At 57.6% G+C, this 57,671-nt stretch carries 48 protein-coding genes and 3 tRNA genes (1 of these 51 running past the window's edge); 32 read left to right on the top strand and 19 right to left on the bottom strand.

Going from position 1 to position 57,671, the window contains the following annotated elements; all coding sequences use genetic code 11:
- The 5 genes from WCS52_15900 to katG form a co-directional block, all read left to right on the top strand.
- On the top strand, positions 1–842 hold the 3' portion of the coding sequence (locus WCS52_15900; protein MEI6168665.1) for an ATP-binding protein. It extends 877 nt beyond the left edge of the window; 842 of the gene's 1,719 nt are visible here — the last part of the coding sequence; the start codon falls outside the window, past its left edge; the stop codon is at positions 840–842.
- Positions 842–1,285, top strand: coding sequence for a response regulator (locus WCS52_15895; protein MEI6168664.1), 444 nt, complete (start codon positions 842–844; stop codon positions 1,283–1,285). Before WCS52_15900 ends, WCS52_15895 begins: the two co-directional genes overlap by 1 nt.
- Before the next feature lie 9 nt (positions 1,286–1,294).
- Positions 1,295–3,598, top strand: a complete 2,304-nt coding sequence (locus tag WCS52_15890) for a response regulator (protein ID MEI6168663.1) — start codon at positions 1,295–1,297, stop codon at positions 3,596–3,598.
- Between the two features lie 364 nt (positions 3,599–3,962).
- On the top strand, positions 3,963–8,813 hold the full coding sequence (locus tag WCS52_15885) for a hypothetical protein (GenBank protein ID MEI6168662.1): 4,851 nt from the start codon (positions 3,963–3,965) through the stop codon (positions 8,811–8,813).
- Between the two features lie 52 nt (positions 8,814–8,865).
- Positions 8,866–11,061: a catalase/peroxidase HPI gene (gene katG, locus WCS52_15880; protein MEI6168661.1), complete on the top strand. Its 2,196-nt coding sequence runs from the start codon at positions 8,866–8,868 to the stop codon at positions 11,059–11,061.
- 303 nt (positions 11,062–11,364) lie between these two features.
- Here the strand turns inward: katG and WCS52_15875 are convergent.
- Both WCS52_15875 and WCS52_15870 read right to left on the bottom strand, forming a co-directional pair.
- Positions 11,365–11,440, bottom strand: a tRNA-Ala gene (locus tag WCS52_15875).
- Between the two features lie 63 nt (positions 11,441–11,503).
- Positions 11,504–11,962, bottom strand: a complete 459-nt coding sequence (locus WCS52_15870; GenBank protein ID MEI6168660.1) for a divergent PAP2 family protein — start codon at positions 11,960–11,962, stop codon at positions 11,504–11,506.
- Positions 11,963–12,103: 141 nt separating this feature from the next.
- On the opposite strand from WCS52_15870, the gene WCS52_15865 reads away from it, so the two are divergent.
- From WCS52_15865 to WCS52_15815, 11 genes are all read left to right on the top strand, one after another.
- On the top strand, positions 12,104–13,414 hold the full coding sequence (locus WCS52_15865; GenBank protein ID MEI6168659.1) for a homoserine dehydrogenase: 1,311 nt from the start codon (positions 12,104–12,106) through the stop codon (positions 13,412–13,414).
- A gap of 26 nt (positions 13,415–13,440) precedes the next feature.
- Positions 13,441–14,796, top strand: a complete 1,356-nt coding sequence (locus tag WCS52_15860) for an aspartate kinase (GenBank protein MEI6168658.1) — start codon at positions 13,441–13,443, stop codon at positions 14,794–14,796.
- Position 14,797: 1 nt separating this feature from the next.
- Positions 14,798–16,384 carry a citramalate synthase gene (gene cimA / locus WCS52_15855; GenBank protein ID MEI6168657.1) on the top strand — a complete coding sequence of 529 codons (1,587 nt, stop codon included), beginning with the start codon at positions 14,798–14,800 and terminating at the stop codon, positions 16,382–16,384.
- 10 nt (positions 16,385–16,394) lie between these two features.
- The gene (locus WCS52_15850) at positions 16,395–19,073 is read left to right on the top strand and encodes a valine--tRNA ligase (GenBank protein ID MEI6168656.1); all 2,679 of its coding nucleotides are present in this window, start codon (positions 16,395–16,397) and stop codon (positions 19,071–19,073) included.
- 18 nt (positions 19,074–19,091) lie between these two features.
- Positions 19,092–19,508 carry a peptide chain release factor-like protein gene (locus WCS52_15845; protein MEI6168655.1) on the top strand — a complete coding sequence of 139 codons (417 nt, stop codon included), beginning with the start codon at positions 19,092–19,094 and terminating at the stop codon, positions 19,506–19,508.
- Complete coding sequence (locus WCS52_15840) at positions 19,498–19,974, top strand: phage holin family protein (GenBank protein ID MEI6168654.1); 477 nt, start codon at positions 19,498–19,500, stop codon at positions 19,972–19,974. The genes WCS52_15845 and WCS52_15840 overlap by 11 nt, the downstream gene beginning before the upstream one ends.
- A 3-nt stretch (positions 19,975–19,977) precedes the next feature.
- Complete coding sequence (locus WCS52_15835) at positions 19,978–20,286, top strand: hypothetical protein (protein ID MEI6168653.1); 309 nt, start codon at positions 19,978–19,980, stop codon at positions 20,284–20,286.
- A gap of 20 nt (positions 20,287–20,306) precedes the next feature.
- Positions 20,307–21,323 carry a glycosyltransferase family 9 protein gene (locus WCS52_15830; GenBank protein MEI6168652.1) on the top strand — a complete coding sequence of 339 codons (1,017 nt, stop codon included), beginning with the start codon at positions 20,307–20,309 and terminating at the stop codon, positions 21,321–21,323.
- Positions 21,324–21,328: 5 nt separating this feature from the next.
- Complete coding sequence (locus tag WCS52_15825; GenBank protein MEI6168651.1) at positions 21,329–22,087, top strand: LysM peptidoglycan-binding domain-containing protein; 759 nt, start codon at positions 21,329–21,331, stop codon at positions 22,085–22,087.
- Positions 22,088–22,185: 98 nt separating this feature from the next.
- The gene (locus tag WCS52_15820) at positions 22,186–22,911 is read left to right on the top strand and encodes a hypothetical protein (GenBank protein MEI6168650.1); all 726 of its coding nucleotides are present in this window, start codon (positions 22,186–22,188) and stop codon (positions 22,909–22,911) included.
- Between the two features lie 6 nt (positions 22,912–22,917).
- Complete coding sequence (locus tag WCS52_15815) at positions 22,918–23,361, top strand: hypothetical protein (protein ID MEI6168649.1); 444 nt, start codon at positions 22,918–22,920, stop codon at positions 23,359–23,361.
- A 3-nt stretch (positions 23,362–23,364) separates the two neighbouring features.
- Here WCS52_15815 and WCS52_15810 read toward each other — a convergent pair whose 3' ends face one another.
- The 5 genes from WCS52_15810 to WCS52_15790 form a co-directional block, all read right to left on the bottom strand.
- Positions 23,365–24,492: a hypothetical protein gene (locus tag WCS52_15810; GenBank protein MEI6168648.1), complete on the bottom strand. Its 1,128-nt coding sequence runs from the start codon at positions 24,490–24,492 to the stop codon at positions 23,365–23,367.
- Positions 24,493–24,541: 49 nt separating this feature from the next.
- Positions 24,542–25,162, bottom strand: a complete 621-nt coding sequence (locus tag WCS52_15805; protein ID MEI6168647.1) for a hypothetical protein — start codon at positions 25,160–25,162, stop codon at positions 24,542–24,544.
- Positions 25,163–25,230: 68 nt separating this feature from the next.
- Positions 25,231–27,210 (bottom strand): potassium transporter Kup, encoded by a 1,980-nt coding sequence (locus WCS52_15800; GenBank protein ID MEI6168646.1) that lies wholly within the window; start codon positions 27,208–27,210, stop codon positions 25,231–25,233.
- 66 nt (positions 27,211–27,276) lie between these two features.
- A complete protein-coding gene (locus WCS52_15795) occupies positions 27,277–27,681 on the bottom strand; it encodes a hypothetical protein (GenBank protein MEI6168645.1) in 405 nt (134 codons plus the stop codon).
- A gap of 47 nt (positions 27,682–27,728) precedes the next feature.
- On the bottom strand, positions 27,729–30,242 hold the full coding sequence (locus tag WCS52_15790; protein ID MEI6168644.1) for a sugar-binding domain-containing protein: 2,514 nt from the start codon (positions 30,240–30,242) through the stop codon (positions 27,729–27,731).
- A gap of 43 nt (positions 30,243–30,285) precedes the next feature.
- Between WCS52_15790 and WCS52_15785 the strand changes: the two genes are divergently transcribed.
- Genes WCS52_15785 through WCS52_15760 form a run of 6 tightly spaced genes read left to right on the top strand, consistent with a single transcriptional unit; the run spans position 30,286 to position 38,429 of the window.
- A complete protein-coding gene (locus WCS52_15785) occupies positions 30,286–32,184 on the top strand; it encodes a hypothetical protein (GenBank protein MEI6168643.1) in 1,899 nt (632 codons plus the stop codon).
- A gap of 41 nt (positions 32,185–32,225) precedes the next feature.
- Positions 32,226–32,738, top strand: a complete 513-nt coding sequence (locus WCS52_15780; GenBank protein ID MEI6168642.1) for a hypothetical protein — start codon at positions 32,226–32,228, stop codon at positions 32,736–32,738.
- 38 nt (positions 32,739–32,776) lie between these two features.
- Positions 32,777–33,082, top strand: coding sequence for a Trp family transcriptional regulator (locus WCS52_15775; GenBank protein MEI6168641.1), 306 nt, complete (start codon positions 32,777–32,779; stop codon positions 33,080–33,082).
- Position 33,083: 1 nt separating this feature from the next.
- Complete coding sequence (ileS, locus tag WCS52_15770) at positions 33,084–36,236, top strand: isoleucine--tRNA ligase (protein ID MEI6168640.1); 3,153 nt, start codon at positions 33,084–33,086, stop codon at positions 36,234–36,236.
- Positions 36,237–36,249: 13 nt separating this feature from the next.
- Positions 36,250–37,554, top strand: a complete 1,305-nt coding sequence (locus tag WCS52_15765) for a DUF401 family protein (GenBank protein MEI6168639.1) — start codon at positions 36,250–36,252, stop codon at positions 37,552–37,554.
- 56 nt (positions 37,555–37,610) lie between these two features.
- Positions 37,611–38,429: a hypothetical protein gene (locus tag WCS52_15760; GenBank protein MEI6168638.1), complete on the top strand. Its 819-nt coding sequence runs from the start codon at positions 37,611–37,613 to the stop codon at positions 38,427–38,429.
- Positions 38,430–38,963: 534 nt separating this feature from the next.
- Here WCS52_15760 and lpxB read toward each other — a convergent pair.
- From lpxB to WCS52_15720, 8 genes are all read right to left on the bottom strand, one after another.
- Positions 38,964–40,109 carry a lipid-A-disaccharide synthase gene (lpxB, locus tag WCS52_15755; GenBank protein MEI6168637.1) on the bottom strand — a complete coding sequence of 382 codons (1,146 nt, stop codon included), beginning with the start codon at positions 40,107–40,109 and terminating at the stop codon, positions 38,964–38,966.
- The gene (gene lpxI, locus WCS52_15750; GenBank protein ID MEI6168636.1) at positions 40,106–40,984 is read right to left on the bottom strand and encodes a UDP-2,3-diacylglucosamine diphosphatase LpxI; all 879 of its coding nucleotides are present in this window, start codon (positions 40,982–40,984) and stop codon (positions 40,106–40,108) included. The genes lpxB and lpxI overlap by 4 nt, the downstream gene beginning before the upstream one ends.
- A 2-nt stretch (positions 40,985–40,986) precedes the next feature.
- Positions 40,987–42,081, bottom strand: coding sequence for a PilT/PilU family type 4a pilus ATPase (locus WCS52_15745; GenBank protein ID MEI6168635.1), 1,095 nt, complete (start codon positions 42,079–42,081; stop codon positions 40,987–40,989).
- Positions 42,082–42,191: 110 nt separating this feature from the next.
- A tRNA-Asp gene (locus WCS52_15740) sits at positions 42,192–42,268 on the bottom strand.
- Between the two features lie 82 nt (positions 42,269–42,350).
- Positions 42,351–43,199, bottom strand: a complete 849-nt coding sequence (locus tag WCS52_15735; protein ID MEI6168634.1) for an undecaprenyl-diphosphate phosphatase — start codon at positions 43,197–43,199, stop codon at positions 42,351–42,353.
- A gap of 21 nt (positions 43,200–43,220) precedes the next feature.
- Positions 43,221–44,237: a KpsF/GutQ family sugar-phosphate isomerase gene (locus tag WCS52_15730; protein ID MEI6168633.1), complete on the bottom strand. Its 1,017-nt coding sequence runs from the start codon at positions 44,235–44,237 to the stop codon at positions 43,221–43,223.
- Positions 44,238–44,241: 4 nt separating this feature from the next.
- On the bottom strand, positions 44,242–45,336 hold the full coding sequence (gene leuB, locus WCS52_15725) for a 3-isopropylmalate dehydrogenase (GenBank protein MEI6168632.1): 1,095 nt from the start codon (positions 45,334–45,336) through the stop codon (positions 44,242–44,244).
- 56 nt (positions 45,337–45,392) lie between these two features.
- The gene (locus WCS52_15720; GenBank protein MEI6168631.1) at positions 45,393–46,199 is read right to left on the bottom strand and encodes a polyprenyl synthetase family protein; all 807 of its coding nucleotides are present in this window, start codon (positions 46,197–46,199) and stop codon (positions 45,393–45,395) included.
- A 200-nt stretch (positions 46,200–46,399) separates the two neighbouring features.
- Here WCS52_15720 and WCS52_15715 point away from each other — a divergent pair, with 200 nt between their 5' ends.
- From WCS52_15715 to bioA, 5 genes are read left to right on the top strand one after another with little or no spacing between them, the layout of a single operon-like run.
- Positions 46,400–47,260 (top strand): sulfide/dihydroorotate dehydrogenase-like FAD/NAD-binding protein, encoded by an 861-nt coding sequence (locus WCS52_15715; protein ID MEI6168630.1) that lies wholly within the window; start codon positions 46,400–46,402, stop codon positions 47,258–47,260.
- Positions 47,257–48,747, top strand: a complete 1,491-nt coding sequence (gltA, locus tag WCS52_15710; GenBank protein ID MEI6168629.1) for an NADPH-dependent glutamate synthase — start codon at positions 47,257–47,259, stop codon at positions 48,745–48,747. Before WCS52_15715 ends, gltA begins: the two co-directional genes overlap by 4 nt.
- Before the next feature lie 3 nt (positions 48,748–48,750).
- The gene (locus tag WCS52_15705; GenBank protein MEI6168628.1) at positions 48,751–49,392 is read left to right on the top strand and encodes a DUF502 domain-containing protein; all 642 of its coding nucleotides are present in this window, start codon (positions 48,751–48,753) and stop codon (positions 49,390–49,392) included.
- 12 nt (positions 49,393–49,404) lie between these two features.
- The gene (locus WCS52_15700) at positions 49,405–49,743 is read left to right on the top strand and encodes an MGMT family protein (protein ID MEI6168627.1); all 339 of its coding nucleotides are present in this window, start codon (positions 49,405–49,407) and stop codon (positions 49,741–49,743) included.
- The gene (bioA, locus tag WCS52_15695) at positions 49,733–51,064 is read left to right on the top strand and encodes an adenosylmethionine--8-amino-7-oxononanoate transaminase (protein MEI6168626.1); all 1,332 of its coding nucleotides are present in this window, start codon (positions 49,733–49,735) and stop codon (positions 51,062–51,064) included. The genes WCS52_15700 and bioA overlap by 11 nt, the downstream gene beginning before the upstream one ends.
- A 2-nt stretch (positions 51,065–51,066) precedes the next feature.
- Here the strand turns inward: bioA and WCS52_15690 are convergent, their stop codons facing one another.
- Entirely contained in the window at positions 51,067–52,407 is a 1,341-nt protein-coding gene (locus tag WCS52_15690; protein MEI6168625.1) for an ATP cone domain-containing protein, read from the bottom strand.
- A gap of 113 nt (positions 52,408–52,520) precedes the next feature.
- Between WCS52_15690 and WCS52_15685 the strand changes: the two genes are divergently transcribed.
- On the top strand, positions 52,521–52,760 hold the full coding sequence (locus WCS52_15685) for a VF530 family protein (protein ID MEI6168624.1): 240 nt from the start codon (positions 52,521–52,523) through the stop codon (positions 52,758–52,760).
- Here the strand turns inward: WCS52_15685 and WCS52_15680 are convergent.
- Together WCS52_15680 and WCS52_15675 are read right to left on the bottom strand one after the other, a co-directional pair.
- Positions 52,727–53,239 (bottom strand): DUF1456 family protein, encoded by a 513-nt coding sequence (locus WCS52_15680; protein MEI6168623.1) that lies wholly within the window; start codon positions 53,237–53,239, stop codon positions 52,727–52,729. The two genes, WCS52_15685 and WCS52_15680, sit on opposite strands and share 34 nt — an antisense overlap.
- Positions 53,240–53,269: 30 nt before the next feature.
- Positions 53,270–53,440: a hypothetical protein gene (locus WCS52_15675; GenBank protein ID MEI6168622.1), complete on the bottom strand. Its 171-nt coding sequence runs from the start codon at positions 53,438–53,440 to the stop codon at positions 53,270–53,272.
- 285 nt (positions 53,441–53,725) lie between these two features.
- On the opposite strand from WCS52_15675, the gene WCS52_15670 reads away from it, so the two are divergent.
- Entirely contained in the window at positions 53,726–56,098 is a 2,373-nt protein-coding gene (locus tag WCS52_15670; GenBank protein ID MEI6168621.1) for a vitamin B12-dependent ribonucleotide reductase, read from the top strand.
- Between the two features lie 60 nt (positions 56,099–56,158).
- Positions 56,159–56,234: transfer RNA gene (locus WCS52_15665), tRNA-Thr, on the top strand.
- 287 nt (positions 56,235–56,521) lie between these two features.
- On the opposite strand, the gene WCS52_15660 is transcribed toward WCS52_15665, so the two are convergent.
- Entirely contained in the window at positions 56,522–56,782 is a 261-nt protein-coding gene (locus tag WCS52_15660; GenBank protein ID MEI6168620.1) for a hypothetical protein, read from the bottom strand.
- Between the two features lie 277 nt (positions 56,783–57,059).
- Between WCS52_15660 and WCS52_15655 the strand changes: the two genes are divergently transcribed.
- Together WCS52_15655 and WCS52_15650 are read left to right on the top strand one after the other, a co-directional pair.
- Positions 57,060–57,332, top strand: coding sequence for a helix-turn-helix domain-containing protein (locus WCS52_15655; GenBank protein ID MEI6168619.1), 273 nt, complete (start codon positions 57,060–57,062; stop codon positions 57,330–57,332).
- The gene (locus WCS52_15650) at positions 57,325–57,474 is read left to right on the top strand and encodes a hypothetical protein (protein MEI6168618.1); all 150 of its coding nucleotides are present in this window, start codon (positions 57,325–57,327) and stop codon (positions 57,472–57,474) included. Before WCS52_15655 ends, WCS52_15650 begins: the two co-directional genes overlap by 8 nt.
- Positions 57,475–57,671 lie beyond the last annotated feature (197 nt).

The raw sequence follows: 57,671 nt of genomic DNA, 5'->3' as shown, positions 1-57,671 counted from the left end.
TCATTTTTATGACAGGCGCGTTGCTATTCGGGGTGGGCGTCAGTTTGTGGGCGGTTTGGCGGCAACAGCGCATCAGGTTCTACCAGACACAAGCGAAAATGGCGGAGGAGTTGCAGCACCTAACACTGGAATTGCAGGCAAAGAATGCGGAGATGGAACGATTCCTCTATACGGCCTCGCATGACCTGAAAAGTCCGGTGGTAACCATCCGCACCTTTCTCGGCTACCTGAAACAGGACCTCGCGTCGGCCGATGCCGGGCGGATCGAAAAGGACATGAATTTCATGCGCGTTGCCGCGGATAAGATGGCCCGGTTGCTTGATGAGATGGTGGATTTTGCCCGGATTGGCCATACGGTCGATCCGCCAGTGCACGTGGATTTGAAAAATCTGATGGACGAAGTACTCGGGATTGTGGCCGGTCGCATTACGGAACGCGGGGTGACGGTCAAGCTCGGTGACCTTGACGTCACGCTGAACGGGGACCGGTCCCGGTTGGCGGAACTCTGGCAGAACCTGCTTGATAATGCCGTCAAGTTCATGGGGTGCCAGAGCGAACCCTGCGTCGAGATGGGGGTGGAGCGGCGGACAGGCGAGGTGGTGTTCTATGTGCGTGACAACGGCATCGGCATCGACCCGCGCTACCATGCGAAGGTGTTCGGCTTGTTTGAGAAACTCGACCCGAAGGCCGAAGGCACGGGTATTGGCCTGGCCCTGGTGAGGCGCATCGTGGAGCTCTATCAAGGCCGGATCTGGCTGGAATCAGCCGGGCTCGCACAGGGAACATGTTTCTATTTCACTCTGCCCGGAGCCCTAATCAATCCAACAGGAGAAAAAACATGATAGATGGAGAACCGATCAATATTTTGCTGGTGGAAGATGATGATGCCCATGCCGAAATTGTGAAGCGTAATTTCGAGGCCAGCCATGTGGCTAATAAACTGATTCGCGTGGCCGATGGCCAGGCGGCGCTGGATTATCTCTACCGGGAGGCCGAATTCAGTGACCCGGCCAAGTCCCCCCGGCCGGGCATCATTCTGCTCGATCTGCGCCTGCCGAAAGTGGACGGCCTGGAGGTCCTGAAACGGATCAAGGAGGATCCGGATCTTGTTCGTATCCCGGTGGTGATCCTGACCACCTCCAAGGCCGAGATTGACATGGTCAAAGCCTACGACGCTCACGCCAATAGTTTCCTGGTCAAGCCCGTGGACTTCGCGCAGTTCTCCACGTTGATGGAAACCTTCGGCTACTACTGGCTGGCATGGAATCAGTGTCCGAAATATTGAGGAGACGAAATGAATCAGAAACAACTGTACCTGCTGGTCGTGGATGATGAGGAAAGTCATCGCGAGGCCATTCGTCGCGCTTTCGAAGCGTCGGATCTGAAGGCCGCCATCTACACCGTCGGCACGCTGAAGGAGTACCGGGAGTACATCGCGGCCCAGCTCCCTGATCTCGCAGTGCTGGATCTGAACCTACCGGATGGGCGGGCCGTGGAAGTGCTGACGCATCCCCCGCAAGCCGCCCCTTTCCCGATCTTGGTCATCACGGCGTTGGCCAACCCGAAAGCCGCAGTGGAAGTGATCAAGGCGGGCGCTTTGGACTACGTGGTGAAGTCGCCGGAGGCGTTCGCCATGCTGCCCCGGACCGTGGAGAGCGCGCTTCGCGAGTGGACCCTGTTGCAAGAACAGCAAAAGGCGGAGGAGGCGGTCCGGGAAAGCGAGGAGCGGCACCGCACCATCCTCCTGACGGCCATGGATGGGTATTGGATGACAGATAACCAGGGGAATCTTCTAGAGGTGAATGAGACTTATTGCCAGATGAGTGGCTACAGTGCGCAGGAATTGCTGGCCATGCAGATTCACGAGCTTGAGGCCAATGAAATGCATGACGAAATTCTTATCCACCTTCAGATGACCAAGGAGAAGGGTTCGTGCCGTTTTGAGTCCAGGCACAGGCGTAAGAATGGATCCATTTATGAAGTTGAAGTCAGCGCCCAGTATCGCCCTGTTGACGGCGGCCGGTATGTGGGTTTCATCCGGGACATCACTGAACGGAAACGAGCGGAGCAGGCGCTCTGCGAGAGTGAAGAACGGCAACGGTTCGCGATGGAAATGAGCCATATCGGGGTGTGGGAACTCAATCTGACAGACCACTCCTCCTTGCGTTCCCCTGAGCATGATAGAATCTTCGGATATTCGGACCTCCGGCCATGCTGGACCTATGAAATATTTCTAGAGCACGTCCTGCCGGAAGACCGGGCCATGGTTAATGGTAAATTCCAGCACGCCATTTTAACCCAGAGTGACTGGAACTTCGAATGCCGCATTCGGCGTCACGATGGGGCAGAGCGATGGATCTGGGCGGCCGGATGCCATCGCTTGAACGCTAATCATCAGTCATATCTCATGGCAGGAATTGTACAGGACATCACTGACCGCAAGCGGGATGAAGTCGAACTTCTTAAAATGCAGAAAATCATGAGTGTTGGCACATTGGCCGGTGGTCTGGCGCATGATTTCAACAATATCATGATGGGGTTGTTCGGGTACATTGCCTTAACTAAAGATGAGTTGCCTCCAGGTCATGCGGGCCTCGAACACCTGGCAAATGCTGAAAAATGTCTAACCCGGGCCACCCGGCTCACCAAACAGTTACTGACTTTTTCAAAAGGGGGAAGCCCCGTTAAGGAGGACGTCAGTCTCGGGGCGCTGGTGGAGGAAACCGCACGCTTTGACCTGTCCGGCAGCAATGTCCAGCTGGTGTATCAGCAGGCCGATGGCCTCTGGCTGGCGAAAGCGGATAAGGGGCAAATCCAACAAGCCATCTCCAATCTCACCATTAATGCCAGGCAGGCCATGCCCGTGGGCGGGCATCTCTATATTACCCTCGAAAATACGGAATTTCCAGAAGAGGTCGTGCCTTCGCTCCCCACCAGTCTCCCCTCCGGAAGAAACATTAAGATTACGGTGCGGGATGAAGGAGTCGGCATCGATTCCGCCTATCTTGACCGGATCTTCGACCCCTATTTTACGACCAAAACAACCGGCCACGGACTGGGGCTGGCGACAACCTATTCTATCATTACCAAACACGGCGGCCACATCGGCGTCGAGTCGGAACTGGGCAAAGGCACGACCTTCACCATCTATCTACCGGCTTCTGAAGCCCAGACCCTTGGGCAGAGCGGGCCGTCGGCAGCCGGTGTCCCCTCCCTGAAGCCCGCTTCCCGGATTCTGTTGCTGGATGATGAGGAGGTGATCCTCAAAATCATATCGCGCTGGATTAACAACGCCGGCTGTATCATCGTGACCACGAAAGATGGACGACAGGCCATAGACCTGTATCAGCAGGAGCTGAAGGCGGGCAAGCCATTCGATGTGATCATTCTGGATCTGACTATCCCCGGCGGAATAGGTGGACTGGAGGTGCTCAAGGAACTTCTGGTAATTGATCCTGACGTTAAGGCCATCGTTTCCAGTGGATATGCCGAAGAGTCGGTGCTGTCAAAATATGTTTTTTACGGGTTCAGAGGCGCGCTTGCCAAACCCTATACGAAGCGCGAACTCCTGGAAGTGCTGGGGCGGGTCTTGAAATGATGGCGGGCTAGTTTGTTGTGTGAATACTGGCAAGTTGATCAATCTTCCAGAAGCGATTTGGGTTTGGGAATAGCGGGAAAAAGGGGCCTCATGGCGTCCGTTCATGCGGCCCTACGCTCTGCCCTCCAGGCCCGGCGTTCAGACGTTAGCTCGACTCATATTCTTTTTCGCCTTAACCACGTCCTTGAGATAGTGTTCCTGCGGATTACGCATAGACGGATCTTGAGCTGAGATTCACCATCAGGAGTTCCCACCCTCACAATCAGGAAAACCCTGATTACTACGTCCGCCATAGATGTGGTAGTTGTGACATCTCGTGCTAGCTGGCCTGTGTATTTTACCCGTTGAGGCGCTGAAGGAGAAAATGGTGTCAAAAAAGGGAAAAGATTATGAAGTGGCATTGAACGCAATTCGACGATTTATCTTCATTGCGATACTGTTAGTGATTCTGGACGGGCATCGTGCATGGGCCCTGTTCGGAGACGTGCCTGACGCGTACTGGGCAAGGGATTCGGTGAAAGACCTGGCGGCATGCGCCGTCCAATACGTAGTCGGGACAACTGGTCCGCACGGCTTGATATGGGGGATGCAGATCCACGGGGAGTGGGTCGAGTACGACTTGCCGCCCGGCATGTTTTTTCGTCTGACGAAGCAAGTCCGCACGGATTCAGCGACGGTTGCCTCCTTTGCCATGAACTGCGGCGTGGTCATCACGATGGAGACGAACACAGTCCTGGCTTTGTGGCACAGTGCGACGGGAATCGCAATTAAGGTGATGAGCGGGTCTGCGTGGTTCCAGATCGGCCGCCACAAAATCCTGGCGACCCCCGGGCCTGGTGTTAATTACGAATGGGACGCGGGAGCGGTGGAACTGAAGCAGACCGGGTTCAGTGAGACGGTCCAGCAGAAGATTGCCTACGTCAACGGGAACGATTTGTGGCTGATGAACGATGACGGCACGGGCGCCACAAACTATATTGCGGCGCCACCGGGCAAGACGATCGGCCGCGCCGCTTTTTCACCCGACAACAGTAACGTCATCTATGAGGTCTGGACTTACTCGGGGACGCCGCAGACGTGCGATCTCTATATCGCCGACGGAAACGGGTCGAACCAGAGGGTATGGCTCAGCGCCGGTTTGCTCTCCGAAGGCACCGGCCTGGCCGGCTACAGCTACAGGATGCGCTGCCTGGTTGGACCCTCGTTTTCCCCGGACGGTGCCTCTGTCTCCTTCGCGCGCATTCAGGACTATCAGCGCGCCAGCTACTGCCGGGTGAAGCAGAAGGAGATCTGTACGGCCCCTGTAGCGGGCGGACCCGTGACCGTGCTGTGGAAGACGATGGAAAATCCGGGTGGCTTTGTGGACTCTGACATGGGCGAGAATACCTGCTGGCTGCAGGACGGGGACATTGCTTTCATGCGCAGCGGCAGGACGGGTGCGCGATGGGCCGCGGTCGTTGATGCAACGGACACGAATCGCACGGCATGGCCTTGCGACGTCTACATGGAATGGGATAACGAAGCCAACTTCAATCCGGTCACCTTGAACGCAACGGTCGATGGGCAGAGCCTGGCGTTCCCTTCCGGTTTCAAGGGGTACGGGGAAATGACAACGCCGGGCGATTTGAACTGGCTACTGCCTTTTCCCGAAGGAAGCGGCTGGTTGACCCCGCAGATGGGCGCTTGGTATGGCCCCCTGCGCACACATGATCTGTCGGCGGGTGCTAAATCGGTCTCTGTTCAAGCGGGCGACGGGACCGTGAACCTGGATTTTCCGTCCCCCTCCCAGCTCACGGTCGTTAAAGGAAGCAAATCAGTGATCTTTCCCGTGGGTAACTACTACCCGCGGACCCAGGAAGGCGGCGTGTGGAGGATCGGTTCGTCGGGTGGCGGCACCCCCCGCCAGGTTACCCGCATGCAGTCGGACTCTATGGCCTGGAACCAGGATGGTTCACGGGTGGTAACGGACTTTGAGATCTATGGAAGCCCGGACTACAGCTACCTTCAGCTTTTTGACAGCAACGGGGTATTTCAGGAAGATGCCATCTTAGGGGTGGGCGCGCAGAGCGGCGTGGGAAACTGCGATCAGGAAGGCCGGCATATCGTCGCCTGGTGCGGTAGCAACGGCGTCGGACGCATCAAAGTGGTGAACACGTATGACGGCAGCGTGCTGGATCTAGGCCCCGGCACCTACCCGGTTTTCGCCCCGTTCCATCGGACGCAGGTGGATGTGTATGAAGGACTGGTCCAAGTGACGAGCACAAATGGTGCCATAACGGTACCGTGCGGAGCGGGGCAGAGCGTCATCATCGACCCGTCGGAACACGATGCGCCGGTGACAAACCGTTTGTATCCCGGGCCCTACGTGACCAACATCATGCCCTCCTGGGGCTCGGCGGTGATCAATAACACCAACCTGACGGTCACGTTCCAGTTCAATAAGGCGATTGACCAGAATACGGCGAATAGCAATAGGATCTCGGGCATAAACTGGCAGGGGGTGGCGGAGTCCGATGTAAATTCGTGGTTGTTGAACCAAGCGCTGTATGCAGCTGTGCGGCAGGACTCCGCTAATCCGAATGCTTTCGATGTGAAGACGAGTGAACTGGTGAGCAAGGGAATTGGCGTGGGCACCTGGAACTCCAACAGTACGGCATATGCCGTCACCATCACGAACCAGGGCTTTTCCCGGATCAACGGCAACCAGTGCGAGATCACATGGGACTTGCACGGCGTTCAAGGCACCAGCCATCTGCCTGTGATGCAGCTTCAGGCCGTGACGAAGTTTCGGTTCGTTAACCCGGTGGGGATAGCCGGCGGGACGTTGGAATCACTGGCGGGTGGTAAGCTAACCGTGCCCGCGGGCGCTGTCCCGGGCAACGTGGAGTTCACCATCGGCTATGCTAAGTACCTGGATGCCACGCCCAATCCGCCAAGTACAGGGAACTGGGTGCAGGCCAGCGGGGTTTATGCGTTCGCACCCACCAATCAGAGTTTTGCGATCAATGCGACGGTCAGCTTGACGTTGGATGGCACGGGGCCAAATGTCACGATCTGGCAATACAGTGGATCGATCTGGACAAATCTAGGCGGGACGCTGGATCCGTCCGGCAGCATGATCAGTGTGACGGTGAATCGACCGGGCACTTTCTGTGCCTTCTATCAAGTACCCGCGACTGCACAGTTGCGGTTGTCGAAATCCATCGAACCGGTAAGTGCCGCCGTCGGCGAGCCGATCACATTCAACTTGATCCTGGAGAATATGGGCATGGGGTCCGCCTCCAATGTGGTCGTGACGGACGTTCTGCCGGCGACACTGATCTGCGCCACAAACAGCGTCAACAACAACGGAACCTATAACTCCGGAACCCGGACCGTGACCTGGAGCCTTGGCACGCTGCCTGGTCAAAGCCACGTCGAGCTGAGTTGTGCTGCTACGGTGAGCGTCTCCGCCGCATATGGCTCCCGCATCACCAACAACGCAACTGCGAGCAGCACTCAGACCGGATCGACCAACAGTAATGCGGTAATTGTCAGCGTCCGGTGGCCTGTGATGGCGGTGGCACGTTTTGGCATCGGAGGAACCAATAGCGTGAATACAGTCAATCTTGCAGCACTTGCCGCCTCGTGCCGGCGCGGGTTGGTGGAGATTTCCACGACCCAGGCGGAGAACACGAACCTGATCAGTTTCACGGCATTCGATAAACAGGTCGTCACCAATCAGGTGATTGGGTACAACACCTATGCGGTCTTCAACGTTGCGGCCGTCAGCAATCGCTGGCCCTCGGCTTTCAGCTTCGCGCAGGCGTTCGGGTTGCTGGTCGAGCGCTATGACGGGGACGGGATTGCTGACGTGCCGGGCCTGACGCGTCCTGTGCACCAATGGGAAATCTTTGACGCCTTCAGTCCGGATACGGGCCGCTGGGCCGGATGTACCCTGGCGATGTATGCGCAGTATCTGCGCACCGCGAGCGTGGTTGCCCACGCCGCAGACCCGGAGGCCGTCATCCTTTCCAGCGGTTTCGACAACGTGCCGCCGTCCGGCACGAACTACCTCACGAGCCTGCTTGAAGCCGATCCAGGGGCCGCGTCCGCTATTGATGCGGTCAGCGTCCACGACGGGTGGGAACGTACGTCCTACGGGTCGGGGACGAACGTGGTGACCGACTATCTTGAAGGGCGGTTGCTCACGACGATGCTCTCCCGCCTCCTACCCGATCGGGAGGTGTGGCTTACGCAAGCCGACTTCACCTCCACTTACAGCCAGCTCAAAGGCCAGGGCCACACCTGTACTGACACCGAGAACGCCCTCTTTTTGGCACGTGCCGTTCCCTTTGCCCTGGGCTCCGGGATCGGCCACCTGATCTACACAGAGATGGAGAGCAAGCCCACTGATACCGAGGCAGTGAAATGGGCGGCGTTGGTGGACTCGAACGGCAACCGTCGTGTGGGCTTTTATGTTTACGGTCAACTCGTTGATAAATTGGAAGGCTTCCAGCGTGCCCACCTTCTGGATTGGGGCTCCGGCAACATGGGTGTGCAGTTCATCAATGCCGGCGATCAGCCGGTCTGGGTACTGTGGAACGCCTCCAATAGCGCAGGCCAGGTATCGTTGCCCATCGGGCCGGTGAGTCAGGCTCGGATCACGAGTACTCTGCCATGGTCCTTCAATAACACCACGGCTATGTGGTCGATGATCCAATATCCGCTCACTAACGGTGTGCTGACGCTTACGGTCAGCGGCACCCCGGTCTACGTGGAGGCGGATAGTTGGGTTAGCCCCGACATTAACGGCAACGGCATTCCGAACGATCTGGATAGCGACACAGACGGCGACGAGATACCGAATGACTGGGAGCTCGCGAACGGGCTGAATCCGTTCGTAAACGACGCCAACCATCCGGATCCGAACGGGAACGGCATGACGTACTTCGAGGAGTATCAGGCAGGTATCTTGCCGGGGCAACCGGCTTTCGCCGTCCGTTCGGCAGTAGCTACAGGCCTACCGATCATGATCGGATGGCGATCGGTATCCGGAAAGACCTACCGCGTGGACTGGAGCCCGGACCTGAAAGGGGCTTGGTCGAACGCCGTGGATGGGGCGATTATGGCCATTGGCTCAAACACCGTCTGGTATGACACTGGAGCCCCGAAGACGGCACCATTCCCGCCCAATTCGGCCTCTCGTTTCTACCGTATCCGGCTTGTCCCTTGAACAGTGCTCATTTCGTGGAGTGAAGAAACGTAAATCATAATAGGAGAAACATATGAACAACGAAAGCAAGTGCCCGGTAACAGGCAGAACTCATGGCCACGCGGCTGGCAGCGGCCCATCGAACCGGGAGTGGTGGCCTAACCAGTTGAACCTCAAATTACTCCACCAGCACTCCGCCATGAGCAATCCGATGGGCGAGGATTTTAACTACGCTGAGGAGTTCAAGAAGCTCGACCTGAAGGCGGTGAAGAATGACCTCTATACCCTGATGACCAACTCGCAGGACTGGTGGCCGGCCGATTTCGGTCACTACGGGCCGCTCTTCGTGCGGATGGCGTGGCATAGCGCAGGCACCTACCGCATGGGCGATGGCCGTGGGGGGGCGGGGTCTGGCTCCCAACGCCTGGCGCCTCTCAACAGTTGGCCTGACAATGCAAATCTCGACAAGGCGCGCCGACTGCTCTGGCCGATCAAGCAGAAATACGGTCGCATGATCTCCTGGGCCGACCTTATGATCCTCGCCGGAAACTGCGCGCTTGAGTCCATGGGATTCAAGACCTTCGGCTTCGGGGGTGGACGCGAAGATGCCTGGGAACCCGAAGAGGACATTTACTGGGGGACCGAGCGCAAGTGGCTGGACGACAATCGCTACTCCGGTGACCGGGAGCTCGAGAAACCGCTTGCCGCGGTACAGATGGGGCTGATCTATGTGAACCCGGAAGGGCCGAACGGCAATCCGGACCCGCTAGCCGCCGCCAAGGATATCCGAGAAACCTTCGCCCGCATGGCTATGGACGACGAGGAAACCGTCGCGCTGATTGCCGGCGGTCACACGTTTGGTAAAACCCATGGCGCCGGTGATGCGAAACATGTTGGGCCGGAGCCCGAAGCGGCGGGAATCGAGGAGCAGGGCCTGGGCTGGAAGAGCAGCTTTGGCACGGGCAAAGGCGGCGATACGATCACCAGCGGCCTGGAAGTTGTCTGGACCACGACCCCGACGAAGTGGAGCAACAACTTCTTCTGGAACTTGTTTAATTATGAATGGGAACTGACGAAGAGCCCTGCCGGTGCGCAGCAATGGAAGCCGAAACATGAGGCAGGTGCCGGTACGGTGCCGGATGCGCACGACAAGTCAAAGCGTCACGCCCCAGCGATGCTGACGACTGACCTCGCCTTGCGGTTCGATCCGGCCTACGAAAAAATATCGAGGCGCTTCATGGAAAATCCGGGTCAGTTTGCGGACGCGTTCGCCCGGGCGTGGTTCAAGCTGACTCACCGTGATATGGGCCCGCGCGCACGTTATCTCGGCCCGGAGGTTCCTGCGGAAGATCTCATCTGGCAGGACCCCATTCCTGTCGTCAATCACAAACTGATTGATGACCAGGACATCGCCTCGCTCAAGGGCAAGATCCTGGCTTCCGGCCTTACTGTATCGCAACTGGTTTCGACCGCCTGGGCGTCGGCGTCCACGTTCCGTGGCTCCGACAAACGCGGCGGTGCGAATGGCGCACGCATTCGCCTTGCGCCGCAGAAAGATTGGGAGGTCAACCAGCCGACTCAGCTGGCAAAAGTTTTACAGTCCCTCGAAGCGATCCAAAAGGCGTTCAATCAGTCGCAATCCGGCGGGAAACAGGTCTCGCTTGCTGACCTCATCGTTCTGGGCGGGGGGGCGGCCATCGAAGCGGCGGCGAATAAAGCCGGATGTGATGTGACGGTTCCCTTCACGTCGGGGCGCATGGATGCTTCGCAGAACCAGACCGAGGCGGAGTCCTTTGCAGTGCTTGAGCCGGTTGCGGATGGTTTCCGCAACTACCTCAAAACTAAGTTCTTTGTATCGGCGGAGGAGTTGCTGGTTGATCGGGCGCAATTGTTGACCCTGACAGCCCCTGAGATGACGGTTCTCATCGGTGGATTGCGAGTCTTGAATACCAATTTTGGCCAGACGCAACATGGCGTCTTCACAAAGCGCCCCGGAACGCTGACGAACGACTTCTTCGTGAACCTGCTCGACATGCGTACCACTTGGAAGGCGGCATCGGAAGCGGGCGACATGTTTGAAGGGCGCGATCGCACAACAGGTGAATTCAGATGGACAGGAACCCGTGTCGACCTCATCTTTGGTTCGAACTCCCAGCTCCGGGCTCTGGCGGAAGTCTACGGCTGTGAGGACTCGCAGCAGAAATTCGTGCATGATTTCGTGGCAGCCTGGAACAAGGTGATGAACCTGGATCGGTTCGAACTCGACTGATGCCCGTGGGGATGCGAAATTTTTGCTCCGGTCCAGCAGCGGTTCTCCGCGCCGCCCGCTGGACCGGAGATGGTTTGGATGTTTTGACTAATATTGTTCCTGAGACTCTGTATGAGAAATGCGAATAATTGGTTGCCTGCTTCGACTCATTCGCTGAGTATGACTCGAAGCGTTAAGGATTTTCGCCCCTCGGGGCTCATTTCGGGGTCTAAAAAGGTTGTGTGGAAAGTTGTTGAAAACCGGCTCGGTTTGGTTAACCGGTCGGAGACCATCCGTAGCTCAAGCGTAGCGCCGAGCGAAGGATGGTGGAGCGAACGAGGCTCGAACTCGTGACCCCCACGTTGCGAACGTGGTGCTCTACCAACTGAGCTACCGCCCCTTTTTGAAAAGGAGGCATTCGTATACCTGATTCATGGGGGGCGTGTAAAGCACTGATTAATATTTAATTGAAGAGGGCCGTGGTCAGGATCCCGATCAGGATGCCCACAATCATGCCGGCAAAGACTTCCAGCCGGGTGTGGCCCAGGATATCAATGAGTTTCTGGGCGGATAGATGGTGGTTTTTAAACACCTCATCGACAATCTGATTCAGCAGGCGCGCCTGAAGGCCGGTCGCACGCCGGACCGTTGACGCATCAAACATGACGACGGCCGCAAAGGCAAAGGAAAGGGCGAACAATGTGTTGCCGAAGCCTTCGTGCAGACCGATTGAGGTGGTCAGTGCGCAGACCATTGCCGAATGGGCGCTCGGCATCCCGCCTAATTTGGTGAGATAATGGAAGTCAACTTTGCCGGTTTGCAGCAAATTCCCCAGGGTCTTCAGGAGTGAGGCCACCACATAAGCACTGAAGGCAGACCAGAAGACCGGTGATTTTAAAAAAGCTCCGACGTCGTGATGCATAGGACGTGGATATTCCCTGTTTCGTCCGTGAGGGTCAATGAGAAAGAGCAGGGCTTTATTCTTGTATCCGGCCGGTTTCCTTATAAAGTAGTCAGCTTTTATGGTTTGCGCGGCAGGACTTATCACGATTGGGGATGATGTATGAAAGAAATTGGCGTGGGATTACTTGGGTTCGGCACAGTGGGCGCCGGAGTGGTGGAAACCCTCCAGCGTAATGGCGATTTGCTGGCCAGCCGGATCGGGGTGAAGTTGGTGGTGCGTCGGATCGCCGATGTGGATCTGGACCGCGACCGCGGGGTCAAGGTCGACCGGGCCATTATGACCAAAGATGCCGCAGCGGTCATTGATGATCCTGCCGTGGACGTCGTGGTGGAATTAGTCGGGGGAACCACCATCGCCAGGGAGTTTATCGTTCGCGCGCTTCGTCTGGGCAAGCCGGTGGTGACTGCTAATAAAGCGTTGCTCGCGGAGTACGGGCAGGAAATCTTTGCGCTGGCGGCCGAAAAACAAACGAATGTCTGGTTTGAAGCCAGCGTGGCGGGTGGCGTGCCGATCATCCGGGCCCTCACGGAAGGGCTTGTGGCCAATCGCATTGAACGTATCTGTGGCATCCTGAATGGGACCTGTAATTATATCCTGACCCAGATGGAGAAGGAGCAGATGACGTTTGAGCATGCCTTGAAGGAGGCGCAGGCCGCGGGGTTTGCCGAGGCGGATCCGGGGTTGGATATCGACGGGTTCGACACCGCGCACAAGGCGGCCATTCTGGCGTTGCTGGCCTATGGCGTGCATGTGCCTAAAGATAAGATTTTTGTGGATGGCATCCGCGGCTTGAGCAAAACGGATATTGAACATGCCAGCGACTTCGGTTACCGCATCAAGCAATTGGCGGTCATCAAGTCCAACGGCTCGGAGGTGGAAGTTCGCGTCCATCCCACGCTGATTCCCCATGAACATATGCTGGCGTCGGTCATGGGCGTCTTCAACGCTGTGGTGGTGGATGGGGATATTGTCGGCCAGACCGTCTATTACGGGCGTGGTGCCGGGCGGTTGCCGACGGCCAGTGCGGTCGTGAGCGATCTGGCGGATGTGGCGAGGACCCTGGTGAATGGGGGCTTGAAGGCGCGCGCCAGGGTGGTCGCCCCGGCCGGTCCGGTCCAGTTCAAGCCGATGGCGGAGGTGGAGTGTCGGTATTATCTGCGCCTGTCCCTGCTGGACAAACCCGGGGTGCTGGGCCTGGTGGCGTCCGTGCTGGGACAGCATGGGATCAGTCTGGCCTCGATCGTGCAGAAGGAGCCCAACCGGGCGGGACGACATGTGTCCGTCGTTCTGTTGACGCATAAGGCGTTGGAAAAGAATATCATGGAGGCGTTTCGTACATTGGAAGAGCGGAATGCTCTGGGTGCGAAACCGGTGTGTTTGCGGATTGAGGATCCGGGAGTGGGGAAATAATCATGACAACGACAGTGGCATCCGGTTTGAAAGTGGCGAAATTCGGTGGGTCCTCCGTGGCGGATGCGGCCCAGATCCTGAAGGTCTGTTCCATCATCAAGATGGATGCGCAACGTCGCATTGTGGTGGTGTCGGCGCCCGGGAAACGCCGGTCCGATGACACCAAGGTCACCGATATGCTGATTGCCTGCGCCGAAGCCAAACTGGCGGGAAAGACGGCCGAGGCCGAGCTCATGGCCATTGTCGAACGGTATGCGGAGATCCAGCGTGCCGCGGGAATCGGCGAGGGGATTATCCGGAAAATTGAAGCGGATCTCCGGCAGCGGCTGGCTTCCGACACGTCGCACCGGGGCCGGTTTCTGGATCTGCTGAAGGCGGCGGGCGAGGATAACAGCGCGAAACTGGTGGCTGAGATTTTCATCCACAACGGTGTGGACGCCCATTACATCAACCCGAAAGAGGCGGGCCTGTTTTTGAGTGATGATTTCGGCAATGCCCTGGTATTGGAAGAATCCTATGCCAAATTGAGCGCCCTCAAGACGGCTCCCGGGGTCAGTATTTTCCCGGGCTTTTTCGGCTACACCAAGTCCGGTGCGGTAGCCACCTTCTCGCGGGGCGGTTCGGATATTACCGGGGCCATTCTGGCGGCAGCGGTGAAAGCGGACGTCTATGAGAACTTTACGGACGTGGATTCGGTGTTTTCGGCTGATCCGCGCATAGTTCCCCATGCCGCGGCCATCGAGTTGCTGACATACCGTGAAATGCGCGAACTGGCCTATGCCGGGTTCGGGGTTTTTCATGACGAGGCCATTGTGCCTGCTGTCAAGGCCGGGATCCCGATCTGCATCCGTAACACCAACCGGCCGGAAGCGCCGGGAACCCAGATCGTGCCCAAGCGGGAATACAAGAGCGGGGCCGTGGTCGGGGTGGCCAGTGCCGACGGGTTCTGCGCGCTCTATGTGGATAAATACCTGATGAACCGCGAAATCGGTTTCGGGCGCCGGTTGTTGCAGATCATGGAGGAGGAAGGCTTGTCTTACGAGCATGCCCCGTCCGGGATTGACAGCGTCTCGGTGGTGTTCCGGGAGAAGGATTTTTCGAAGGAAAAGGAAGAGTGCGTGCTGGCACGCATCCGGACGGAACTCGGGGCTGATAATATTGACGTGGACCGTGGATTGGCCCTGGTGATGATCGTGGGTGAAGGGATGCATTATTCGGTGGGGGTGACGGCAAGAGCCTCGACCGCCCTGGCCGCCGCCGGAGTGAACATTGAGATGCTCAACCAGGGCTCCTCCGAAATCAGCATGATGTTCGGGGTGCAGGGCCGGGATCGCAAAAAGGCCGTGATGGCCTTGTATGAGGCTTTTTTTAAGGCAGGGTGACATGATGCATCGACGAAAAATATTTATCTACGACACGACCCTGAGGGACGGCTCACAGGGCGAGGGCATTTCCTTTTCCAGTGGCTCCAAAATCAAGCTGGCGCTCAAACTGGATGAATTTGGCGTTGATTATATCGAAGGGGGCTATGCCGGCTCCAATCCCAAGGACATGGAATTTTTCCAGGAGATCCGCAAGCACAAGCTGCGGCATGCCCGGGTAGCCGCCTTCGGAAGCACCCGCCGGGCGGATTCGGCCGTGGCGGAAGATGCGAACGTGCTGCGCCTGCTGGAGTCGGGCGCTCCGGTGGTGACCATTTTCGGTAAGACCTGGCAGTTGCATGTGTCCGAGGTGTTGCGAACCTCCAATGACGAGAATCGCCGGATGATTGCAGAAACGGTCCAGTTCTTGAAATCGCATGGCAAGGAAGTCATCTTTGATGCCGAACATTTTTTCGATGGCTACAAGGACAGTCCAACCTTTGCGATCGATATGCTCAAGGCGGCCGTTGAGGCCGGCGCCCATGCCGTGGTGCTTTGTGATACCAATGGCGGGACACTGCCGCATGACATCCATGGGATCACCCTGGAAGTGGTGAAGGCCTTTCCGACCGTGATGGTGGGGATTCATACGCACAATGATGCCGAAATGGCCGTGGCCAACAGTCTGGAAGCGGTGCGGGCCGGGGCCGTTCAGGTGCAGGGCACGATCAACGGGTATGGGGAGCGGACAGGAAACGCGAACCTATGCTCCATCATTCCCACACTGGAGCTGAAGATGGGGTGTCGGGCGGTGCCGGAAGGCTCGCTCCGTCAGATCCGTTCGCTGTCGACTTTTGTGGATGACTTGGTCAATGTGCGGCACAACGCCAAGGCCCCCTATGTCGGGATGAGCGCCTTTTCGCACAAAGCCGGGATGCATGTGAATGCGGTCCAGAAGATCCCCCGCAGTTTTGAGCATGTGGAACCGGAAAGCGTGGGGAATGAGCGCCGGATTCTGATCTCCGAGGGATCCGGCTCGAGCAGTGTGCTCCTGAAGGCCATCGAAATGGGCGTGGATCTCAAGAAGTCCTCGCCGGAAGTGAAGGACATTCTCGATGCGCTTAAAACGCTTGAAAAGCAGGGCTACACCTACGAGGCGGCCGACGCGTCGTTCCGCATGCTGGTTCAGAAGGTGCTGAAGAAGCATAAGTCCTTTTTTGAACTGGAAGGATTCCGCGTGATCATGGAGAAGGAAGGCTCGGGCATTCCCTGCGTTTCAGAAGCCAGTGTCAAGGTGCGGGTCGGTGACCAAGTCGAGCATGTGGTGGCCGAAGGCGATGGGCCCGTCAATGCCCTGGATCGCGCCCTGCGCAAGGCCTTGGTCCGGTTCTATCCTGAGATCGAGAAGGTGTTCCTGACCGACTACAGTGTCCGGATCCTGGACCCGGAGGAGGCGACCGCCGCCAAGACGCGCGTGATTATTGAATCAACGGACGGTGAAAATCATTGGGGCACGGTGGGGGTTTCCGTCAATATCATCGAGGCCTCCTGGGAAGCCCTGGTCGACAGTGTGGAGTATAAGCTGTTTTGCGAAGAAAAAAAGAAATGACGGATGACCTATGAAAGAACTTGATAAGCAGTATGACCCCAAGACGGTGGAAACCCGCTGGTATGATACCTGGCAGGCCAAGGGGTACTTTCATGGGGATGCCTCAAAGGGGGGGACCCCTTACTGTGTCGTTATTCCGCCGCCGAATGTGACCGGGATTCTCCACATCGGGCACGCCCTGAACAATACCATCCAGGACATTCTCGTGCGCTGGCAGCGGATGGAGGGCAAAAATACCGTCTGGCTGCCGGGTACGGATCACGCCGGTATTGCCACGCAGAATGTGGTGGAGCGGGCCCTGCGCAAAGAGGGGAAAACACGCCATGATCTCGGGCGGGAGGCCTTTGTTGAAAAAGTCTGGGAGTGGAAAGAGGAATATGGCGGCACGATCATCCGGCAGTTGAAGCGGCTGGGTGCCTCCTGTGACTGGGAACGGGAACGCTTTACGATGGATGCGGGCCTGAGCGAGGCCGTGGTGGAAGTCTTCTGCCGGCTGTATGACAAGGGGCTGATCTATCGCGCCAACTATATCACGAACTGGTGTCCCCGGTGCCGCACGGCGTTGTCCGATGAAGAGAGCGAACATCAGGATACCGACGGCAAGTTGTATTTCATCCGTTATCCCGTGAAACGCGAAGGGAAGCTGACGGCCACCGAGTTTGTGGTGGTGGCGACGACCCGGCCTGAGACGCTGCTTGGCGATGTGGCGGTGGCGGTGAGTCCCAAGGATGAGCGTTACAAAGCGCTGGTCGGCAAAACCCTCAGCCTGCCGGTCCTGCATCGGGACCTGCCGGTGATTACCGACGACTTTGTGGATCCGGCCTTCGGGACGGGCGCCGTCAAGGTGACGCCGGCGCATGATCCGAACGATTTCGAGATGGGGCAGCGCCACAAGTTGACGCCCATCAATGTGATGAATCCCGATGGCACCATGAATGAAGGGGCCGGCCCCTATGCCGGGTTAGACCGCTTTGAGTGCCGCAAGCGCATTGTCACCGACTTGACCGCCGCCGGGCTGATTGAAAAAATTGATGCGCACGCCCATGCCGTGGGGCATTGCTATCGGTGTGATACGGTGGTTGAGCCGCGGCTCTCCCTGCAGTGGTTTGTCAAAATGAAGCCGCTCGCCGAGCCGGCGCTTCAAGCGGTGGTGGATGGGCGCGTCAAGTTTGTGCCCGAGCGCTGGAACAAGGTCTATGCCGAGTGGATGGGCAATATCCGCGACTGGTGCATCTCCCGGCAGATCTGGTGGGGACATCGCATTCCGGTGTTTTATTGTGATGCGTGCGATCATCAGTGGGCGGCCCGCGGGAAGCCGGACCAATGTCCCAAATGTGCCGCGACGACGATCCGCCAGGATGAGGATGTCCTGGATACCTGGTTCTCCTCGTGGCTATGGCCGTTCAGCACCTTCGGCTGGCCCAATAAAAATGCGGATCTGGCCCTCTATTATCCCGGCAATACGCTGGTGACCGCTTCCGAGATCATTTTCTTCTGGGTGGCCCGGATGGTGATGGCCGGCATTGAATTCATGGGTGAGGTTCCGTTCCATGAGGTGTATATCCACGGCACCGTGCGGGATGACAAGGGCCGGAAGATGAGCAAGAGCCTGGGGAACTCCATTGATCCGTTGACGATCATTGAGGAGTACAGCGCCGATGCGCTCCGCTACAGCCTGATGATGATTACGGCGACGGGACAGGATGTCTTCCTTTCGAACGACAAATTCGAGATTGGACGCAATTTCGGCACCAAGATCTGGAATGCCGCCCGCTTCATGCAGATGCAGGATCCCACGGGGTATGTGCGGGGTGGGGCAGGGATCAATGCGGCTTTGCTGAGTGCGGATGACCGGCATATCCTCGCCAAGCTCAGCCTGACCATTGAATCCTGTACGGAAAATCTCAGGCGCTACCGCTTCAATGATGCGGCCCAGGACCTCTATGCCTTTATCTGGCATGAGTACTGCGACTGGTATGTCGAGTATTCCAAGGATGTGCTTTATGGTCAGGATGCCGCGCGGCGGGACGAGGTGTTGAAGGTGATGCATTTCTCATTCTCGACGGCCCTGCGTCTGCTGCATCCCTTCATGCCGCATCTGACGGAAGAGTTATGGCACGGCATGGGGTACGGGACCGACGACGAGACCATTATGCTGGCGCCCTGGCCCACGCCGTTAACGGCGGATCTGGCGCAGTGGGGTGCCACGCCGGAGATCGTCCAGTACGTGGATGCCCGGCATGAATTGATCCGTATGGGACGGATGCTGCGCGCCGACTGCAGCATCGCTCCCGGCCAGAAGTTGGATTACATCATCAAGGCGAACACGCCGCAATTGGCGGTTCAACTGAAGGCGGATACCAGCACGCTGACCGCCATGCTCAAGGCCCGGGAGATTACGGTGGATCCCGCCTTTGTGCCAGCCACGGCCATGCCCAGCGCCCTGACCCCGATCGGAGCGCTCTATATGCCGATTGAGGGATTGGTGGATGCGAAGGCGGAAGCCGCCAAACTGGCCAAACAACTGGAAGAACTGGGCGGGCATCTGGAGCGGGCGACGCTCAAGCTCAATAATCCCAATTTCTTCAATAAAGCCAAGCCCGAGGTGGTGGCGCAGTTCGAGAAATCGCGGCAGGAACTGCAGGATAAATACAACAAAGTGAAGCGCCTGCTCGAGATGATGGGCTAGTCATGGGATGGATGGGCTATGGGCGACGTTTACATCACAACCGAAAAACGGCAGGCGCTTGAAGAGCGGATGATCAAGCTGGGAATCCTGGAGAAGGACCTGGTTGAAAAATTTGTTCTGGGCGCCGGTTCCGGTGGCCAGAAGTTGAACAAAACCTCGTCCTGTGTCTTTCTGCAGCACGCCAAGTCCGGGCTCGAAATCAAGTGTCAGCGGGAGCGCTCGCGGGAGTTGAACCGGTTTGTGGCCCGCCGCGAGTTATGCGACCGGCTAGAGGAGCGGATCCTCGGGCAGCGCAGCGCCCGCCAGCAGGCCAATGAAAAGATCCGGCGTCAAAAGCGCCGGCGGTCGCGCCGCCAGAAGGAACGGGTGCTGGATGACAAGAAGAAGCATTCGGTGAAAAAACAAGCCAGACGGAGTGGAAATTTTGAATCCTGAATCGTTTCAGACGGCCGGACAGAAGATCCGGGAGTGGCTGATCCGCTGGGCCTTGATGGCCATTGCGGTGTGGATGTCGGATATCCTGGTGACGGGGGTCTATACAGACGACTGGGCGAGTCTGCTGGCCGCAGCCCTGATGCTCGGGATTTTAAATGCCCTGGTAAAGCCCATTCTGGTCCTGGTCGCCATGCCGCTGGTGGTGCTGACGCTGGGCTTGATGTTGCTGTTTATTAACGCCTTTCTGTTGTTGCTCACGGCAAGGCTGGTGCCCGGCTTCCATGTGCTGGGGTTTGGCTCCGCGATGTGGGCCTCGCTGGTCATCAGTATCGTCAGTATGATCCTGGGGAATAATCGCAAAAATTTCCAGCGGTCCTCACGAAAGCCCCCGACCGCAGAGGCCTATTCCGAGCCAACACGGATCAGAACCCCGCCTCCCGGAAAAGGACCGATTATTGATGTATAATTTATGAAAACGAAAGACCTGAAAGACCCCGGATTGAAAAGTTCCTTTGACCTCGCGATGGAGCGAATGGCTAAGCGTGGTGAGGGGATTACCGCTGTGACTGAAGAGCAGAAACAGGCGATGGCGGAGATTGCAAGCCGTACCAAGGCGAAAATCGCAGAGATTGAGATTCTGTATGGCGGTAAAGTGGCGGAGGCCCGGGCGGCGGGGGATGCCGCGAAGGCAGATAAAATTGAGGAAGAAAAGCGCCACGAAATTGCCCGGCAACGTGAAAAAGAAGAGTCCGAGCGGCAACAGATCCGCCCGTCCTGATCGTCTGCACCGCATCCCCCATGAAGTCTGAACGAAAACGTATCCTGGTGATCAAGCTCAGCTCGTTAGGCGATCTATTCCATGCCCTTCCCGCGGTGAATAACCTGCAGGTGATGCTGGATGCGGACGTGGATTGGGTCACGCAGCCTGAATATGTGGACCTGGTCCGGTGTTTCCCGATGGTATCCAAAGTGATCCCCTTTCCCCGCCGGCAGTTCTGGAGTCATAGTGGCGCCCTGGTGCGGGCGGTGCGGGCCTCCTATTATGATTATGTGGTCGACCTGCAGGGGTTGGTCAAAAGTGCAATAGTGGCACGTTGCGCGCGGAGCCACCTGCGGATCGGGCCTTCGTTTCAACGTGAAGGCGCCCGGTTCTTCTATGATGTGGTGGCCGGTCCCCGTAATAAGGACCGGCATGCGGTTGAGGAAGCGCTGGATGTGGTGCGCTACCTGGGGTTGACCGTGATGCCGGTGTCATTCCCTGTTCAATTTCCCGCGCCATCCCTGGCTCAGGGGACCCTGCGCGTGGCGCTGGTTCCCTGGTCGCGGCGGAGCAATAAAAACTGGCCGGTAGCCGGTTTCATTGAGGTGGCACGGCAGATCCAGCAGGAATTCGGGGCCTCCATCTACCTGTTTGGAAGTCAAACGGAGCGGGCGGGGTGCGAAGCGATGCGCGTGGCGTTGTCCGCCACCGCCGGGGCCGGGACGGTTGAGAATCTTGCGGGACAGACCACCCTGGTGGAGATGGGGGGCTGGTTTTCCAGGATGAATCTGGTGGTGGCGAATGATTCCGGGCCCCTTCACATGGCGGTGGCGTTGGGGACACCCGTGGTAACGATGTTCGGGCCCACCGAGCCGAAGCGCACGGGGCCTTACGGAGCCGGCCACCACGTGATCCGGGCGGGGACTGACTGCAGCCCCTGTTTTGGCCGGGACTGCCGGTTGCCTCAAGTGGAGTGTATGGAGCGTATTACACCGGGCCAGGTCATGGCGGCGGTTCGTGAGGTGTTGAATGCCTCGAAGATCGGAACACCCTGATGACGATGAAGGACCTCATAATCCCTGTTTTTTTGGCGGTGTTCCTGATAGTGGGGGGCGGCTGTTCCCCAAAAGTAGGGGTATCGGATGAAGTCGAGCGCGAGCATCCGGATATGAAAAAAGCCCGGGAACTTGAGGCGGTGGGGGATGTGAAGGGGGCTCGGAATCTCTATGAACTGATTCTCGACCGGCAGCCCACCATGGCCCGGGCTCATCTGGATTTCGCCTTTCTGCTTGATAATGCAGGGGTGGATTCGGTGGGGACGATCTACCATTTCCAACGCTATCTTGCCTTGCGGCCCGAAACGGAAAAGAAAGCCATGATTGAGGGCCATATCCGCACCGCTACCCTGATGCTGGTCGGCACCGTCTTTACCAACGAGACGGCGGTCCTGGCGCGAATGAGGGAGGTGGAAGGAGAGAACCAGTCTTTGAAAATCAGGGCGGCCAATCTCCAGGCGCAGACGGTTCAATTGCGGGGGGCACTGGCCACGATGCGGTCCAAATACGGGATGTCGGCCACGAATGCCTTGCCGTCGGTAGATGCGATCGTGCTCCCCGTCCGGGCACCGAAATCCACCGGAAAAATGGTCAGGATCGAAAAAGCGGATACCCTGAAGAAACTGGCGGCCCGCTACTACGGGGACCAGGGGCGGTGGCGCGAGATTTACGAGGTGAATAAAAACAAGATGAAATCCCCCGGTGATCTACGGGTAGGTCAGATGATTTTTGTCCCGGAAAAGGACAATGAAGAAACTCCCTAGGTGGAAGATGCGCTTGATACAAGCGGGCTTGATTGCTAGCATCCCGGGGTCAACGTTCACATTGCGCGTTGAATGGAGTAAATTAAGGAGAGAAACGTATGGGAACGGACTTTTTTGATGAAGATCTGGCACAACGCCGCGGGGCAGTTAAATCCACCTCATTGGGCTCAGGGCCGGATGGCATGATGAATTTAAAGTCCGATGATCCGGCAGGGCGCCCCCTGTCTGATCTGAGTCTGACGCGCATGGCCCGGCATCGCGAAGAGCTCAATACCCAGAAAGCCTCGGCGAAACTCCATATCGAGCGGCTGAAGCAAAAACAGAGCGAGATGGAACGTGAAGAGCAGATGTTGTCCGATTTGCTTGAAAAGCAGGACCAGTATGAACGCGGTAAGCATGAAATGCTGGACCGGCTTTCCGAGAGCCTGGTGTCGCTCCAGAAACTGGGTGATCATGCCGCTCGTCAGGTTGAGGTCTATTTCACCACGCGGGACCGTCTGGCCGCCGATCTGGAAGAACTTCAAAAGATCAATGACGCGGCTTGGGCGGAGGACTCTTTTCGTGACGAATTAAACAAGGCCGTTGTCCAGATTGATGCCATCCGGAGTGATTTCGTAAAGGCTCAGGCGACGATTGAAGCCGTCGGGGGGCCTGTGAAGCTTTTTGATGAACATTCCCGTAAGCTGAATGCGATGGAAGACGATGAATTTGCGCCGGCTTCCCGGGGATTCGGGCATTGGATTAAAGTCGGGCTCGCCGTCAGCTTGCCGCTGATCCTGACCATTGTGGCGGCGGTGCTGATTTTGATGATTAAAGGACGATAGAGCGTTATGCAGCGCGTCCGGCGTAAAAATCCAAGGTTGCAGGAGAAGCTTGAGTCGCTTCAACGGGAAATTGCCCGTGTGGAGCATGATATCAAGGGGATTTCTCATGCCATCGAAAGTCCCGATCCTGACCGGGCGATACGCCGTTTGCGCAAGGTCGTGGGAGAAATCCCCCCTGTGGAGGTGGCCGCAAGGCCGGTCCCGTCGGAACCGGCGCCTGCGGGGGGGGGAGAAAAAAATGTCCCGCCGGCCGCGATGCAGGGGGCTAATGAGCCACTGAACATTCCCCGGCCTGTTCCGGACCAGCGCTTTCAGACCTATTTCGGGACGGGCAGCCTCCACTCGGTGCGGCCCCTCCGGCAGGAGCGGCAGGTCCAGCGGAATAAGGCAATTATCATGTTGATCCTGGCCGCTATGCTGGTCTACGGGGTCATCAACCTGATGTTCTAACCCTTACGGGTAATTACGGCAGAGGGATACGAATATCCGGTCCTTCTGGTGCAGCGGGGTGGTCACGGTGATTCGACTGACCGTCTGTCCCGAAAATCCCTTGAACACCACCTCGAACTCTTTCAGGTCCGGGGGGCAGGGAACACGGGCGACAGCGAGCTTGGCGGGTAGCGTTTCCCAACGTCGTTGATCGTCATTTTCCATTGCCAGGAGCAGTAAGCCCGTGAGGAGTCCGAGGTTCTCATCGCGTGACGAGGCGGCGATGAAAAGGGCCAATTTAAACGCAAGACGTGAGAGGGTTTTGGCGGCATGCCGGGTGGCCATGCGGTCGATACTGGCCGATTGCAGTTGGAACATCGTGGTCAGCGTGCGACTGGTCCCCAGCAGTTTCCCATTGGCATAGATCTCAGCAGACTGGGGGATGATCCCGTACTGTCCGTCAAAATCGAGAAAGCAGACCAGTTCGGTTCCTCGTAGCCCCGCTATAGGCGGGTGGTTGGTGGTGGTGCTGGCTGGCGGAAACCTTCCGGTCGCGGGGTCAATGCCGCAGTCGGGTGCTAGTTTGGCCACCTCCCTGTATTGCCGGGCGGCATTGCTGTCATCGCCTCCGAGTTCGAGGCAGAACCCGGTGAGATAATGACTGAAGGCATCATCCGGAAAACCGTCCAGCTTTTCCAGTTGATACGCGATGGAACGGGCCTCAACCCCGGCATCCTCCCACGCCCCTATGGCCAGGTAGTTTTTAGCGAGGTAGACATGCAGGTACGTGCGCTCATAGGGATAGCCGCGGAAGGCGAGGGCGGAGTCATTGACGACCATGCTGGCACCGGCTTTGGTGATGCTGTGGGTTTCCAGTTCCTTTTCAAGACGAACCGCCTCAAGCCAGTCAGCGGTGCTGTTGGTGAAATCCCGCCGGAGATGGCGGATCATGCCCCGCTCCATGAGGTTCATCACGGCGTTCTGATCATGGGGACGCTCGGCTAGAGATCGGTCAGCCGCCTCCAGTTGACCGTTGCTGAAATCCCGGCGTGCGGCATCGAGCGGGACGGTTGTGGCGCAACCGGACACAAGCATCAGGAGCATGAGCAACAGACCGCAAGTCCTGCTGCGCGTCAACTCCGGGATTTTCATCCTCGCCCCTTACTGCGGTCGTGATGACCGCATGGTGATAGGTGAGTGGTTACCAACCGAGAATCGGCTTGCTGGCACCACGGACGCGGTCCTTCTGCATCGTCCAGGCGATCAGCCCGGTTTGAAGGTCAGTAACTTCCACGGTGAGCTGGTAGTAGACTTTCTCCAGTTTCGACAAACTGAGCTGCTTGGGTGTGTCTTTTTTGATTTTGATCAGGGAGCCGGTGAGCATATAGCGGGCACCCAGCTGTTTCCCGATCAGGGTTTGAGTTTCCGGAGTGCAGTTAGCGAGCTGATACCCCTGTTCTTTCATCAAGGAATCGCGCCGGCTTTCATTGACGAAACTGACTTTGCCTCCATTGATCAGTTTCGTGCGGATCGTGTCCGTAATGGCTTTCGTGTCAATATGCTCATCGGTCCGGTTTTCAATACCCATGACCACCAGAATTGGTTTTCCGGCAAGAACCGGGGCATCGGCGAGTTCACTCGTGACCGCCTCGGCGAGTAAGCGCAGATCGGCGAAATCATAGGTGGTATCCAGTGGTTTTACGGAGGCCTTGTTTACCTCTTCGTTCTGGACGGTTGCCCGGAAAACACTGCATCCGTTCCCGATCGTGAGGATTGATAACGCAACAAGTGACATCTTAACCGTGGTTCGTATTTGCGACATGGATTATCTCCTTCTTCAAAATGTCCTCACATAATAATGCTTAAGACGTAGATGTGTCGAGCGGCAAACTAGAGTTCGATCTGAATCCCGACTTCAATCACCCGGTTCGGAGGGATCCGGAAAAACTTGGAGGCATCCCATGAATTTCGCGACAGATAAGAAAATAGGATTTTACGCCAGAGTCGCATATCCGGGTTGTTGACGAGAATCAGGGTTTCGCGCCCGAGGAAGAAGGTCACTTTCATCGGTTCCAAATCAAGTCCCTCAATCTTGAGACTTTTCAGGTAGGATGACAGGTCCGGGTCCTCGCTGAATCCATACCGGAGCAGGATTTGATAGAACCCTTCTGGAAGTACTTTTACCTGGGTTCTGTCAGCGTCCGACACACGGGGGATATCGTCGGTTTGGATGGTAATGAATACGATCTGTTCGTGCAGGATTTTGTTGTGTTTATAGTTGTGCAACAGGGTCCGGGGAATTCCGTCTGGATTTCCGGTCAGAAAAACAGCAACGCCGGACACCCGGTGGGGTTTTGAAGTGGCCACATCTTTGATAAACAGATCAATCGAAATGGCCGCTTCGGCCATCTTGCGCCCCAGAATGTCGCGGCCACGGTGCCAAGTAGTCATTATGATAATGAATCCGGATGAAATGGCCAGAGGGACCCACCCGCCTTCGCTGATCTTCAGGATGTTGGATCCGAAAAAAGTGAGATCCATGAGAAGGAAGGGCACGGCGATGAGGATTACGACCAGCCAGGGCCAATTCCAGAGCCGGCGCATCACGGCAATCATAAACAGGGTCGTAATAAGCATGGTGAGCGACACCGCCACTCCATAGGCGCCGGCCAGACTGTCGGAGTTTTTAAACCCGAGCACCAGGAGCAGGGTTCCCACCAGCATCAGCCCATTGACCAGGGGAAGATAGACCTGCCCGATTTGTCTTTTGGAAGTGTGAACAATGGCCAGACGAGGGCAATAGCCGAGTTGGATGGCCTGTCGGGTCATTGAAAAAGCCCCTGAAATAATCGCTTGTGAGGCGATGATGGTGGCTGCGGTGGCGAGGGCCACCATCGGATAGATGGCCCAATGGGGGACGTTCCGGTAGAAGAGGTTCGAGATCAGGGCTTGATTCAAGGTGACCTGCCCGTTGATCAGGGTCACACTTTGCGGATCGCTCAATTGATGGAGCATCCAGGCCCCTTGCCCGCAGTAGTTCAATACCAACGCCGGCATGACAAGGGTGAACCACCCCAGCCGAATGGGCCCGATGCCAAAATGGCCCATATCGGCATAAAGGGCTTCTCCGCCAGTGACCGCCAGGAACACCGCACCCATGGTCACAAAGGCCTGCCACCGGTTGGCGATAAAAAATTCAACGGCATGCCACGGGTTCAGGGCGGACAGAATGCAGGGCGTCTTGAAAATGGAGATCATTCCGAGGCTGGCGATGGCGGCAAACCAGACCAGCATGACCGGGCCGAAAATAGTGCCCACCGACTGGGTGCCGCGTCGTTGCATCCAGAACAGGCCAATTAACATGGCCAGTGCGAGAATAACGATGGTGTGGGGAGTGAAGGTGATGGCGCCCATATTCAAGCCCTCGATGGCGCTTAATACGGAAATGGCCGGGGTGATCAGTCCATCTCCATAGAGCAGGGAGGCCCCGAGTAGCCCCAACAAAACAAAAAATAGAGTCCTTTTGCCGGCTTTCCGGTCCTGGTTAACCAGGGCCATCAGGGCCAGGATGCCCCCTTCACCGCGGTTGTCTGCACGAAGTACCAGCGCCAGGTATTTAATGGTGATGAGGGAAAGCAAGGACCACAGGATCATCGAGATGATCCCCAGAATATTGGCCTCGGTGGGCGGGACTCCGCACCCGGGGGTAAAACTGACCCGGGTGGAGTAGAGCGGGCTTGTACCGATATCTCCATACACGACGCCCAAGGCGGCAATCGTCAGTCCCAAGATCGCCTGTTTGGGATGGCTGGTAGGCGTGTTCCCGTTCTGCGGTACCGGGGACTCAGTGCTGTCGAGCGGGGTCATCATACAACCTGTGTGCCTATCTCGATAACACGATGGGGTGGAATATGGAAATATCGGGTGGCATTCCGTTCATTTCCGCGATCTTTGTTTTTTGGGAGGAGGAGGGGTGACAGGGGGCGTGAGGGGCGCGTTGGGATCTTTCACGGCGGCATCCGCGTGACGCGGGTATTTAAAGAAGGGTTTGTAGCCGGCGGTGGCCAGCCGCTGGGTCAGATCTTTGATGACCGTCATGGAGGTGTCGGCGGGAACTTCAACGATCAGGGGGGAAGCGGTCGGGATTTTGTTCTTCTTTAAACCTTTGATCAGGTCTGATGAGGTATACTCGCGGTCATTGACAATGAACGTGTCGGGCGTTTTCATGACAATCCCTGCCGGGACGGTCACTTCTGGTGCGGCCACGAGGGAGGTGGCAAGTCCGGACAAGGACAGCCACAACGCGAGCAGGAGATAATCCTTTAATGACTTGTTTCTCATAAAAGAGCATTCACAATAAGGGACAATCCGAAAAAACTCCAGTATTATCACTTCAGGTCGTTACCGATATGAACCAGTCGGGGGGGGCTCTTTTTCCGCCAGGGAATATGGTGTGCCTGACCAGGATAAAGGTCGAAGAAATTATCGACCAACGCCGTCTCACCCTCTAAATCCAGGCACACCCCCCAGGCGAATTGATCACAGCTGAAGGTGGCCTTTCCCTGACTTACCGTGATCCGGACTTTGGCCTTGGGCCAGGCCATTTCCTTGAAGAACGGATCATAGAGCCGGTTGCGGGCCAAGATCTGGTCCTTCCGGGTCAGAACGCCAAAGGCCATGCTGGCGCGTCGGTTCGTCCAGAGCCGCGCCGGGAATTCCGCCAGTGGGGTGGAGGCATTCGAAACCAGGATGACGGGCTTACCCAACTCGACGGGATAGCCGCCTGCCAGCTTGAACACGCCGTAGCGCAGATCGGCTTCGATGGGGTGATCCGTATCATTAACGCCATAGACGATCACCTTGCCGTGCTCCTCCGCAAGGACGACGGAAACAGGCGCCATGGCCCGTTTCACCGCCCAGAAGGCGGGGGTCCGGCGCAGGGCGTAATCGACGATCGTCCAGGAACGGGTGGCCGGCCAGCAATCATTGAACATCCAGAAAATAGCGGCCCCGGAGTCGAACATCCGGCGTCTGAAATTATCCACATATTCGCGCAAGCCCTCGCCCTGGAGCAGTCCGCCCCAGTAGACGAACTTTTCGATGGTAAGTCGCCGGATATCCAGCCCGAGCCATTGCTGAAGCATCCCGTCGGTGGGACTGGGCTCAGCCCAGCTGTCAATGCTGTTGTCGTGCAATTGCCAGGCGAAGGATTGGATGTGGCGGTGTCCCTCCGGCAGACAGGTGAGCAGGGTGGGCAGTGAGGTCGGCCCCAGAATGCCGCCTTCGTTCGGAAAGCGGCTGATCATCTTCCGGTATTTGCGGAAATCATTATCATGGAATCCGATACTCCAGGGATGCTGGTCCCCGCAGTCGTCCCGGGTGGGGCTGAGCCCGTCAGGCGAGTAGGGGGATGACGGCTGGTAATAGCGGGTAGGATCCTCTTCGGCCAGAAGCCGCGGGATGACGTGATGGAAGAGGGACAGGTCCGAAAACAGGGCACCATATTTATCGAAGCCCCATTCCCACAAACCTTGCTCCATCTCGTTATTGCCACACCAGATGACCAGGCAGGGATGCTGGGCCAGGCGTCGGATCTGATGGCGGGCTTCATTTTTGAAGTCCTCCACGAACCCCACGTCGTTACCGGGATACCGGCCGCAGGCAAAAATGAACTCCTGCCACACCAGGATGCCCTTGCGGTTGCACAGGTCGTAAAGGGTGTCGCTTTCGTAGAGGCCGCCCCCCCAGACGCGAAGGATATTGAAATTCGCTTCCAGGGCACGAGCGGTCAGGGTCTCGTAGTGGTCGGGGGTAATCCGGGCAAAGATCATGTCGGCAGGGACCAGGTTTCCGCCCTTGCAGAACACCTTGCGCCCATTGATTTCAAGTGTGAAATACCGGCCGCCTTCCGGATGGGGGGACTGATCGATCCGGACATGGCGGAAGCCGATGGCGGCCTCATGCCGGGCCAGGAGGCGGCCCTTGAGGCTCAGGGTGGCCGTGATCGTATAGAGCGCTTGCGTGCCACATCCCGCAGGCCACCACAGCTCTGGCTGTACGATCTTGAGCACGGCCTCAACGGGGTTCAAACCCGGTGTGATGTCGACCGGCAGTTTCACCGAAACGTCACCGGGCGTCATCTGGACCGTCAATTCCCCCCGGACCGGAGTCTGGCCAAGGCCTTCGACAAACAGACGCACGTGGACGGACCCATTTTGTAAATCGGCATCCAGTGAGGCCAGCGGGACCAGGCGGTCGACCCGTACCGTGTCCCGTGTCCATTCCAGCCGCACCGGCCCGCTGATGCCCACATTGATTAGCCGCGTCGACCAATCCCAGCTGAACTGGCACTGGGGCTTCCTCAGCCAGGTGCGTTTGTGCAGCTTGTAGTCAATCTGTCCGCTGTAGGGTTCGCCGGGCCGGTCCGAGACATCATGCAGGCCGCTGTCCAGATGAACCGCCAGGACATTCAGGCCCGGACGTAAGGTGTCGGTGACCTCGACCCGGCAGGGATAAAAGAAATTGCGGTGCCGGGCGACCTCCTTGCCATTGAGCACAATGGTGGCCACCAGATCGAGGGTTTCGAAGACCAGCCAGGTGCGGGTCCCGGCCTTCAGGGCGGAGCGGGGAACGGTAAATTCGCGACGGTAACTCCAGATCATCTCCTCCACCCAGCGGGCCGAGAGCGCATTCAGGCCCTCCGTAGGTTCGGTGATGAGTCCGGCCTTGATGAGGTCCAGATGGATCTCGCCGGGCACGGTTGCATCGATATAACGGGCCGGGTCAGTCACCTCGCGCTGGGCATACTCGCTACGCCCCCGTTGGCCATCCGACCAGCGGGCACGCCAGGTTCCATTCAAATCAAGTGTATTCAGGCTCATCCGCTCTACCCCTTTTTTCATGCTCTTGACTTCCGGCTGATGCCTCGCCACCATGGCGCGCACTATGAGAACAGATTCAGCACCCATCATGCAAGCGTCAAACTCGGCATGCCTCTCTGCGGCCACCCCACCTTGGTTGCATCCACAAACGCTCTCTTCCGACCCGACGCAGGGGCGTATTCCTGACCTGGTCGAGAACGGCATCCCTGGTTATTGGGTTTACCCGCATGGTTTGTTGCGTGGACCGGATGAACGCACTGTCAGCCTGTGGGGGGATCGGCTTCATTTGTTGCAGGATTCCGGTCCGGTGTTGATCAGCCGGCCCGGCACGGTCTGTGACCTGCTGATCGATTTCGGGACTGAATTCGATGGCCATCTGGTGCTTGAGGTGTCGGCAGCAGGCGCCTTTTCCCTCACCGCCCGCTTTGGCGAAAGCATTCCGGAGGCGGAGGGGCTGATTGAAAACCAGGCGCCTTTCACCGAGGATTACTGGCATTGTCCCGGGGCTGGCCGGCATCAGCACCGGTTCGAAAACTCCGCCTGGAATGCGTGGCGGTACGGAATCCACCGGGAGCCCCGGGGCTTCCGGTTTGTCCGGCTCCGTCTGGTTGAGGCCCGTGGCCCCGTCTCGTTGCACATCCGGGCGTTGGCGCTCTATCCCTGTCCCGCCCCCCTCGCGACCTTCAGCTGTGAGGATAAACGGATGCAGCGCGTCTGGCAGGTGGCCGCCTATACTGCCCGGCTTTGCACGCGGACCGACTGTCTGTGGGACGGGATCAAACGGGATCGTACCGGTTGGTATGGAGATGCACGCCCCATTCAGGCCGCAATGGACTGGCTGACGCCCCTTCCTGAGCCAGTGGAGCGGATGCTCGCTAGATTTCCGGTCGAAATCTGGGTCAACGGGGTGCCCGTCTATTCTTTTGATGCCATTGCCATGCTCCGTCAATTCATGTTGGCCCATCAGATCTCCCGCGAGCAGAGTTTACCCCATTACCACAAGATCCGGGCATTTCTTGACTGGGTCGTGCGGACGCAGGTCAACAGCCAGGGGTTTATTACGCGCGATCCCAAACAGTCCTTCTTCTTTGAGATCGGCTTTCTTGACTGGTCGGATATGCCGGTGGGCGGCCGCTTCGAGGAATTAAGCTGGCTGCAAATCAAACATGTGGAAGGGTTGCGGCAGGCGGCTGAAATAGCCTTATGGCTCGGAGAGTCCGGGGATGCGGCCCGGTTTTCGGCGAGGGCCGATACCCTGCAGGAGGCGGTTATCAGCATGTTCTGGCAGCCCGGCTCGGGCTTTATCCACACGCTCAACCATGTGGGCCCTGTGCGCAACCCGCGTATGCCTGGGTATGATGGACACTACCGCCGGACCTATGAGGACGGTGTCAGGCTTGGCCCCTCCGGCCCCACGCGCCAGACCAATGCCTGGGCAGTGCTGGCCGGCATGTGCGACCCGGGTATGCGGCAGGAGATTTTGACGGGCGTGTTCAATAATTCTGCCATCCCCTCTATCATTACGCCCTATTTTGCCTGGTATGAGCAGGCGGCCCGCGCCCGATGTGGCGATCAGGCCGGAGCGGTGCGTGCCCTAACCGGTTACCTGGCCGATATCATTGAAAGGGAAAATGCCCCCACGCTCTGGGAGATGTGGGACCCGGAGTTACACGATGCCCGGCGGTTATACTCGAGCCATGAATGGGGGTTCATTTGCAGCATGAGTCTGTGCCACGGCTGGGGGGCAGGCGTCATCGATCTCATGGTCCGGCACCTGATGGGGGTGAGCCTCGTCGAGCCGGGCTGGCACCGGATCCTCAGCCAGCCTTCAGGGGAATTGGGCGTGTGTTTCCATGCCGAACTTCCAACGCCGCATGGGATGCTGGATATCTCCCGTTCTGAGCCCGGTGGCCCGGTACACACCCGGGCACCAGCAGGCCTGAATGTTGAACACGTCAGGTGAAAAAGCTTGCGCCGGACGGGAGGGTGTTTATGATTCCGGCCATGAAAACACTCAAAGTTGCATTAATTGCCGGGTTGATGGTGGGAACACTTACCGGGATGGCGATGGCCTCGACGGCTCAGGTAGTCGCGCTGGGCGCCCGGTATCATCTGAAACACTCTGAATTCATCAGTCTGCCTTATACTGATGGGGATTTGACCTATGACGTGGCCTATGAGATCCATGAGGAAAATGCCATGCTGCAATTCGTCTGCGGGTATACCCCGGAGTTTGACGAGCACCCGGACCTGAACTATGGGATTACCCCTGAAGCCAATCTTCTGATGAAGGATGGCATTTTCCAGGGCGGGCTGGGTGTCCTGTCAACCTATACCGAGGGTGATGGGGAATGGATGGATATGTATTGGCAATGGGTCCTGGGATTGAATATCCCGCTGGGCAAGAACCTCAGCCTGCAGGCCAACGCCTACTACGTCTTTGAAGATTGGGGTTCCCTGAACAAATTTGATTTTGGAGACGTGGAGTTCGGTGGGTACCTGGGCTACAAGTTCTAGGTCGCTCTGCAGGTGAGGAGCCCGTCCCGTTGCCGCTTATGGCCAAGTCCAACTATCAGCCTGATCGTGTACTCCGGGAACTGGCGTCTGTCCTGTCCCATTTGAGTGCGGATGAAGTTTATGATGTGTTTCAGGCCATCCTGACGCCCCGGGAGCGGGAGAAGATCGCCTTGCGATGGAAGCTGGTCTGTCTGCTTGAGAAGGGGGTCACGCAACGGGCCATCGCCACCCGACTGGGGATCAGTCTCTGTAAGATTACCCGGGGCTCCCATGAGTTGAAGTTCGGCCCGCCCGCCTTCCTTAAGGCGGTTCGGCATGCTGTGGAAAAGAAAGAGAAAACGTAATATGTTCAAGCCGGTTTCGCGAAAAGTGGATTTTCCAGGACAGGAAGTGGAAGCTCTGGCATTTTGGGAGCAACAGCACATTTTTGAGAAATCGCTCGAGCAGCGCAAGGATGCCCCTGAATATGTTTTCTATGACGGGCCTCCCTTTGCCACCGGATTGCCCCATTTCGGGCATCTCCTGGCCGGTACTATCAAGGATATCGTTCCCCGGTACCAGACCATGCGCGGCCATTATGTCAACCGGCGGTTCGGCTGGGATTGCCATGGGCTACCCGTTGAATACGAAGTCGAGCAGGATCTGAAGCTCAGCGGCAAGCGCGATATTGAGACTCTGGGCGTGGATGTATTCAATGAGCGGTGCCGCAGTATTGTCCTGCGCTATACCCGTGAATGGCGTCAAGTGGTGACACGGATGGGGCGGTGGGTTGATTTTGATCACGATTACAAGACCATGGATCCAGCCTTCATGGAGTCCATCTGGTGGGTATTCAAGTCCCTTTGGGAAAAACAACTGATCTACGAGGGGCACCGTATTGTGCCGTATTGTCCGCGCTGCACTACGCCGCTTTCGAATTTTGAAACGAATCAGGGCTACGCTGATGTTCAGGATCCGGCGGTGACCATCCGGTTCAAGGTGGAGGGAGCGGACGCCCTCTATGTGCTGGCTTGGACGACCACGCCCTGGACCCTGCCATCCAATATGGCCCTGGCGGTGGGTAAAGATATCCCTTACGTCAAGATCAAGGATGGTTCGCATTTCTACTACCTCGCCAAAGACCGGGTGGCGGCTTATTACAAGAAAGGGGCGGCGTTTGAAGTAGTGGAGGAAACCACGGGAGCCGCCTTGCTGGGTCTGCGGTATGAACCGCTGTTTCCCTATTATGCGGATTACAAGGCTAAGGGGGCCTTCCGGATTATTGCGGGTGATTTTGTTTCGACCGTCGATGGCACCGGGGTGGTACACATTGCGCCGGGATTTGGTGAAGATGACAGCCGGGTCGGGAAAACTGAAAATCTGCCGGCCCCCTGTCCGGTGGACGCCGAAGGCCGGTTTACCGAAGAGATTCCGGATTATGTCGGACGGGCCGTCAAGGAGGCCGATCACGATATTATCAAACGGCTGAAGCAGGAGGGGAGTCTGATTCATCACGCCGTGATCAATCACAGCTATCCGCACTGCTGGCGTTGTGATACGCCGCTGATCTATCGCGCGATTTCGGCCTGGTATGTCAAGGTGGAACAGATGCGCGATCAGATCCTGAAGGCCAACAGCCAGACCCGCTGGGTTCCTGAGCATTTGCGCGATGGCCGGTTCGGAAAATGGCTGGAACAGGCGCGCGATTGGAATATCTCGCGTAACCGTTACTGGGGCACTCCGTTGCCTGTCTGGCGCAGCGATGACGGCAAGGAAGTGGTGTGCATTGGTTCTGCCGCAGAACTGGAAACCCTCTCCGGTCACAAGGTGACAGATCTGCATAAGCATTTCATGGATAAGATTGAGATCCCCTCGCGCGAAGGGCGGGGCATGCTCAAGCGGATTCCGGAAGTGCTGGATTGCTGGTTTGAAAGTGGCGCGATGCCCTATGCGCAGGCCCATTATCCGTTTGAAAACCGAACGCAGTTTGAAAGCCATTTCCCGGCCGACTTCATTGCCGAGGGGCTGGATCAGACGCGGGGTTGGTTCTATACCCTGACGGTCCTCTCGACGGCCCTGTTTGACAAGCCGGCCTTCCGGAACGTGATTGTCAACGGGCTGGTGCTGGCGGAGGACGGGCGTAAAATGAGCAAGCGCCTCAAGAACTACCCGGATCCGAGCTACATCATCAACACCTATGGTGCGGATGCGTTGCGGCTCTATCTGATCAACTCTCCCGTTGTCCGGGCGGAGGATCTGCGGTTTTCAGAAACCGGGGTGCAGGACCTGATGCGGAACCTGTTGATTCCTTTGTGGAATGCCTATGGCTTCTTTGTGACCTATGCCAATGTGGATGGGTGGCGTCCAGAATCCAGAATCCAGAATCCAGAATCCAGAATTCAGGATGAAAATCTCCTGGATCGCTGGATCCGCAGTTCCATGGAATCGCTGTCGGCGAATGTTACCAAGGCCATGGATCATTATGACCTGCAGGGGGCGGTCCGGCCTTTTGTCCGGTTCGTCGAAGACCTGACCAACTGGTATATCCGGCGCAGCCGCCGCCGGTTCTGGAAGTCGCAGGATGACGCCGATAAGGCGCAGGCCTATGAGACGCTGTATTATGTGCTGCTGAACACCTCCAAGATTGCGGCCCCGTTCATCCCCTTTATCAGTGAAGCCATTTACCGGAATTTGCGGACGGCCGATATGCCTGAATCCGTACACCTGTGTGATTTTCCGGGAGGGGACAGCACCCGCCGTGACCCGGCCCTGGAGCGACAGATGGCGGCGGTCATGACGGTGGTGGCCCTGGGACGCACCCTGCGCTCCGCGCATGACTTGAAGGTGCGGCAGCCCCTGAAGAAACTTCATGTCGCCTGCCGGAATGCTGAATTGCTCGCCTGTATGAGTGATTTGAAAGAGATCATCATGGAAGAGCTGAATGTGAAAGAGGCGGAGTTCCGTCTGAGTGAAGCCGATTTTGCCACCGTCAAGACCAAGGCGAATTTTGCCAGGCTGGGCCCGAAGCTGGGCCCGCTCATGAGGAAGGCGGCTGGCCTCGTGGCGGCCCTTAAGAGCGAGCAGATTGAAATTCTGGCCCGGGGTGAGTCGCTGGCCGTGATGCTGGACGGCACCGCCGTCGACTTGACACTGGACGACGTGATCATCGAGCATCTGCCGCGCGAGGGCAGTGTGGTGGCCGCGGAAGGCGGCATTGTGGTCGCCCTGGATACCGCGCTGACGCCCGAGCTGGTCGCGGAAGGCTTGGCCCGTGAGTTTGTCAGCAAACTTCAGAATATGCGCAAGACAGCCGACCTGGAAGTGACGCAGCGGATCCGCGTGCAATTCGTGGGGCCGGCTGAAGTCAGGCAGGCGGTGGCGACGCACCTTGAGTATATTACCTCCGAAACCTTGAGCCTGTCCTGTGAGGCGGTTGAGGGGATTGCCGAAGGGGCCACCGACTGGGATTTGAATGGCCATCCCTGTGTGATCAAGTTTGAAGCCGTTGTTCAGAAATAACAGGGAGATTTGAATGCCGGCGTTGGGCCTCACACTCGTGTCGTTCGGGATCATTTTGGCCCTTGTCCGGTTGAAAGTACCCCTCTGGTTCGCCATTTTTTGCGGGGCGATCTCGCTGGGGCTGTTCTTCGGCGAGGATGCGAAGGGGCTTGTCCGCGTGGCCTGGGTGGGCGTCACTCAGTCAACCTCCATCGGGCTGCTCATCACCATGGTGCTGCTCCTGACGCTGTCGGATGCCATGCGTCAGACGGGGCGTATGCAGCGCATGGTGACCTCGATTCAGGCGTATGTGCGAAGACCCGCCATCACCCTGGCGGTTTTACCCGCACTCATCGGCCTCCTGCCCATGCCGGGGGGGGCGATCTTCTCCGCTCCCATGGTGCGCCAGGCGGCCCATGGGAGTGAACTGGGCGGCCATGTGCTGTCGTCCATCAACTACTGGTGGCGTCACATATGGGAGCACTGGTGGCCGTTGTATCCCGGGGTCATCCTGGCCATGAGCCTGACCAACAGCGATCTTCTCACCTTTGCCATGTTTCAGATTCCACTGGGTGTCTTTATGGTTTTGGGCGGGGTGTGGATGTACCGGTCGATGCCGGCGTTGCTTTTGCCAATGGCGCCTCCTCCGCCACCCGGACTCAAACGCACGATCCTGGTGTCCGTGGCGCCCATAGGGGTCATCTTGATCGTCTGGGCGCTGGGCGCGATCATGATGAAATTCCTGGCGGCCCATTTGGGTCCGGGCGGGTTCAGCCCGGGCGGGTTGTCTTTTATGCAGAAGTTTGCTCCGCTTCTGCTGGGACTGGCGGTCAGTCTGGTGTTCACCTTGTGGGCCAGGCCATTTCCATTCAAACAGTTGTGGCGGTTGACCTGGAACAAGGAATCCATTCCCTTGCTCGGGCTGGTGTTGAGTGTGATGGTCTACCAGAACATGCTCAAGGAAGTGAATGCAGCCGCTGCGATCAGTTCTGAACTGGGCGTGATGCATGTCCCCGTGACCCTGGTGGTGATCCTGCTGCCATTTATTGCCGGCTTGCTGACCGGTGTGGCCTTCGGGTTTGTCGGGGTGAGTTTTCCGCTGGTCATCAGTCTGGTCGAATCCATGCCGGATCATCCCTCCATGCGACCGTATGTGGTGCTCGCTTACGCCTGCGGGCATCTGGGAATGATGATTAGTCCGCTTCATCTCTGTTATGTGGTGAGTAACCGGTATTTTGAGACCACCATCGGGGCCACGTTCCGATATCTGGTGCGACCGTGTCTTTTGATGGCGGGGTCTGCGGCTGCCTATTTTCTTCTGTTGAAATGGGCGCTATAGTATATAAAAGGGTGCGGTTGATGTTCTTGAGACCGTTAGGAAAGGGATAAGTAGATATGTTGACGTTGCTTTTATCGTTATTAGGGATGGTCGGTTTTTGGGCTGGCCTCCACTTTGGGCTTCATTTTCGCAATTGGAGTATTGTGCTGGCCGTCCTCTTCGGGCTGGGCATTCAGATCGGGTCAACGCTATGGATCCGGCGCCGGATTACGGCCCTCATGACGGCCATTCAGGCCCGGATTACCGAGCGGACCAATATGCTTCGCCGCAAATATGAGCAGATGGCCAGTCGGGGCGGGAATGTCCGGTTCCTGATGGATCAGGCGCGTAAGGACCAGGATGCCATGCTGGTCGAAGCCCTTGAATCCAGTCATAAGATGGATCCCTACAGCAAGTGGAGCATCCTGCTGGATCGTCAGATCAATGCCATCCGGGTTCAGTTCCTGTTCCAGTTGAAGAAGTTTGACGAGGTGGACCGCCTACTTCCCAAGACCCTCCTGGGCGACCCGGTGCTGTGCTGCATGAAAATGTGCCGCGAATACCAGAAGGGGGATGAGGCCGCCCTTGAGAAGACCTATAACAAGTACCGGAAGAAATTCAAGCGTGACGCCGTTTTGATTTATGCCACGTATTCCTGGATGCTGCTTCGGAGAAAGCAGACGGAAAAAGCCCTGCAAGTCCTGGTCGATGGCAAAACGGCGACCGAGGATGATACCTTGGAGAAGAACTGGGAAGCGGTGGCCAATGGAAAGGCCGGCCAATTCTCCAATGCCGATTTAGGTGAGACCTGGTATGCCCTGTTGCTGGAGGAACCCAAGCAGATGAAGCAGCCGGCCCCTCGTCAGATGCGCCCCGGCCAGAAGTGGCGGAGATAAAGAGGATTCAGAATGTTGGAGTGTCTGAAGCCCCTTGTTCTGACTCCTGAATCCTTTATTAATGGAGGGCGGTGCTCTGTCACCGCCGAGTCAGTAAGGGGGGCACATAAAGAGGGTGCGAATGTGATGCACAACCCTCGTATCATTTGTTGTGCAATCCGGCGCGAAGCACAGGTGGCGTTCGTCGTCCCGGCGAACGATCTTTCGTCCTGGCTGTCAATCAGCCGCCGAGGACGTCGGCTGCCACCAGTAGCAATCTCAAAGCCCCGCCCGTACACATGCGGGTCTTTTGCATCGCATCATCCGGTTTCTGTCGCCAGACCCTCTTCATCATGATCGCCGCTTTCCGGAATCCCTGGAAAGCCCCCGCGCATGTGTATACGCGGGCCTTCCTTCGTCCTCAAAACGCTCTTTCCCGCGACGGGAGAGGGCTTTGGTGATGGTCGCCGGGGGCGCGTCCTTTAACGGAGCAGAATATACTGCACAACACACGTATCATTTGTTGCGCAATTCAGAGCGAAGCGCCGGGGGCGTCTATTCCAAGCCTAATTCCTCCAGCACCACCTGGGCGGCGCGTTGAGCAGCTCCGCCCCCGCCCAGAAGCTGGCGGACTTCGGCGAAGCCCTCCAACATGGCTTTCCGCTCCGGGGTATCCGAAAGCAATGGGATCAATGCCTTGGCCAGGGCTTCAGGGGTGACATCAAACTGGAGCACTTCGGGGCAGACATACCGGTTGGCAATAATATTGGCTATTCCGGCAAACCGGACCTTGAGCATCGGCTTGGCGATCCAGAAGGTGAGGGCCGCCACGCTGTAGGTGATGACCGTCGGACACCCCACCAGGGCCGACTCCATGGTGGCCGTGCCTGATTTGACCAGGGCGGCCCGACTTTGCCGGAAGACCTGTCTGGCATCGCCCTGGATCACGTTGAGCCGTGTCGGGACTCTGGCGAGACAGGCTGCCAAACGTCTGACATGGGCGCCAATCTCTTCAGTCGGGGTTGGGATGACGAAGGAGGCGTTTGGGAATTTGTCCTCAATCAGACGCGCTGCCGCCAGCATCGGCGGCAGGATCCGGTCAATCTCGGCGTGCCGACTGCCCGGGAGGAGTCCGATCTGGGGTTCGCCGGCCCAGGGCAGGGGGACGATGGGGGTTTGAAGGGTCTCCCTGATTTCATCGACCAGGGGATGGCCCACAAAATCGACTTTGAGGGTTGTGCCTTCGAAGATTTTAGGCTCGAATGGGAAAATCGTCATGAGCCGGTCAAGCACCTTGACCATGATCGGAATCCGCCCCTGCTTCCAGACCCAGACCTGGGGGCAGATATAATAAATGGTCTTTAAGCCCATGGCATGGGCACTGGCCGCAAATCTCAGGTTGAATCCGGGATAATCCACCAGGATGACCGCGTCAGGTCGTTTGTCGCGGGCCAGCTGTTCCATGTGCCGGAAAACTTTGCGGAAGAAGAAAATGTGCTTCAAGACCTCAACGATCCCCATCACGGCCAGATCCTTGACATCATAATGGGTCTCGACGCCGGCCTCCCGCATCAGCGGGCCCCCCATGCCGAAGAAGGTGAGGGTGGGGTCGGTCTGGCGCAGGGCCCGCACCAGCCCGGCGGCATGCATATCACCGGAAATCTCACCGGCCAGGATCATGATGGAGCGGGGCCGCGTCATGCCGGACCTTGAAGAGAGTCTTCCGTATTCATGGCGATGAAGCAGATTCCCAGTCGATTGGCCTCCTTGATCAGCTTTTCACGTTCAAGGAGAATGGTGCGTTTGGCTTCAATCGCCAGGACGCGGGTCTTGCTTTTCTTGATGATCTTCATGGTGCGCATGCCCACCACCGGGATATCAAAGCGCATGTCGTGGCCCTTTTTCGCCACCTTGACCACCACGGCCCCGCCGTTGCCCACCCGGCCCGCGCGCAGGATGGTCTCATCGGTGCCTTCATAGGCTTCGACGGCGAGGATGGTACCTTCTTTCACCACCACGGTCTGCCCGATCTCAATTCCGCTGGTGATTTTGGCAACATTCAAGCCGAACAGGATGTCGGTCATTTCCTCGTTTGTGGGTTCGCGTCCGCCAATCAGGCCGGCTTCCGGCATGGCCGCTTCCATAAACAGGTGGGCGGGGAGCAGGGAAACCCCGCGTTGATTTATCTGGTCACAGGCGGCGCCATAGATGGTATGGGCGTTGCGCTGTTTCAGGTTCTTCAGCAGTTCAAACGTCATGCGGTCAAAGCGCAGGCTGAACAAGTGGGTAGGGGTGATTTGTCCGACCATGACCGCATGCTTGATGCCCCAGGCATCCAAGGCATCCAGAACGGCCCCGAACTGACCCAGATAGATCCACTTCACGTCGTCCACGTACCGGGCAATGGCCCGGTCCGTTTCGTGGCGGAAGGCAATGGCGGTGATGCGGCGAACCCCCTGGGCCCGCGCCGACTGGGCCAGGAGCAGGGGGTAATCACCCTTGCCGGCCAGCAACACGATTTCGGTGATCCCCTTGGGGAGGCCGAAGGCTTCATCAGATGGGGAACGGTCGCTCATGGTCAGAGGCTGGAGAGAATGCGGCGGCCTTCATCCAGGAAGATCCCCTGCAGGTTCATGCGCAGGGCCTGCGGGTTGCTGGCATAGGTCATGCCTTCCTCCTGGGTGATCATGCCGCTCTTGATCAGGTTATAAATGGATTGGTTGAACGTTTGCATCCCGTCATCACTGCCGGTTTCGATGGCCGCGGGAAGAATATCGAGTTTGTTCTTCTCCAGGAGTTTCCGCACGGTGGGCGTATTGATCAGGATTTCGACCGCGGGGATCACCCCGCCCTGGGCCCCCTTGAGCAGGCGCTGGCAAATGACCGCCTGCAGGTTGCTGGCGAGATTCAGCCGGATTTGATCCCACTCGCTGGCGGGGAAAAACTCAAGCAACCGCTGGACCGCAATCGCGGCGTTGCTGGAGTGAAGGGTGGTCAGGACCAGATGCCCCGTTTCGGCGGCGGAAAGGGCGGTCCGGAAGGTGGTCTGGTCGCGCATTTCACCGATGATGATCACATCGGGATCCTGACGCAGAATATGCTTGAGTGCCGCCTGGAAGCTCAACGTATCCAGCCCCACTTCACGCTGGGAAATCACGCATTTCTTGTCTTCAAACAGGTATTCAATGGGGTCCTCAATGGTGATGATCCGGAGATTTTCCGTTTCATTCATGTGATCGAGCATGCTGGCCAGGGTGGTCGATTTCCCGCTGCCGGTGGCGCCGCTGACAATGATGATCCCGCGTTGAGCGCCGGCAATCGTTTTAATGGACTGGGGCAGATTGAGGCCGTCGACCGTGGGGACTTTGGTTTTGACATGACGGAAGGCGAGTGACGGTTGGCCCTGGCTCATGAAGGCATTGACGCGGAAACGGCCGGTGCCCTCGACGGTGTGGGAAAAGTCCGCCTCATGTTGTTCATTGTAATGGGAGACCAGATAAGGGGGCAACACGTGGAGAATGGTTTTCTGGAGATCTTCAGGGGTCAGGAGGGGGAGGTCCGAGGCGGTGAGTTCGCTATGAAGCCGCATGAAAGGCGTCTGACCGACCTTCAGATGAATATCCGATGCATGCAATTCTACGGCACGTCTTAGAAAGTCATCAATTTGAAACATGCGTGTTCTCCTGATCTGGCAGTTACGTAGATCAAAGCAAAAGGAAGGGGCAAGGGCAAGGATGCAGACACCGGGGGGAGAAGTTTTGTTGAAGCCGGTTTCAACAAAACTGGCGGGGACGACGGGGCTCGAACCCGCGACCTCTGCCGTGACAGGGCAGCGCTCTAACCAATTGAGCTACGTCCCCCCCTTCAAAACAGGTGCGCATAGTGTCGGAACTCTTCTGCTATTTCAATAAAAAAAGGAAAAAACTTTTGAACCGCTCCGGTTCATTTAGACCAGATCAGGAATCCGGCCACAATCAGGGCAAGGGCAATCCGGTAATATCCGAAGACCGACATGGGATGCTTTTGAAGATAGCTGACCAGCCACTTGACGGCGATGGCGGCCGACACCAAGGCGGTGGTCAGTCCGACCAACGGTGCCTGCCAGCCATAGATGGCCAGAATGTCGCCTCCATATTTCAGGGTGTCCAAGGCCGTGGCCGCGCTCAGGGTGAGCAGCCCGAGCAGGAAACTGAACTCGACGGCCGCCATCAGGGAGAGCCCGACCCAGAGCCCGCCCAGGATGGTCGCCAGACTGCGGCTGACGCCGGGCCACATGGCGAGAATCTGTACGGCCCCGATCAGTAATGCCATCTTCCAGGTCAGTTCTGCCAGGGAGCGGGTCGGTCGGCCAGGACCCGTGGCGTGGCGCCGTCGCCATTCGATGACGAGAATGGCGAGGCCGCCGACGAGCCAGGCGGCGACCACTGGCCATAAGCCCATCTCTCCGCCCCCGAACAGATGATGCTTGATCCATTTTTCAAGGGTGAGCCCCGCGATCAGGGCGGGAATAAATGCGGTGAGCACATTGAGGCCCAGTCGCAAGCCTTCAGGATTCTTTCCGATCAGGCCTGCGGCAATTCCGCGAAGCCGGCGGAAATAGAGCCCTGCGACCGCGAGAATGGCTCCGGCCTGAATGCAAATGGCGTAGGCCTCGGAGGCATCCTTGGTCGAGGCGCTCTGGCCAATGTGCATGAGTTTCATTGTCAGGAGCAGATGCCCGGTTGAACTGACCGGAAGGTATTCAGTGATACCTTCAACCACTCCGAGAACAGCCGCTTGCAGCAGATCCATGGTGAGAGACTCCTTCAGGGACTACATGATTTTGAGTTTAGGCAGATCCTGAATGTCGACGGCGCCCACCAGTTTGTTGTGCCCGTCCACCACCAGAAGATCATCAATGTTATGTTTCTCGAAGAGCTGGAGCACGTCCACAGCCAACCCATCGGCTTTCACCATGATGGGATTGCGGGTCATGAGGGTTGCCACCGGCATATTGACGATATCCGGGTATTGCGGAAGATGCCGTCGGAGATCTCCGTCGGTAAAAATGCCGAGCACCCGGCCCGCTTTGTCGAGCACTCCGGCGGAGCCGCTACGGCCCTTGGTCATGGCCAGAATGACATCCTTGATTTTTGCGGTGGAGGAAACGGTGGCCACGCGATTGCCCTTGCGCATGATATCCGATACACGAAGCAGGAGGGTCCGTCCAATGGCCCCCGCAGGGTGACGGCGTGCGTAGTCTTCGATTTTGAACCCGCGGGTATCCAGCAACACCATGGCCAGCGCATCTCCCACCGCTAGGGTCGCGGTGGTGCTGGTCGTGGGTGCCATATTGAAAGGGCAGGCTTCCCGTTCCACGGCCACGGAGATCACCTCATCGCTCAATTTCCCCATCGCGCTGTTGGGTTTGCCGGTCAGGGAGACCACTTTGATGCCGAACCGGCGGACCAGCGGCAGCAGGTTGAGGATCTCCTCCGACTCCCCGCTGTAACTCAGGGCGAGCAGGATATCCGCCGGCGCCAGAATGCCCAGATCCCCATGCATCGCCTGGATGGGGTTGAGGAAGACGCTCGTGGTGCCGGTGCTGGCCAGGGTGGCGGAAATCTTTTCGCCGATATGGAGATTTTTCCCCACCCCGGTGACCACTACCTTGCCGCCGGCCTGGGTGGCCTGGATAATCATCTGGACGGCTTTGGTGAACCGGGAGTCCAGGTCACGCTGGACCTTTTGCAGGCCTTCAATTTCCATCTGGATGACCGCCCGTCCGCGTAGGATGGACTGGGACGCCTTGAGAGAGCGGGGGGAGGAGTTCTTTTTTTTGGTGGTCATACGGTCAGGCTTCCAGAATGGCATCGGTAATGGCGGTTCCCATCTCGGCGGTTCCCGCCACGGTCTGGGAGGGCGACGTGGTGATGTCCCGCGTCCGGATCCCCTGGGCCAGCACGGCTTCCACCGCCTGCTCAATGGCCTTGGCGGCATCATCGCGGTGAAGCGAGTGGCGCAGCATCAGGGCAGCCGAAAGGATTTGTGCGATCGGGTTGGCAATCCCTTTGCCCGCAATATCCGGCGCTGAGCCGCCCGCCGGTTCATACAAGCCGAAGCCGGTCTCGTTCAGGCTGGCGGAGGGAAGCATGCCCAGTGAGCCGGACAGCATGGCGGTTTCATCGCTGATAATGTCGCCGAACATATTCGGGCAGAGCATGACGTCGAACTGCTGGGGCGAACGCACCAGTTGCATGGCGGCATTGTCGACATACATATGTTGGAGGGTGACATCAGGATACGCGAGCCCGATCCCGGTCACCACCTCGCGCCACAGCACCATGGAGGTCAGTACGTTGGCCTTGTCGATGGAGGTCACTTTTTTGCGGCGTTGCCGCGCCATCTCAAAGGCCATGTGGGACACGCGCTCGATTTCATGGCGGGTATAGGCCATGGTGTCAAACGCCCGTTCGCCGGGGCCGGAGCCTTCCCGGCCCTTGGGTTGGCCGAAATAGACATCGCCCGTCAATTCCCTGACGCACAGGATATCAAATCCGGCCGGGCATAAGTCCGGGCGGATGGGTGAGCAGGGCAGCATCGAGACGGGCAGTTTGGCCGGGCGCAGGTTGCAGAACAGTCCGAAATGTTTGCGCAGGGGGAGGAGGGCACCCCGTTCAGGTTGTTGGGCGGGCGGCAGCTTTTCCCATTTCGGACCCCCGACAGAACCGAAAAGGATGGCCTTGCTGGCTTCGCAGGTTTTCAGAGTGCTTTCAGGGAGGGCATTGCCATGTCGGTCAATGGCGGCGCCTCCGACATCGGCATGCGTGAATTTCAGGTTGTAGTCAAACCGCTTCTGAATGGCACCAAGGACTTTCAATCCCTGCTCCATGACTTCCGGGCCAATTCCATCACCACTTAATACTGCAATTTGGGTCGTGTTACTCATAGGGGTGGGATGATGCCCAGAGCGGGGGAGGGTGTCAAGTCAGAGGTCACGGGGTATCAGGACAAAAATTTAGCGATGACCGGGCCCATGTCGCTTTTCAAATACGCGAGCCAAGCGGCCTGCACAGGGGGCCAGGGGGCCAGCAGGCCGGACGAGGTCTGGCATAGATCGGTGATACTGTGGCGAGCCCGGGCCTGATCCGTGTTACTGGCAGAGACGGAGGTGAGTTTGCCGCGGGCGGCATCCTGCCCCAGATCCTTGCCGTCGAGTTCACCCTTGCCGGAGGCATCCATCAGGTCATCGGCCATTTGAAACGCGGTGCCCATCTGGTAGCCGGCTTCCATTAACGCGTCCGCCCGGGGGCCATTGCGCCCATCGGCGGCGGCCGCCGCAAACGCAAACAGGGAACCGGTTTTTCGCCGGATCATCGACACGCTTTTTCCCCAGTCACCCGGGGCACCGCGCGTGACCAGCTCCTGTTCAACCTCGGCATCACACATTTCCGCCGACATGCGCACCAACAACCCGCCTAAACGGCGGTTTTCAATCTCTTCCAACATTTGCACGGCCTTGCAGACCATCAGGTCACCAAGCAGGATGGCGCCGGAGACGCTTTTTTCCTGCCAGAACGTGGGGGCGCCACGCCTCAGCATTCCGCCGTCCACCACATCATCATGCAACAGGCTGGCGGCATGGACCATTTCCACCGCGGCGGCGGCCCGGATCAGATCATCCCGATTGGCACCGCTGGCCGCCCCGATGGTCAGGGTTAGCTTTGCCCGCAGCATCTTGCCCCCCCCGATCACCCGTGAAATCTCATTGATCAGAGGGGCCAGCGAGGTTGTACGAAGACTGTCAAACATCTTGTCCCTCACGTCGTTCAGACAGGCAGGTGCGGGCTCATGAGTTTTTTCAGTGCTAACAGCGGCATTCATGGTCGGATTTATACAGAGGATTCTTATGGATGGTCAACGGAATTGATAGAAATGGTATTGTTCTTGTGTAGTCAGGGTGCTGAATGGCATATTTGAAGGCCATTTAGCGCGCAACGGAAGGAAGCAATGTGAATAGAATATTAGTAAAGAAACAATTATCCGATGATGTGTACCTGATGCGACTTGCGGCGCCGCACATTGCGCGCGAACGGCTGCCTGGCCAATTTGTCATCCTCCAGTTGGACAACGAATTCGGGGAACGCATTCCTTTGACCATTGCCGACGCCGATCCGGTGGAAGGGTCGATCACCATTATTTTTCAGGCGGTGGGCAAGACGACCCATAATCTGGCGGACAAGCAGGTCGGGGATCGCGTACGGAGCGTGCTGGGTCCGTTGGGCCAGCCTACGCATATTGAGAAATTCGGGACGGTGGTGTGTGTGGGTGGCGGGATTGGGGTCGCCCCCCTTCATCCGATCGTCAAGGGGATGAAGGCGGCGGGCAATCGCATCATCCTCATTGTCGGGGCGCGCTCCCGGAACCTCATTATCATGGAAGAGGAGATGCGCGCACTGGCGGATGAATTTATTGTCTGTACGGATGATGGGTCCTATGGCCGTAAATGCCTGGTGACTGAACCGCTTAAAGAGTTGTGTGAACGGGTGCCGAAACCCGATCTGGCGGTGGCGATCGGGCCGCCCATCATGATGAAGTTCTGTGCTGAAACGACCCGGCCCTATGCCGTTCCGACGGTGGTGTCACTCAATACCATCATGATCGACGGGACGGGAATGTGCGGTGGTTGCCGGGTGTCGGTGGGGGGGCAAATGAAATTCGGGTGCGTGGATGGTCCTGAGTTCGACGGACACAAGGTGGATTTTAATAACCTGATGCAGCGCCTGAAAGCGTATCGGAAGACCGAAGAGCACGCCCATCATAAATGTCATCTGGATTCGGAAATCCATCAGAAGGAGCAGAGCCCGTCATGAGTCATATCCCCCCCGAAGCGTTGGCTGAAGCCGCTACCGCCACCTTGGCTGCCATCACCCAGCGGGCCGCGCCCCTGACGCCCCGTGACCGGTTGGGCATTCCTGTTCAGGAGATGCCGACGCAGGATCCCGCCGTGCGCCGGCGGAATGTCCAGGAAGTGGCGAATGGCTACACCCCTGAGCAGGCCCGGCTGGAATCGATGCGCTGCCTGCAGTGCAAAAACGCGCCCTGTATTCAGGGCTGCCCGGTCCGGATTGATATTCCCGGATTCCTGAAATCGGCGGCGACGGGCGATTTTGAGGGGGCGTGCGCGATCATCAAGCAGAGCAGTCTGTTGCCTGCCGTCTGCGGCCGGGTTTGTCCCCAGGAGGTCCAGTGTCAGGAAAATTGCACGGTGGGCAAGGCCTTGAAGAGTGTGGATAAGGCGGTTTCGATCGGACGCGTTGAACGCTTTGTGGCGGATCTCGAGCGTGAGACCGGCCGCACCAAGCCTCCGGTCATCAAACCGGAAACCGGCAAAAAAGTGGCCGTGATCGGAACCGGGCCGGCCAGTATCACGGTCGCCGCCGATGTGCGGCGTGAAGGACATCAGGTGGTGATGTTTGAGGCGTTTCATAAGCCCGGCGGCGTGTTGGTCTATGGTATCCCTGAGTTCCGGCTGCCCAAGCGGATTGTGCAGGCGGAGTTTGATGCCTTGACGGGCATGGGCGTGGAGTTGCATACGAACTTTGTGATCGGGCGTACGCGCAAGCTGAAGGCCCTGCTGGATGAGGATGGATTTGACGCGGTGTTCATCGGGACGGGGGCAGGGTTGCCGAAATTCATGAATATGGAGGGAGAAAACCTGGTAGGCGTGTTTTCCGCCAATGAGTACCTGACCCGGGCGAACCTGATGAAGGCCTATGATTTCGACCGGGCCGACACCCCCATCTATCGCACCGGCAAGGTCGCGGTGCTGGGCGGCGGGAACGTCGCTATGGATGCGGCACGGACAGCGGTGCGTCTGGGGGCTGAGGAAGTGCATGTGATTTATCGCCGGACCGAGGTCGAAATGCCCGCCCGGATTGAGGAGATTGCCCACGCCAAGGAGGAGGGGGTCATCTTCCATCTTCTCGAAAACGCCAAGCGCCTGATTGGTGACGAGAATGGCTGTGTCACCGGCATGGAGTGTCTGCGTTATGAACTGGGGGAACCGGATGCGTCCGGTCGCCGCCGCCCGGTGGAGCTCAAGGGGAGCGAGTTCATCCGTGAGATCGGTACGGTGATTGTGGCCATCGGCAATGACTCCAATCCGTTGATCCCGCGGACCACCGAGGGACTGAAAACCACCAAGTGGGGCAATATCATTGTGGATGATAATGGCAAGACTTCGCTGGATCGCGTTTTCGCGGGTGGCGACATTGTGCTGGGGGCCGCCACCGTCATTCTGGCGATGGGCGAAGGTCGCCGTGCCGCCGCGTCCATCAACCAATTGTTAGGATCGTAATTCATGATATTTCCCGAAAAACAGAGCATTCAGCGCTATCTCCGGAACCAATTGATTTCCGGTTTATTTGTCCTGGTGCCCCTGTGGGTCACCTACGTGGTGGTGGTCGCTATTTTCAATGCCATGGCCTCTGTGCTCCAACCGATTGTCAGCCGGTTGCCCATGGAGGTGCCCTACTGGGTTGAGTTAGTGATCTCCATCCTGGCCTTCGTGATTCTGGTGCTCGTCGTGGGCATTGTGGCGGGGCGGGTAGTGGGCCAGCGGTTCCTGAGCTGGGGCGAGTCCTTTATCCTCAAAATCCCCGTCATCAAGGCCATTTATTCGGCCGCCAAGCAGGTGGTGGATGCGGTGTCCGTGCCAAACCGGAAAACCTTCAAATCGGTGGTGGTTATTGAGTATCCCCGCCCCGGCATCAAGGTGATCGGGTTTCTGACGGGGATGACCGCGGATGAAACGAGGGAGACCTGGTGCCGTATTTTTATTCCCATGTCGCCGCTTCCCACTTCGGGGTTTTTACATCTGGTGCCGGCCCGTGAGGTGCGGATGACGGATCTTAGCGTGGAGGATGCCTTCAAGATGCTGATCTCGGGCGGCGTGATTGCCCCCGATAAACTCGAAACGCGCCCGGTCGATGTGAATCTGTAAAGGGCCAAGCTCATGCCGGTGACGCCATTCCAGCAGCGGGTGTATGAGGCGATCAGCCTGATTCCCAAAGGGGAAGTGGCCACTTATAAAGGGGTGGCTGATTTTCTGGGCTGTGGCTCGCCGCGTGCCGTGGGGCAGGCCTTGAAGATCAACCCGTTTGCCCCGCAGGTGCCTTGTCACCGGGTGATTGCCGCCAACCTTACCCTGGGCGGGTTTCAGGGGGAGCGGGAAGGGGCCGCCATTGAGCGGAAGCGCCGGCGGCTGGCCCGTGAAGGGGTTCAATTTAAAGACGGGAAACTGGTCGAACCCGACCGGGTATTTTCCTTTACGAGGAGCCACCATGAAACATGATCAGGATATCCGGCATTATCAGGACATGGACCGCCAGAGTATCTGGCATCCCTACACCCGGTTTTCGGCACTGAAAGCCGGACCCCTCCCGATCATTACCCGCGGGGAGGGAATCTACCTCTATGATGCGGAGGGCCGGAAATATCTGGACGCCATTTCCTCCTGGTGGGCCTGCAATCTGGGGCATGGGCATCCGGCCGTCATCGACGCCATCATTACCCAGACCCGTGAACTCCAGCACAGCATTCTGGGAAATCTGTCCCACCCCCGCGCCATCGAACTGGCCGCCCGGATCGTGGGGCTGTTCCCCGATGACCGGCGGGTGATGTTTGCCAGTGATGGCTCCTGTGCCGTGGAGGCCGCGCTCAAGATCGCCCTGCAGTATTGGTACAACATGGGCCAGACCCACAAGACGAAATTCATTTCACTGGATTTCGCCTATCATGGCGATACGCTGGGAGCCGTGTCGGTCGGGTATTTGGAGGCGTTTCACAAGCCGTTCAAAAGCGCCCTGTTCCCCGTTTTCCAGGCCCCTTCGCCCTGTTGCGGCACCTGTGCCTTTCATGCCCCGGAGCAGGACTGTGTCCAGGAGTGTATTGATACAATGCGGACGCTGATCAGGGAGCATGCCCATGAAGTGGCGGCGGTGATTATTGAGCCGATGTGCCAGGGCTCGGGCGGGATGCGGATCCATACGGCGGCCTATCTGAAGGCGCTGGCTGAAACCTGCCAGCGTGAGGGGGTTTTGTTGATTGTGGATGAAATTGCGGTCGGCATGGGCCGGACTGGTAAACTCTTCGCATTTGAGCATGCCGGGATTCTGCCTGATATTGTCTGCATGGGAAAAAGTCTTTCGGCCGGCTATCTTCCGATCAGTGCCGCCGTGGTGCGGGCTGCGATTTATGAAACCTTCCGCGACCAGCCCGAAGACCATACGTTTTATCATGGGCACACCTTTGCGGGGAACCCGATTGCGGCGGCGGCCGCAGTGGCCACCTTGCGGGTGTACGAAACCGAGGGGATTGTGGCGCAGGCCGAGACGATGGGCCGGATACTGGCCGAAGAATTGGCCCCGTTGGCCGCCCTCCCCGGGGTGCGGAATATCCGGTCTCTGGGGCTGATTGGCGTCGTGGAACTTGAGGATGATCAGGAGGGCTCCGGGACCCGGCGTGCCATCCAGATCCGGGATCGCCTGCGCGCCAATGGGATCCTGCTGCGGCCGCTGGGCCCCGTGATCTATGTCATGCCCCCGCTCATTATTCCCGAACCGTCTTTGCGGTATCTGGTCCAGGCCATCGGCAAGGTGATCCGGGAGAGCTGACTTCAATAACTATACTGACTGCCGCCGATGAACTCGCGCAGCAATGAGGTGGGGGGGACCATGGCGTCCTGGGGGATGGCCTCGAGCGGGGCCAGTAGATCGTGAACCCGCTTGGCGCGGACATAGGCATCCTGGCGGCGGGAATCCGACTGGAACTGCGTCATGGCTTGTGGCAGATATTCCCAGAGCCGGGCCTTGAGTAAAGGCAACTCGAAGGGGAGCGCGGTGTTGACGATGAAGTCCACTTCGCCGATGAAGGGGATGATGTATTTCAATTCACTGCGGCGGACGTAATGCCAATGGGTCAGCGTCCCGATGGGTTGCAGGTTCCGGTGCGCCTTGTCCCGGATCATCCGGCGCAGCAGCCGGTTGTCCGCCCATCGCATAAAGGTGCCGTCCATGGCCCGTAGTTGGCCGAGCGTCTCCACATAAAGCCGGAACTTATGGGAGGCAGGCACGGCGCTCGTCATCTCCCCGTAGAGTCCGTGAAGGCTGTCCAGCAGCAGGATTTCATTGTCCGCTAAATGCATCTCCTGGACCGCCAGGGTGCTTTTGCCTGTTTTGAAATTATAGAAAGGGGTTTTAATGGAGTGGCCCGCCAGCAGTTCGCCCAGATGCTGGTTGATCAGCTCCAGGTTCAAGGCCTGTGGGGTCTCGTAGTCATAGTCCCCGAATTCATCGCGCGGGTGCTTCTCCAGATCGAAGAAATAGTGGTCGATATTAATGGCCTTGAGCTTTTTACCGACGCGCTGGAGGGCTTCGCCGATTTTAATGGTGGTCGTGGTTTTCCCCGAGGAGGAGGGGCCGGACACAATGATCAGGCGCGTGTCATCGCCCCGGGCGAGGATGGCGTCGGTGGCGCTCTGGATCTCCCCTGAAAACCGCTCTTCCGAGGAGCGGACCAGGGCGGGAAAGGACCCTTTGTGAAGGTGCTCATTCAGGGCTTCGACGCTTTCGCAGCGGTACGCCATATTCCAGAGAAGCACCTCGTAGATCTTTTTGTAGGGAATATTGTCGGTGACTTCGAAGGTAATGGACCGGGTGGCCCGCCGCATGGCGCGCTGGCTGCGGTAGGTGATATAATTGTGGGCCAACTTGATCTGGTGGTTCTCAATCAGCGTCTTCTCCACGATATCCTGGATATCCTCGACGGAGGGCAGCATATCGCCGGGATAGGCCTCGGTCAGGGCGGTTTCTACCTGGGCGGAGAGCGATTCCGCCAGGGTCCGGTCCGGGTTTCCGGTTGAAGTGGTCGCCTTGAAAATCGCGGTGGTGATCCGCTCCCGGTCATAGGTGACCAGATTGCCGTTCCGCTTCACAATCGTCTGGATGGGTTGTTGCATGTCTGGGCCTTCTCTAGTCTTTTTCGCCCTTTGGATCAATTCCTGTTTTCAATTGGAAACAGGACGGTTTCAGGTTAAACTGGGCCGCATCAGATGAAAATGCAGGACATCCTATGAATGAGCAACACCCCCGCGATCCCCTCCATGGCATCAAGTTGACCACGATCCTGGACGCGTTACTCGAGCGCTTTGGCTGGGATGAATTGGGCCGACGGATCCCGATCCGCTGCTTCACGATGAATCCCAGTATCAATTCCAGCTTGAAATTCCTGCGGCGGACGCCCTGGGCCCGTGAAAAAGTCGAAGGCCTGTATCTGCGCTATATCGCCGGGGCCAACTCCGAGCCGGGCTGATCTTCCTGCTTGTTGTAGACATCCTTCAAGCCCGTGATGAAGTTCCTGAGAAACTGATCCCCGCAGGGTTTGAAGTTCTGGTGATGCTTCTGCCGGAACAAGGCCCCGAGCTCGGAACGGGTGACCACCGCGCCCGCCTTCTGCATGATGGCCATCACATCCTCTTCTTTCAGCTCAAGGGCGATGCGTAATTTTTTCAGGATATCGTTGTTGCTCAGATGGCAGTCGGGGTCAACCGGTACCGGGGGCGCGTTCGGCCGGGCCCCTCGGCGCTTGATGATGAAGCCGTCAAGGAAGGCCGTGAGTACGGCATCGGAACACTCGACAAACCCATCCTCGCCTTCGCGTTTGAGGAGACCCTGAATGGTGTCTCGGGTGAGCGAGACACGGCTCACCCTGAAGATCTCAACCAGTTTATTGTCGTTCAGGTTCAGATTATAACGCAGTCGTTTGAGCGTATCATTATTCGTAAGAGGCATGCGGGTCTTTCTGTTTTCGGATTTCCGGTATTAGTGTTTCCGGGCGTGAACATGGCGGGGGGCCGCTGCACCTTTTTGAAGGGTGCCGCTCCGCGGTTTCATAAGAGGGGGCGGCTCAGACACCGATGGGGGTGCAGCCTGTCGGGAAGCGTGGATGGCATTGATTTTATCCAATAATTGCAGACGTTCGGTTGCATTCATAAGCGCTCCTTTAATAAAACGGCCCACGCGGGCTATATACTGCTGATCCTTGGGGATGTCGATTAATTATTACCCATTTTTTTCAGGAGGAAGGGTTCAGCATGAAATCACTACTGGCCCATCAGGGAAACCCTGATGGCACTATCAGGGTTTCCCTCATTGTGCAAAAAAAGGCGATCCCGTACTATCCCAAGGTTGATTTTTATAATCTATATATGGTGTGCTTTGTATTGACAACCACTATATGTTGTATCATTGTCGCCGTTTTTCACAAAGGAAACCTACATGAAGACCAGTCGTAAGACACACCTTGGAATGGGTAATGACGCTTTGAATTTGACGGAAAACAGCTTGGCGGTGCTTCGGGCCCGCTATCTTCGCAGGGATGAGAAAGGCGAACTTGCCGAGACGCCCGAGGAACTGATTCATCGTGTGGCGGCGGCGGTGGCAACGGCCGAGACGGCCTATGGGGCGGATGCGGCCCGGGTAGATGCCGTCGCCGGCGAGTTCTACCGGTGGATGGCGGATGGGACCTTCATGCCGAACTCGCCCACGTTGATGAACGCCGGCCGGGAGGCCGGGTTGCTCTCGGCCTGTTTTGTTCTGCCGGTGGAGGACACCATCGACGGGATTTTCTCCAGCATCCGGAACACGGCGCTGATTCAGAAAGCTGGCGGGGGGACGGGCTTCAGCTTCAGCCGGCTCCGCCCCCGGAACGACCGGGTCGCGTCCAGCAGCGGGACTACGTCGGGGCCCATTTCGTTTATGAAGGTGTTCAGCAAGGCCACGGATGCGATTCAGCAGGGGGCTTTCCGCCGGGGTGCCAATATGGGGATTATGCGCATTGATCACCCGGATATTGTGGAGTTTATCAACGCCAAGCAGGATCTGAGTGAGCTCACGAATTTCAACTTGTCCGTGGGGATCACGGAGGCGTTCATGCGGCAATGGTACGCCAACCCGTCGGCGGGGCATATCGTGCGCAATCCCCGTAACGGGGTGGAGTCGAATCTCGCCGGACCGGAGGGGAAAGACTGGACCGTCGGGGCGCTGTTCGATCTGATCATTGAGCGGGCCTGGCGGACGGGTGAGCCGGGGGTGGTGTTCCTGGACCGCATCAATGAGGATAATCCCACGCCGCATATCGGCACCATTGAGGCCACCAACCCCTGTGGGGAACAGCCCCTGTTGCCCTATGAGAGTTGCAATCTGGGCAGCATCAATGTGGCCAAGTTCGTTAAGGAAAAAGCGCCGGAGGCGGGATTCGACTATGATGCCTTCCGCCAGGTGATCCAGGTGGCCATGCGGTTTCTCGACAATGTCATTGATATCAACCGCTATCCCATTCCGGAGACCGCCGAGATCAGCCGCAACAACCGCAAGATCGGGTTGGGTATCATGGGATTTGCCGACGCTTTGTTCGCGCTGGGCATCCCCTATGACAGTGAAGAAGGGGTGACCTTCGCCGAGCAGTTGATGCAGTTCCTGAATGAGGAATCGCACCGGGCCTCAGTGGTGCTCGCCGGCGAGCGCGGGGTGTTCCCAAACTGGAAGGGAAGCATCTGGGAGCCACGCGGGATCAATATGCGCAACGCTTGCACGACGACGGTGGCCCCCACGGGCACCATCAGTATCATTGCCAATTGTTCCGGTGGCATCGAGCCGCTCTTCTCCCTGGTCTTTTTCCGTAATGTGATGGACGGGCAGCGCCTGCTGGAGGTGAACAGTCCGTTTGAGCGGGTGGCCCGGGAACAGAAATTCTTCAGCAAGGATCTGATGAAGCGGATTGCCGAGCAGGGGTCCATCCGGGCCATGTCCGACCTTCCCGAAGGGGTCCGGCGGGTGTTCTGCACCGCCCATGATATTGCGCCCGAATGGCATATCCGTATGCAGGCGGCATTCCAGAAGCACTGCGACGCCTCCATCTCCAAGACGATCAATTTCCCGCATGATGCGACCGTGGAGGAGGTGCGTAAGATTTATCTCTCGGCCTATGAGCACCGGTGCAAAGGGGTGACCGTATACCGGGACGGGTGCCGGCAGAATCAACCCATGGCGCTGGCCGCGAAGAAGGAGGAGGGCCAGCAGAAGGAGCTGCCCGTGAGCCCGATCAGTCCCATGCCACTTCCCGAAATCATGTCGGCCATCCGGGTGAAGCAGGTGACCCCCTTCGGCAATATGCATATCAAGATCGTGGTGGATCCCGTCGCCCAGCGGGAATATGAGATTTTCGCCCAGCTCGGGAAGGGGGGCGACATTGCCTGTTCGGATCTGGAAGGCATGTGCCGGTTGATCTCCCTCTACCTGCGGGTCAACGGCTCTCTGGATGATATCGTGGCGCAACTCGATGGGATCGGCTCGAGTTTATCCGTGCCCACCAAGGACGGGCGGATTGCCTCGCTGGCCGACGGACTCGCCAAGGCGATCAAAAAGTACCAACGGGCCAAGGCGATTTCCGGCCTGCATGCCCTGCTGCTGGGGCAGGTAGACCTGTCTGCCATTGCCCGAGGGACGAAAGCCGGGGGTGGCCCCGCGCAGACCAGCGGGAACGGGGAGGAACTCAATGGGTTCAAGATCAAATGTCCGGAATGTGGCGGAGCCATTATCTTTGAGGAAGGCTGCACCAAATGTCATGGTTGCGGGTTCTCCCAGTGCTGAGCCGCGCCGGATAGTGCTTGATCTCCCCCTGTATTTTTTGGCATTGTCCCGCGTTCCTTAGCCAGCTTAGCTCAGTTGGCAGAGCAGCTGATTTGTAATCAGCAGGTCATCGGTTCAAGTCCGATAGCTGGCTCCATTAAAGGCAGTGAGACAGGCGTGGGTAGAACTCGGGTAACAGGCCAATTTACCATAGGCGAAATCTACCCGATTTTGTGAATTAGTATGCTTTCCAGTACGCTCATGCGATACATGGAGACTATACGGGAATTGTACCGCTGATTGAAAATCAGAGGGCCGTGAGTTCATTTTTTGCGCCCCATAAACCACTTGATGGCCGCAACGATCATGAATGCAGGGATGGCGACCAATACCGATTCCCAAAAGCTTAAATTCGAAGTAGTCATTTAATTTCCCTTCAATTCTCTATTTTCTCCCACCTAATCCAACAACGCCAGCGGCCCGGTGCCGGATTGACAAAGGGCGTGGAACTTCGCCACAGTGTTTCCCATCCTTGCACTTACCTCCTTCGGACTCCATCTTTTCCCATAGCCATTCGTTGATTAGCTGCGATGGTTTGCGATGTTTTAGGGTTGCCTGCTCTTCCAGCCACTGTTTTACCTCGGCGTCAACTGTGATTCCCATCGCTGGTTTCTTACGAACGGTCTTCTTTTTATCTTCGTTCATGATAATCACCGCCTTTCAATGTTCAACATTGTTGCATAAAACGCAAGCAGGCGAAACAGAAATCGGATTCAATAAAGTTTCAAAAAGTTGTTGAACATTGTCGAACAGTGTTCTATCTTGCTCGACATGAAAGCAAAACGAGTTTCCTTCCGTCTTGAGCCCGAAGTTAAAGCGTGGCTTCTCCGATCAGCGGCAAAAAAACGAACTTCTGAATCTGAGGTCGCCCGTCAAATCATCTACGAAAAGTTTGAGAAGAGGCACGCGAAGTGAGTAAGCAATGACTCCCGCCCCTCACATCATTTCCACAATCAAGGCACTCATGGTCGGATATCCAGAGTCGCACACATCACGGGTGATTGACGCCTTAAAGCGCGGCCCCAGGGTGACGGTGATGGAGTTGGCCCGGACGTGCAAGGTGACAAGGCGCACCATTTGGAAATGGATCAAGGTGGGGAAGTTGCCGCAACCCAAGAAGCAGGGGAAGCGGTTGAGGTTTTGGGATTACGAGCAGGTCAAGGACCTGATGAACGCGGGAGGTTCAAATGATTGACTATTACGAAGTGATGCGCTCGCGGCAACAAAAACAACGGGAAGCCGAAGCGATCATGGCAAAGCGCCGTGAAGCACTTGAGGCCGTGGCGTGTGCGGTAATCATGTTGTCAATGTTGGTGTGTCTATTGATTTGTGGTTAAGAGCAAACAAAAGTATGCGAAATGGAAAAGGAGAGCGATGTTCAAAATAGAAAAAATCAAGCAATGGAAGTCCGAAAAGTTTGAGCGATGGGGAACACCTTGGACTCGATTTACAAACGGTTCGGACAGTATTGAAATTCAGGACGGTGCCAGCATCGGTTACGGTGCCAGCATCGGTGACGGTGCCAGCATCGGTG

It is taken from the genome of bacterium (assembly GCA_037128595.1).
Lineage (GTDB): Bacteria > Verrucomicrobiota > Kiritimatiellia > CAIKKV01 > CAITUY01 > JAABPW01.
This window is presented reverse-complemented; position numbering and strand designations above follow the sequence as displayed.

Bases quoted from the DNA above. Each gene is read 5' to 3' on its own strand.
- WCS52_15890 (MEI6168663.1), top strand. From the start codon at position 1,295: ATGAATCAGAAACAACTGTACCTGCTGGTCGTGGATGATGAGGAAAGT.
- WCS52_15885 (MEI6168662.1), top strand. From the start codon at position 3,963: ATGGTGTCAAAAAAGGGAAAAGATTATGAAGTGGCATTGAACGCAATT.
- katG (MEI6168661.1), top strand. From the start codon at position 8,866: ATGAACAACGAAAGCAAGTGCCCGGTAACAGGCAGAACTCATGGCCAC.
- WCS52_15870 (MEI6168660.1), bottom strand. From the start codon at position 11,962: ATGCATCACGACGTCGGAGCTTTTTTAAAATCACCGGTCTTCTGGTCT.
- WCS52_15865 (MEI6168659.1), top strand. From the start codon at position 12,104: ATGAAAGAAATTGGCGTGGGATTACTTGGGTTCGGCACAGTGGGCGCC.
- cimA (MEI6168657.1), top strand. From the start codon at position 14,798: ATGATGCATCGACGAAAAATATTTATCTACGACACGACCCTGAGGGAC.
- WCS52_15850 (MEI6168656.1), top strand. From the start codon at position 16,395: ATGAAAGAACTTGATAAGCAGTATGACCCCAAGACGGTGGAAACCCGC.
- WCS52_15845 (MEI6168655.1), top strand. From the start codon at position 19,092: ATGGGCGACGTTTACATCACAACCGAAAAACGGCAGGCGCTTGAAGAG.
- WCS52_15835 (MEI6168653.1), top strand. From the start codon at position 19,978: ATGAAAACGAAAGACCTGAAAGACCCCGGATTGAAAAGTTCCTTTGAC.
- WCS52_15830 (MEI6168652.1), top strand. From the start codon at position 20,307: ATGAAGTCTGAACGAAAACGTATCCTGGTGATCAAGCTCAGCTCGTTA.
- WCS52_15825 (MEI6168651.1), top strand. From the start codon at position 21,329: ATGAAGGACCTCATAATCCCTGTTTTTTTGGCGGTGTTCCTGATAGTG.
- WCS52_15820 (MEI6168650.1), top strand. From the start codon at position 22,186: ATGGGAACGGACTTTTTTGATGAAGATCTGGCACAACGCCGCGGGGCA.
- WCS52_15815 (MEI6168649.1), top strand. From the start codon at position 22,918: ATGCAGCGCGTCCGGCGTAAAAATCCAAGGTTGCAGGAGAAGCTTGAG.
- WCS52_15810 (MEI6168648.1), bottom strand. From the start codon at position 24,492: ATGAAAATCCCGGAGTTGACGCGCAGCAGGACTTGCGGTCTGTTGCTC.
- WCS52_15805 (MEI6168647.1), bottom strand. From the start codon at position 25,162: ATGTCGCAAATACGAACCACGGTTAAGATGTCACTTGTTGCGTTATCA.
- WCS52_15800 (MEI6168646.1), bottom strand. From the start codon at position 27,210: ATGATGACCCCGCTCGACAGCACTGAGTCCCCGGTACCGCAGAACGGG.
- WCS52_15795 (MEI6168645.1), bottom strand. From the start codon at position 27,681: ATGAGAAACAAGTCATTAAAGGATTATCTCCTGCTCGCGTTGTGGCTG.
- WCS52_15790 (MEI6168644.1), bottom strand. From the start codon at position 30,242: ATGAAAAAAGGGGTAGAGCGGATGAGCCTGAATACACTTGATTTGAAT.
- WCS52_15785 (MEI6168643.1), top strand. From the start codon at position 30,286: ATGAGAACAGATTCAGCACCCATCATGCAAGCGTCAAACTCGGCATGC.
- WCS52_15780 (MEI6168642.1), top strand. From the start codon at position 32,226: ATGAAAACACTCAAAGTTGCATTAATTGCCGGGTTGATGGTGGGAACA.
- WCS52_15775 (MEI6168641.1), top strand. From the start codon at position 32,777: ATGGCCAAGTCCAACTATCAGCCTGATCGTGTACTCCGGGAACTGGCG.
- ileS (MEI6168640.1), top strand. From the start codon at position 33,084: ATGTTCAAGCCGGTTTCGCGAAAAGTGGATTTTCCAGGACAGGAAGTG.
- WCS52_15765 (MEI6168639.1), top strand. From the start codon at position 36,250: ATGCCGGCGTTGGGCCTCACACTCGTGTCGTTCGGGATCATTTTGGCC.
- WCS52_15760 (MEI6168638.1), top strand. From the start codon at position 37,611: ATGTTGACGTTGCTTTTATCGTTATTAGGGATGGTCGGTTTTTGGGCT.
- lpxB (MEI6168637.1), bottom strand. From the start codon at position 40,109: ATGACGCGGCCCCGCTCCATCATGATCCTGGCCGGTGAGATTTCCGGT.
- lpxI (MEI6168636.1), bottom strand. From the start codon at position 40,984: ATGAGCGACCGTTCCCCATCTGATGAAGCCTTCGGCCTCCCCAAGGGG.
- WCS52_15745 (MEI6168635.1), bottom strand. From the start codon at position 42,081: ATGTTTCAAATTGATGACTTTCTAAGACGTGCCGTAGAATTGCATGCA.
- WCS52_15735 (MEI6168634.1), bottom strand. From the start codon at position 43,199: ATGGATCTGCTGCAAGCGGCTGTTCTCGGAGTGGTTGAAGGTATCACT.
- WCS52_15730 (MEI6168633.1), bottom strand. From the start codon at position 44,237: ATGACCACCAAAAAAAAGAACTCCTCCCCCCGCTCTCTCAAGGCGTCC.
- leuB (MEI6168632.1), bottom strand. From the start codon at position 45,336: ATGAGTAACACGACCCAAATTGCAGTATTAAGTGGTGATGGAATTGGC.
- WCS52_15720 (MEI6168631.1), bottom strand. From the start codon at position 46,199: ATGTTTGACAGTCTTCGTACAACCTCGCTGGCCCCTCTGATCAATGAG.
- gltA (MEI6168629.1), top strand. From the start codon at position 47,257: ATGAGTCATATCCCCCCCGAAGCGTTGGCTGAAGCCGCTACCGCCACC.
- WCS52_15705 (MEI6168628.1), top strand. From the start codon at position 48,751: ATGATATTTCCCGAAAAACAGAGCATTCAGCGCTATCTCCGGAACCAA.
- WCS52_15700 (MEI6168627.1), top strand. From the start codon at position 49,405: ATGCCGGTGACGCCATTCCAGCAGCGGGTGTATGAGGCGATCAGCCTG.
- bioA (MEI6168626.1), top strand. From the start codon at position 49,733: ATGAAACATGATCAGGATATCCGGCATTATCAGGACATGGACCGCCAG.
- WCS52_15690 (MEI6168625.1), bottom strand. From the start codon at position 52,407: ATGCAACAACCCATCCAGACGATTGTGAAGCGGAACGGCAATCTGGTC.
- WCS52_15685 (MEI6168624.1), top strand. From the start codon at position 52,521: ATGAATGAGCAACACCCCCGCGATCCCCTCCATGGCATCAAGTTGACC.
- WCS52_15680 (MEI6168623.1), bottom strand. From the start codon at position 53,239: ATGCCTCTTACGAATAATGATACGCTCAAACGACTGCGTTATAATCTG.
- WCS52_15675 (MEI6168622.1), bottom strand. From the start codon at position 53,440: ATGAATGCAACCGAACGTCTGCAATTATTGGATAAAATCAATGCCATC.
- WCS52_15670 (MEI6168621.1), top strand. From the start codon at position 53,726: ATGAAGACCAGTCGTAAGACACACCTTGGAATGGGTAATGACGCTTTG.
- WCS52_15660 (MEI6168620.1), bottom strand. From the start codon at position 56,782: ATGAACGAAGATAAAAAGAAGACCGTTCGTAAGAAACCAGCGATGGGA.
- WCS52_15655 (MEI6168619.1), top strand. From the start codon at position 57,060: ATGACTCCCGCCCCTCACATCATTTCCACAATCAAGGCACTCATGGTC.
- WCS52_15650 (MEI6168618.1), top strand. From the start codon at position 57,325: ATGATTGACTATTACGAAGTGATGCGCTCGCGGCAACAAAAACAACGG.